Annotated in this window: 47 protein-coding genes and 2 pseudogenes; 7 read left to right on the forward strand and 42 right to left on the reverse strand. The window is 36.4% G+C overall.

Annotated features, from left to right (window positions below; all coding sequences use genetic code 11):
- The 29 genes and pseudogenes from PVA17_RS15925 to PVA17_RS16065 form a co-directional block, all read right to left on the reverse strand.
- Positions 1–181: hypothetical protein (locus PVA17_RS15925; protein WP_274068236.1), on the reverse strand; the 181-nt coding region annotated here is incomplete at its 3' end.
- 81 nt (positions 182–262) lie between these two features.
- Positions 263–418, reverse strand: coding sequence for an XkdX family protein (locus PVA17_RS15930; RefSeq protein ID WP_274068237.1), 156 nt, complete (start codon positions 416–418; stop codon positions 263–265).
- Positions 418–633, reverse strand: a complete 216-nt coding sequence (locus PVA17_RS15935) for an XkdW family protein (RefSeq protein WP_274068238.1) — start codon at positions 631–633, stop codon at positions 418–420. Before PVA17_RS15935 ends, PVA17_RS15930 begins: the two co-directional genes overlap by 1 nt.
- Entirely contained in the window at positions 633–3071 is a 2439-nt protein-coding gene (locus PVA17_RS15940; protein WP_274068239.1) for a hypothetical protein, read from the reverse strand. Before PVA17_RS15940 ends, PVA17_RS15935 begins: the two co-directional genes overlap by 1 nt.
- A 1-nt stretch (position 3072) precedes the next feature.
- Positions 3073–3711, reverse strand: coding sequence for a hypothetical protein (locus PVA17_RS15945; protein WP_274068240.1), 639 nt, complete (start codon positions 3709–3711; stop codon positions 3073–3075).
- On the reverse strand, positions 3711–4013 hold the full coding sequence (locus tag PVA17_RS15950) for a hypothetical protein (protein WP_274068241.1): 303 nt from the start codon (positions 4011–4013) through the stop codon (positions 3711–3713). The genes PVA17_RS15945 and PVA17_RS15950 overlap by 1 nt, the downstream gene beginning before the upstream one ends.
- 14 nt (positions 4014–4027) lie before the next feature.
- Positions 4028–4684: a putative phage tail protein gene (locus tag PVA17_RS15955; protein ID WP_274068242.1), complete on the reverse strand. Its 657-nt coding sequence runs from the start codon at positions 4682–4684 to the stop codon at positions 4028–4030.
- On the reverse strand, positions 4671–5780 hold the full coding sequence (locus tag PVA17_RS15960) for a baseplate J/gp47 family protein (protein WP_274068243.1): 1110 nt from the start codon (positions 5778–5780) through the stop codon (positions 4671–4673). Before PVA17_RS15960 ends, PVA17_RS15955 begins: the two co-directional genes overlap by 14 nt.
- On the reverse strand, positions 5758–6222 hold the full coding sequence (locus PVA17_RS15965) for a DUF2634 domain-containing protein (protein WP_274068244.1): 465 nt from the start codon (positions 6220–6222) through the stop codon (positions 5758–5760). Before PVA17_RS15965 ends, PVA17_RS15960 begins: the two co-directional genes overlap by 23 nt.
- A gap of 8 nt (positions 6223–6230) precedes the next feature.
- Positions 6231–6515, reverse strand: coding sequence for a hypothetical protein (locus PVA17_RS15970; protein ID WP_274068245.1), 285 nt, complete (start codon positions 6513–6515; stop codon positions 6231–6233).
- Entirely contained in the window at positions 6512–7543 is a 1032-nt protein-coding gene (locus PVA17_RS15975) for an XkdQ/YqbQ family protein (protein ID WP_274068246.1), read from the reverse strand. Before PVA17_RS15975 ends, PVA17_RS15970 begins: the two co-directional genes overlap by 4 nt.
- Entirely contained in the window at positions 7540–8193 is a 654-nt protein-coding gene (locus tag PVA17_RS15980) for a LysM peptidoglycan-binding domain-containing protein (RefSeq protein WP_274068247.1), read from the reverse strand. The genes PVA17_RS15975 and PVA17_RS15980 overlap by 4 nt, the downstream gene beginning before the upstream one ends.
- Positions 8194–8197: 4 nt before the next feature.
- Positions 8198–11341 carry a hypothetical protein gene (locus PVA17_RS15985; RefSeq protein ID WP_274068248.1) on the reverse strand — a complete coding sequence of 1048 codons (3144 nt, stop codon included), beginning with the start codon at positions 11339–11341 and terminating at the stop codon, positions 8198–8200.
- A gap of 173 nt (positions 11342–11514) precedes the next feature.
- Positions 11515–11997, reverse strand: coding sequence for a phage tail assembly chaperone (locus PVA17_RS15990; RefSeq protein WP_274068249.1), 483 nt, complete (start codon positions 11995–11997; stop codon positions 11515–11517).
- Between the two features lie 71 nt (positions 11998–12068).
- Positions 12069–12512 carry an endoglucanase gene (locus tag PVA17_RS15995; protein WP_274068250.1) on the reverse strand — a complete coding sequence of 148 codons (444 nt, stop codon included), beginning with the start codon at positions 12510–12512 and terminating at the stop codon, positions 12069–12071.
- Between the two features lie 430 nt (positions 12513–12942).
- Complete coding sequence (locus PVA17_RS16000) at positions 12943–13434, reverse strand: hypothetical protein (RefSeq protein WP_274068251.1); 492 nt, start codon at positions 13432–13434, stop codon at positions 12943–12945.
- 96 nt (positions 13435–13530) lie between these two features.
- On the reverse strand, positions 13531–13971 hold the full coding sequence (locus PVA17_RS16005) for a hypothetical protein (RefSeq protein ID WP_274068252.1): 441 nt from the start codon (positions 13969–13971) through the stop codon (positions 13531–13533).
- A gap of 207 nt (positions 13972–14178) precedes the next feature.
- On the reverse strand, positions 14179–15579 hold the full coding sequence (locus PVA17_RS16010; protein WP_274068253.1) for a phage tail sheath subtilisin-like domain-containing protein: 1401 nt from the start codon (positions 15577–15579) through the stop codon (positions 14179–14181).
- Between the two features lie 3 nt (positions 15580–15582).
- Positions 15583–15831, reverse strand: coding sequence for a YqzN/YkzM domain-containing protein (locus PVA17_RS16015; protein WP_274068254.1), 249 nt, complete (start codon positions 15829–15831; stop codon positions 15583–15585).
- Complete coding sequence (locus PVA17_RS16020) at positions 15828–16226, reverse strand: hypothetical protein (protein WP_274068255.1); 399 nt, start codon at positions 16224–16226, stop codon at positions 15828–15830. Before PVA17_RS16020 ends, PVA17_RS16015 begins: the two co-directional genes overlap by 4 nt.
- A gap of 56 nt (positions 16227–16282) precedes the next feature.
- On the reverse strand, positions 16283–16675 hold the full coding sequence (locus tag PVA17_RS16025) for a hypothetical protein (protein WP_274068256.1): 393 nt from the start codon (positions 16673–16675) through the stop codon (positions 16283–16285).
- A complete protein-coding gene (locus PVA17_RS16030) occupies positions 16672–17094 on the reverse strand; it encodes a hypothetical protein (protein WP_274068257.1) in 423 nt (140 codons plus the stop codon). The genes PVA17_RS16025 and PVA17_RS16030 overlap by 4 nt, the downstream gene beginning before the upstream one ends.
- Positions 17094–17285, reverse strand: a complete 192-nt coding sequence (locus PVA17_RS16035; protein ID WP_274068258.1) for an iron-sulfur cluster assembly accessory protein — start codon at positions 17283–17285, stop codon at positions 17094–17096. The genes PVA17_RS16030 and PVA17_RS16035 overlap by 1 nt, the downstream gene beginning before the upstream one ends.
- Complete coding sequence (locus tag PVA17_RS16040) at positions 17275–17475, reverse strand: hypothetical protein (RefSeq protein ID WP_274068259.1); 201 nt, start codon at positions 17473–17475, stop codon at positions 17275–17277. The genes PVA17_RS16035 and PVA17_RS16040 overlap by 11 nt, the downstream gene beginning before the upstream one ends.
- 152 nt (positions 17476–17627) lie before the next feature.
- Positions 17628–18371: pseudogene (locus PVA17_RS16045) on the reverse strand (DEAD/DEAH box helicase family protein); the annotation flags it as partial.
- On the reverse strand, positions 18364–19287 hold the full coding sequence (locus PVA17_RS16050) for a terminase small subunit (protein ID WP_274068260.1): 924 nt from the start codon (positions 19285–19287) through the stop codon (positions 18364–18366). The gene PVA17_RS16050 and the pseudogene PVA17_RS16045, both read right to left, overlap by 8 nt.
- Positions 19288–19345: 58 nt before the next feature.
- Positions 19346–20221 (reverse strand): DUF5677 domain-containing protein, encoded by an 876-nt coding sequence (locus tag PVA17_RS16055; protein ID WP_274068261.1) that lies wholly within the window; start codon positions 20219–20221, stop codon positions 19346–19348.
- A gap of 140 nt (positions 20222–20361) precedes the next feature.
- On the reverse strand, positions 20362–20946 hold the full coding sequence (locus PVA17_RS16060; RefSeq protein ID WP_274068262.1) for a hypothetical protein: 585 nt from the start codon (positions 20944–20946) through the stop codon (positions 20362–20364).
- Positions 20947–21152: 206 nt separating this feature from the next.
- Positions 21153–21701, reverse strand: coding sequence for a hypothetical protein (locus PVA17_RS16065; RefSeq protein ID WP_274068263.1), 549 nt, complete (start codon positions 21699–21701; stop codon positions 21153–21155).
- A gap of 620 nt (positions 21702–22321) precedes the next feature.
- Between PVA17_RS16065 and PVA17_RS16070 the strand changes: the two genes are divergently transcribed.
- Complete coding sequence (locus PVA17_RS16070; RefSeq protein WP_274068264.1) at positions 22322–23020, forward strand: hypothetical protein; 699 nt, start codon at positions 22322–22324, stop codon at positions 23018–23020.
- 83 nt (positions 23021–23103) lie between these two features.
- A complete protein-coding gene (locus PVA17_RS16075) occupies positions 23104–23313 on the forward strand; it encodes a hypothetical protein (RefSeq protein WP_274068265.1) in 210 nt (69 codons plus the stop codon).
- A gap of 157 nt (positions 23314–23470) precedes the next feature.
- On the opposite strand, the gene PVA17_RS16080 is transcribed toward PVA17_RS16075, so the two are convergent.
- The 3 genes from PVA17_RS16080 to PVA17_RS16090 all read right to left on the reverse strand — a co-directional run bounded on the left by PVA17_RS16080 (position 23471) and on the right by PVA17_RS16090 (position 27309).
- Positions 23471–23731, reverse strand: coding sequence for a hypothetical protein (locus PVA17_RS16080; protein ID WP_274068266.1), 261 nt, complete (start codon positions 23729–23731; stop codon positions 23471–23473).
- A gap of 1228 nt (positions 23732–24959) precedes the next feature.
- The gene (locus PVA17_RS16085; protein WP_274068267.1) at positions 24960–25100 is read right to left on the reverse strand and encodes a hypothetical protein; all 141 of its coding nucleotides are present in this window, start codon (positions 25098–25100) and stop codon (positions 24960–24962) included.
- 127 nt (positions 25101–25227) lie between these two features.
- Positions 25228–27309: a serine hydrolase domain-containing protein gene (locus PVA17_RS16090; RefSeq protein WP_274068268.1), complete on the reverse strand. Its 2082-nt coding sequence runs from the start codon at positions 27307–27309 to the stop codon at positions 25228–25230.
- Positions 27310–27640: 331 nt separating this feature from the next.
- Between PVA17_RS16090 and PVA17_RS25380 the strand changes: the two genes are divergently transcribed.
- The gene (locus PVA17_RS25380) at positions 27641–27721 is read left to right on the forward strand and encodes a helix-turn-helix domain-containing protein (RefSeq protein ID WP_483308030.1); all 81 of its coding nucleotides are present in this window, start codon (positions 27641–27643) and stop codon (positions 27719–27721) included.
- Between the two features lie 933 nt (positions 27722–28654).
- Here PVA17_RS25380 and PVA17_RS16095 read toward each other — a convergent pair.
- The 5 genes and pseudogenes from PVA17_RS16095 to PVA17_RS16115 all read right to left on the reverse strand — a co-directional run bounded on the left by PVA17_RS16095 (position 28655) and on the right by PVA17_RS16115 (position 32237).
- The gene (locus PVA17_RS16095) at positions 28655–29800 is read right to left on the reverse strand and encodes a collagen-like protein (RefSeq protein ID WP_274068269.1); all 1146 of its coding nucleotides are present in this window, start codon (positions 29798–29800) and stop codon (positions 28655–28657) included.
- 287 nt (positions 29801–30087) lie between these two features.
- Entirely contained in the window at positions 30088–30573 is a 486-nt protein-coding gene (locus PVA17_RS16100) for an HD domain-containing protein (RefSeq protein ID WP_274068270.1), read from the reverse strand.
- Between the two features lie 89 nt (positions 30574–30662).
- Positions 30663–31020, reverse strand: a pseudogene (locus PVA17_RS16105) (VOC family protein).
- A gap of 330 nt (positions 31021–31350) precedes the next feature.
- Positions 31351–31863, reverse strand: a complete 513-nt coding sequence (locus PVA17_RS16110; RefSeq protein ID WP_132360786.1) for an SRPBCC family protein — start codon at positions 31861–31863, stop codon at positions 31351–31353.
- A 29-nt stretch (positions 31864–31892) separates the two neighbouring features.
- Positions 31893–32237 carry an ArsR/SmtB family transcription factor gene (locus PVA17_RS16115; protein WP_132360788.1) on the reverse strand — a complete coding sequence of 115 codons (345 nt, stop codon included), beginning with the start codon at positions 32235–32237 and terminating at the stop codon, positions 31893–31895.
- Positions 32238–32778: 541 nt separating this feature from the next.
- Here PVA17_RS16115 and PVA17_RS16120 point away from each other — a divergent pair.
- Entirely contained in the window at positions 32779–33696 is a 918-nt protein-coding gene (locus PVA17_RS16120) for an alpha/beta fold hydrolase (RefSeq protein ID WP_274068271.1), read from the forward strand.
- Positions 33697–33851: 155 nt separating this feature from the next.
- On the opposite strand, the gene PVA17_RS16125 is transcribed toward PVA17_RS16120, so the two are convergent.
- Both PVA17_RS16125 and PVA17_RS16130 read right to left on the reverse strand, forming a co-directional pair.
- Positions 33852–34067, reverse strand: coding sequence for a hypothetical protein (locus PVA17_RS16125; protein ID WP_274068272.1), 216 nt, complete (start codon positions 34065–34067; stop codon positions 33852–33854).
- Positions 34068–34748: 681 nt separating this feature from the next.
- Complete coding sequence (locus PVA17_RS16130; RefSeq protein ID WP_248716074.1) at positions 34749–34961, reverse strand: hypothetical protein; 213 nt, start codon at positions 34959–34961, stop codon at positions 34749–34751.
- Between the two features lie 397 nt (positions 34962–35358).
- Between PVA17_RS16130 and PVA17_RS16135 the strand changes: the two genes are divergently transcribed.
- On the forward strand, positions 35359–36603 hold the full coding sequence (locus PVA17_RS16135) for a nucleoside permease (protein ID WP_132360792.1): 1245 nt from the start codon (positions 35359–35361) through the stop codon (positions 36601–36603).
- 423 nt (positions 36604–37026) lie between these two features.
- On the opposite strand, the gene PVA17_RS16140 is transcribed toward PVA17_RS16135, so the two are convergent.
- Positions 37027–38514: a methyl-accepting chemotaxis protein gene (locus PVA17_RS16140; RefSeq protein ID WP_274068273.1), complete on the reverse strand. Its 1488-nt coding sequence runs from the start codon at positions 38512–38514 to the stop codon at positions 37027–37029.
- Positions 38515–38651: 137 nt separating this feature from the next.
- Here PVA17_RS16140 and PVA17_RS16145 point away from each other — a divergent pair, with 137 nt between their 5' ends.
- Positions 38652–39608 carry an MBL fold metallo-hydrolase gene (locus PVA17_RS16145; RefSeq protein WP_132360796.1) on the forward strand — a complete coding sequence of 319 codons (957 nt, stop codon included), beginning with the start codon at positions 38652–38654 and terminating at the stop codon, positions 39606–39608.
- A 313-nt stretch (positions 39609–39921) separates the two neighbouring features.
- Here the strand turns inward: PVA17_RS16145 and PVA17_RS16150 are convergent, their stop codons facing one another.
- Positions 39922–40143: an NUDIX domain-containing protein gene (locus PVA17_RS16150; RefSeq protein ID WP_274068274.1), complete on the reverse strand. Its 222-nt coding sequence runs from the start codon at positions 40141–40143 to the stop codon at positions 39922–39924.
- Positions 40144–40426: 283 nt separating this feature from the next.
- Between PVA17_RS16150 and PVA17_RS16155 the strand changes: the two genes are divergently transcribed.
- Positions 40427–41380: an MBL fold metallo-hydrolase gene (locus PVA17_RS16155; protein WP_274068275.1), complete on the forward strand. Its 954-nt coding sequence runs from the start codon at positions 40427–40429 to the stop codon at positions 41378–41380.
- A 111-nt stretch (positions 41381–41491) separates the two neighbouring features.
- Here the strand turns inward: PVA17_RS16155 and PVA17_RS16160 are convergent, their stop codons facing one another.
- Positions 41492–41935, reverse strand: a complete 444-nt coding sequence (locus PVA17_RS16160; protein WP_274068276.1) for a PH domain-containing protein — start codon at positions 41933–41935, stop codon at positions 41492–41494.
- Positions 41936–42288 lie beyond the last annotated feature (353 nt).

Raw genomic sequence — 42288 nt, forward strand, 5'->3', positions numbered from 1 at the left:
TTTCTACACCCATTATAGTATATTTATTTAGTAAATCTTGCAAAAAAATAAGTTCATTTTCATTATCCTTTAATTTTCTTAATTCCCTCAATTCCTTACTCTGCAATAACTCTTTTTCTTGTATCTCCTGATATTTCATTTTTAGTATTTCCAATTCATTATTTCGTTTTTTGAAAAGCATTATAATCCAACATCTCCCTTATGATAATACTTATTGTATCGGGATACATTCAAATACATTTAAGGGATAATAAAAATAATGTTAACCTTCTGCTTGCGTTTCAAAATCCCGTCCTGTAATTTCTTCATACTGCTTAGGCGTAATTTCTCCAAAAGGATTAGCATCCGTTTTTACAGCTAACCGCAACTGAGCAGCTGTCACCCATTTATACATAAAAGCGATTTGCCAAAATTGCACTATGCTTCACCGCCTTTCAGGGTCATTACTTTAAGCTTCAATTGCGAAACTGTTTGCCCCAGGCTATTAATAAGCAAATCCTTCTGAACGCCCTTGATTTTTTCTTGTGCTAATTGTTCTCCCAGTGAAGAAACTTGTTCATCAATGCTCAACCCTGTTCCGATTTTGATAGGCTCGCCAATTGAGCCATCTTTATTACGTTGTTTATATTCCATTACTCTACAGCCCCCGATATTAAGTGGATTTTGTGATTAACCGTAGTATTCGGTCGTGTAGTAGAAAGTTTCAAAATGATATTTTCTTTCGGTTCTGTTGTTTCATAATAGAATGTATCTTCGACTATCTTATCATCGTATGGCATTGGTGCCGTATCTTCCGGTGATAGTGTCTCATACTGCTCTTGCTCACCAGCTAAAGTCATGGACAGCTCAACTTTTAAGTCCAATTCCTTATCACGCTCGATAAATAATAAAACACCCTTTGCAGTTCCCTTAGGTGGCTCAATTTTATAACGAGCTACAGATTGCAAAATAGGTGTTTTCACTTCATTTTTATTTAGTTTTATCGTTTTGCTAGTTTTAGCGCCATAATTGTCTACGACTTCTACTACAATGGCATTTTCGCGAATCTGTAGTTGTGAAAGTGCTATTTCAAATTCCCACTCTCCACCTGAACCACTGTAAATTTCAACTGAGTTTCCAGAATTGATTCGTCTTGTTACTTTTACACTTGAATTAGCATCTTCGTCGGATGCTTTACCTGTGATTTTAAATTTGTCGTTATCAACTACACCAGACGGTACAACGGCATCCACGGATAAAAGTGGCGCTCGGTTAGGTACAACATAAAATGATTTTTCAATAATAATAGATGAAGCCCCTTCACTGTCAGTGGCCCATACTTTTAACTTTTGTGCTACTCCATCGGTTAGAATACCAGTGAGAACTGTATCACCATCGTATAGCTTACTGCCTTTGAATTTTAGCTGCTTAGACAGTGCAATTTGCGTTTGGCTTATATTAGTAGCCAACACCTTTCGTTGTTCGCTATTTATTTGGTAGTAAACAGTAACTGATTGGTCTGAATCAGCATCATAGGCTGTTCCTGCAATGTTTAAAATGTCATTTTCGTACAGTGTTACGTTTTCGGATGGATTAGTTAATGTTACGGTAGGAGCTACATTATGCTCAATTACAAAAGCCTCTGAATATACATAGTCGGAATACACATTACTTGTATTTTTTGCACGCACTCGCAATTCAAGTGTTTTAAGCGCTTTATCAGTCGTGATTGTCAAGTTACGAGTTAGCGTGTTGTTATACCCAAGCTGTGTCCATGTGCCGGTTGCATTGTATCTGTAAACTACCTCATAAAGTGAAATATTTTGCGCACTTGAGGCACCAAAGGCAATACTCGCAACCTCGTTAGGTTTAAACTTCTTACCTGTTGTTGGCGCTGTAAATGGTGAGGGCGGCGCGATAGATTGACTTACACGACTACCACGAACATACCAATAACCATCTGCGTGTTGTCCGTTTGTCGGATATGTGCCATCTTCGGCAGGAATGTCGCTTTGTACTAGCGAACCTTTACTGTAACTTGTCGATGACGTCGAATCACTTGAGTTTTTGCTTTGCATAGATACCAGTTGTCGTGCGCCTGACAGATTTCCTCCGTTACCAATTACTTCTATGGTATATTTCTGTAAAGTTGAACCACTCATTTCATACCCAACGTCACCAACTGACATAGGTACGCTGTAACCTATTTGACTATTTACTCCGTAATAGTTACTTCCGTTATAAAACGTGTATGATCGGTATAGATTAGCGAATTCTGTTGGAGTCCAACCAACTGGAGAACTCCAAGGAGCTTCTTGATATGTTGTCGTACTCGCCACCGTATACCTAGCATAATAATACTTTGGCTTTGTAACTGTGTACAAACTACTCTCGCGATACGCACTTTCTAATCCACCAGAATCAACAGCCTTGACGCGCATTTTTAAGCTTGTCGCATTAGGTATTGTGTACGGAAAGTTCGATGTTGTCGTTTCTCCAGCTTTTGAGTATGCAGCGTTATTAACAGAAACTTCCCAAATGTATTTAGATAAATTACCTTCTGCATCAGTTGACGCACCAACTGTAAATACTTTTGAATCACCAATTTCAAGCGTTCCGCTAGGTTGTGTAAATGCTCCTGGTTGCGTTGGTGCAGTATTGACGATAGCACCTTTAACGTACCAATAGCCATCGCTGTGTCGCCCGTTTGTTGGATATGCGCCATCTTCTGCCGGGATATTGGATTGTATTAGTGCGCCTTTAGTATAGTTTGTCGTTGTTGTATTTTTCGCTATTACTTTTTGGTGTAATACGTAGGTAAGTTCATCACTAGCTTGACCACTTTGGGTTGTTATAAACCTAAAGAGGTAATTATCATCATTCTTGTCATATGCAACACCATCTAATGTAACCCAATCTGACGAGTTCCACATTTCTGTAGGTGTGTACGTATTGGTAGCATTATTGAACGTATATTTTTTGTATGAACCTTCGTATTTTCCTCTACTAGCATTAACATATTCCCAAGGCGCATCGTCGTTATACAAAGTGTTTTGATTAGCTATAAACTTGTCATAATAATATCGTACCATTTTATACTACCTCCACTAATTCCACACTATATGTTTGCCAATCACCAACACCCATTTCAGCGTTGACCGTATCAATTGAGACATTACTTCGAGCCACTTTAGCACCTTTTTTGTAGTTGTTTGTAAGATCTTGTACCTTGATAGTGTCAGCACCTACCTCAGTGATAATAACGCCCTCGCAATGCTCATCATCATAGATTGTGACCTGTGTAAATGCTGTAAATCCTTCGGTATTAGCCACCTTAAATTCTGTTGTACCGGTTGCAATAGCTAGAGGAATATATGTCATCGTTTTGTCTAGCTTGATTTTGTTTGTGCTACCATCCAAAGGATCTGCAAATGTTCCACTATTACCTGGTACTCGACCATCTAACTCCAATTGAATTTGTATACGACGTATAGTGGATTCTAAAGAAATTAAATAATTCCTATTAATTTCAATATTTTCATCTAAATGATTCATCACTTCTTCATTGTGACGAGTTCCTTCTTGTAAAGCCTTCCATACTGGTACACCCGTAATAGGCTCAATTTCTTGCTTTCCAGTGTCAGGGTCAATAACAGGAATGAAGTTGCCTTTTTCATCTATTCGCAAAATATGATCTAAAAAATTTATTCTTTCATATTTTTCAAATGCCACTATGCCACCACTCCCTCAGCAATGATAGGAATATCAAAAACATACATAAAACCATTATTTTCCCTATAGAAATTTGTTGGACCGCTTACCAAAATAGCATTATCACTATCTAGTAAAGCAGCATGTGTTACGTTTCCTTTATGCTTATTTAAATAAAACATCACTCTTATAATGTTGCCTAACTGCTCTGTTTTGTAAATTTCAACATCGCGTTCAACTCCATCAATTAAAAAACGCCCCTTTCTCACATTTGAAAGTAGCGTTTGAAACAGTAATTTAATTAATCTTTCGTGAACTTGCATGTTATCACCTCATTTTAATAAGAAAATGCCATACCTGTAATTGGATAGACTACCTTGTAACCGTGTGTCTTTGCAGGAATATCAATCTTAGACTCACTACTTACACCTACACCATTATCAGTTGTTATTGCTTGATTAGTTTTAGGATAGACAACTGGATAAACATGATTACGAGCACTTACTTTAATACCTGGTACCTCAAATACATACATAAATAAACTTTGTAAATGAGCTGGTTTAATTTCTTCTATTGCGTCTACCAAGCCATTACCTATTAAACCCCCAGTATGGGGTATTCTAACAATAAACTCATACGCACCAGGTACATCAATAACTTTTGCATTTCGATTTTCAACATAGGTATTAACTACATTTTCTAGCCTTTTTCTTGTAACAGTAAAATACTTATTAAGCTCATATAATACTCTCTGGATACGTTCAGCATTGGTCTTTTTTTCCTTATGGACAATACCGAGTTTATCTTCCCAATAAATCAGACTCCAAGTGCTGTTTTGCGGAAATAATTCTGTAGTTAGACTTTCTGTAAAGTTAACTAACATATCCATAACCGAACCGTTAGCTTCGAAAATCGAAAGGGAATAGTTATCGTTGCTATAAATAGGTGTCACGCCATCAAGCATCTTTTGTGTGGTGCTGTTAAGTTGTTTCATCGATATGTAACACCTCACTAACTACAGCACGTTCGCCTTCTGCTAATGCAATATTGGTTGTAGCATCATTTAGTAATAAGTTTTCATAATCACTTATTCCCTCTGTTCGAGTGATTATTGCACCAACTAACGCATATTTGATTATTGACTCATCAGAGAAATAACTATTAATGTTGTCTTCCAGTAGATTTAAAACTTCTTTTATTTTATATCCTTTTTCCAGCACCAATTTAACCTTAATTGATATTGGTACTGGAGTTATTGTATCTATAGTTACATGGGCACCAATAGGGGCTTTACCTTCTCCCATTCCATCTACAGGATCAATATAATTTTTTACTTCCTCAATGAGTTGTTGGGTAGCAATCTGCCTATTTCGATCTGTAATTAGTACACGAACCGTCTTCGGTCCGGCCCATAAAGGTTGTACAATTACATCACCAACCCCATCAACTTCCTTTGCCCAACGCACATAATCACTCTTAGCACCACTTAACGGCTTATTTCTATTCCTTTCCAGTATCCGCTCCCTATAACTCTCATCATCCTCTATAGCTGCACCATCAGTTACAGCTTCAGGGTTATACAACCTTTTTAGGCCTTTAATCGGCTTATCAATCCCAACAATTGTATTCGGTGGCACGTTGCCGTGTAATCCCGCTTCAACAGCTTTGATTGGTAATGTAATTTCTCCGCTTGAATCGACAATCCCACCTTTTTGAATACTATATCTAACACTTTCCTCATGTTCATCACCAAGCGTTAAAACAATATTTCCCTCCGGAATAATAGTACCTTCGTCCGCTATAAATGTTTCGAGTGTTGTTGCATGTACAGCAGCTTTACGATCAACCCCGATAGGTTCGCCGTGTAATTCTAAAAATGGTCCAATAGCAAACTGTGGAAACGTAAGCATCAATGTGAGTGGAAGTGTATACTCTACAAGCTCCCCCGCTACCCTAGCCGTTGGTTTCGTGTGATCCCAATACATATGACCTTCTGATGTATCAACGCCTTGTGGTGCCATTTTAAGCATTTTTTCATGTATTTGACTTTCTGTTATTTGCAAGTGTTCAGGCAGCTGAAACCCTAGCATTCAATTCCCCTCCTCTCTGTATCGAAATTCGATCAATGCCATAAATACTTTCCAATAAAAAATAAACCCAACAGCTATCGCCTTCCCATTCAAAAGTGAATGAGGATACGTTAACCGTGCGTTCATCTGTCATTAGTGCTTCTTTAATTGTCCTTTTTAACTCACTTTCAGCAATGCCACGAGGATAGTTTGCTCTTACAATGGCATCAAATTCAATACCAAAGTCCGAGCTATAGCAATCTCTTTCATATCGCTCCGTTAAGCAACATTTTATGACCCAGAAGCGGTAAGCATCTATGGCTGTATCTTCTAACGTTTTGCCTGTTCCAGTTACAATTACCTTTCCTTCTTCATAATCATATCTATATGACCTGACATCTTGAAGGGTCTCAATATCTTCACCATACATTAATGTTGGTGCGTCAAATGTAGCATACTCCATTTTGCTTATCACCCCTTAATACGCGAAGTAATAGTATACGTATGGCCATCTTCTATTGGAACACATAATACCCTATCATTTGGCTTTAATGGGTCTAATTCAGAACCAAGACTTAAAGAGTGACTAACAGTATAATCTCCCGAAGGAATAGGTTTTGAAAAGCCGTCTGGTAGTAAATTGAGTTGACTGTCTATCGTTCCATAAACAGGGAAACGTGTATTTTCTTCTGTAATACTACTAGCTATTTTTACAAACGCCTTTGCTAAAGCATTACCTCCTAAATTTTTAGTCATTTTTTCGCCTCCAATATAAGCGTCATCAATCCATTTTCAATATTACGGCTAACACTTTCCACAATGCATCTAATACTCGTTTGTTTGCCGTCCTTCATTCCACCGATTGTTCCAGAAGCAATCATAATCGCATCACCTTTTCGAACCCACGGAATATCTGGATGTGTAACACCTCGTTCAATTTCAGGCTTACCACGCTCTTTTAAGATTTCATTTGCAGCCTTAACTGCTTCACTTGCAGTTTTAAAGTTCGATTTATATAAAATATCCTGTACCTTTCCAAATTCAGGTTTACCCGTTTTGGTTGCTGATACTTTAGGCCTTTTCCCCTCACTGGAGTTACTATAAATTTTTACAACAGTCACTAAGTTCTCACTTGAATGCATGTCATAGCCACTCTCAACAGTTGTGTCAGTTAATTCATAAACTATTCGATTGGTACCTTTTTTGATTGATTCCAATTTTCCTTTTGTTGAGCGGACAACATAGTCACCGTCACTTTTTTCTTTGGATTCCTCAAGACGTTGAGCTATTGTATTTCCCACGTTGCCGTTATACATTTTTTTAGTTAACGCTGCATTTGGTCCGTCTATTTGCCCTATCGGAATACCCATATCATTAGCTATTGTTTTAATGGATGTACCAGCACTAATACCATCCTTAAAATAAAAATGTTCTTTCGACTGCATGATATTAAACACTGGATCATACGCAATAAATTCAATTGTGTGATTCTCAGCAATTGTTTTCCAATTATGAATAGAACCTCGAAAAATTTCAGTGAAGGATGTTCCGGTACTCTTGGCCTCTAACACCAGCCTTTTCGCAAGGTAGACATGCTGATGAATCCATCCATCAGCACGCTTAATGTTTTTCATTCTTACCTTTACCTTTGCAGATAGCTCTCCGTCCAGTTCTTCGTGGTGACACGATTCTATAAGGTTAGTAATATCAATGGCCGCTCCAGTTGGAGGCAAGATTACAAGACGATATTCTACTTTAGTAAGATCAAATAACTTTTCTGTCACTTTAACCATTCCTTCGGTATCGTTAAGACCTCACCTGGATAGATTAAGTCTTTATTTTTACTTTTTAACTTATCTTTGTTTAGATTCCACAACTCAGGCCATTTGTTTCCGGATCCGGTTAACTTTCTAGATATGGTCCAAAGACTGTCGTCTTTAACCACGGTGTAAGTTTTCGGCATTGTTTTCGTTTCTTTACGCTTTTGTTGAGTTACATTTTGAGTATTTGTGATTTCTTTAACCTCAAAGTTACGATACTCCTTCAAGGTTAGTGAATATGGTATATTGCCACCCGCTTTTTCAATAGTTGGCTCAAAGCTAACAAAAAACACAGGCAAATTCCAATCCGTTTCACTTATGACGAGTCGAAGCTTCTTGCCGTATGGACCGGCATCACTCCAACTTTCAAACTTTTCAACAATTTCATTAGGTTCAAAGTCCGAGGTACGTTTCCCTAACGGCGTTGAGCTTTTAGGTAGCATCCCTGACACCTCAAAGGCAATAGGTTGGCGACCACGTGGAATTTCCACACTACCCAATACAATCGGCTCAAATGACATGGTTTTGGTGCCGATGGTGATTTTTATTTGAGACGGTGCGACAGGAAAGATAACAGAATTCTTTGTTTCTGGATCAATTAAAGCAAAATCCATTTTCTCACCTCGCTACCATCATATTTGAAAAAGCCTCAGTTACTTTCCCAGCTAATTTAACGCCAATAGCATCTAATATTTCATCTGAAAGATTACTTAAATCAACTTGCCCATTCTCGTTCGCTTGGACAGTTATTTGTACTTGCGGAATAATATCACCTATACTAATGGCCGCCCCACCATTCGCTGCTGCTATGTCGCCATAGCCTTCAATAACACTTCCACCAACTATGCCACCATTTGCATATGTTTGAACTCCTAAAGCCGATGCAGCTCTATATAGTAATTCTCGGCCACGCCCTTTACGACTTGGTGACAACGGAATAATAGCTTCTGGACCCGCTTCTCCAACTAGTCCCATGTGTGGACGATTGATTAAACCACCATTTGCATATGGCACATAACCTCCGCCACCTCTTCGTACAGGTCCTAAACTATTTTTGGGACTTGTAGGTGCTACTGCAGAAGGTACAGAAACATTGTTGATCCTTGAACGTAAACCATCAATGGCACCTTTTAAAGCATTAACTTTTTCTGATATACCACCGAAAGAGGCTACAGAAGCGGATGCCTGTAGAGTGCTAAGAATTAATGCAGACATACTCGCGTTTAATAGGAAACCTTTTGGTGCAATAGGTGTATACGCACCACTTACATATGCAGTTGACTGCATTAATGTCATAGTCATTGCATCCATACTAGAACCTAACATTACACCTCTAATTTGTAATGGGGCAAAAGTGCTTTTTAAGCTGCTTGTTACTTCACTACTTGATTGCACCAAATTATCGAAATTTGTTTTAAAAGATTTTATACTCACATTCACTTCCGCAAATGATGTTAAGACGTTGTATACACTTTGATGTAGCGCATTCGTTGCATCTTCTAATTTCTTAGCTAATGCTTGAGCCTTCTGTTCAACAAGTGCATTACTACCAGTGCTTTGAGTGCTTGGCGAAGGTGTTTGTTTTATTATTGATGCCGGTGATTGTGAATTAGAAGTTTTAGGCGTAGTTTCTGCTGCAGAAGCGGTTTTACTACTAAACAAACCACTAATTTTATCAGTTATCCAGTTGGCAAATTTTTCGCCACCAATAGCTCCTCCAATGCCTCCTCCTACACTACCAATAACTGTTCCTGCAGGTCCCACAAATGATCCAACTGCAGCTCCAGCACTTGCACCTGCCCATCCACCAGCAGCACTACCAACAATGCCGCTCCACGAAGATCCTCCACTTAATCCGTCAAAAATAGAGAGTGTAGCACCAAGAACCGGGATACGTTTTGTCCATTTACTTACGCCTTTTGGCATCTTAAAATCCTTTATTGTATCCATAAACGATTTAGATTTGGTTTTATCTTTTGTGTAACTTGTTGGTTTTGTCTTATTATTGGAAGAAGTTTGATCTTGTGATTTTTGTTTAGATTGTTCGGAATAGCCTCCACCTGTTAGTTTTGTACTTGTCGTATCTTTTGTATTAGGTACATCTTTTGATTTCCGTCCACGAAATTTATCCCAGATATTTTTACTAGAACCCCATAAACTTTTCACACCTTTAAAACCTGAAATAAACGGTTTTAAGACTTTGAAAGCCGCATAAACAGTTGCCAAGCCTCCCAATACCGAAGCTCCGCCAGCTTTTAATAAAGAACCTCCAGTTTCTTTACTAAACAAACCGTTCTCTTCCCTATTTTTCCCGACGTCACTCCAAAGGGTACTTAATATTCCGACTCCCTCTTTTAATGCAACCCCCATACCTTTTAAAATCGCTTTAGCCATTAACGTACCAGTATCAATCATTAGCTGTTCCCCAGAAGAGTCCCACCAATTACTAATAGCTGGAGCGGCTTCAGTATCCCACCAATTTTTAAAATATGACTGGGTATCTTTAGCAACAATTTTAATCTTGGCGCCTACTGTTAAATCTTTATTTTCAGCAGAATTAAATACGTCACCTAAATAATTAAACAGTCCTTCACCTTTTGAAAATGCGAATTCAGAAAACTCCTTACCAGCTTGACTTACAGTCTTTTTCCATCCACCCCATGTTTCTTGGTTATTTTCAAGCCATTGGTTAATTTTATCAAGCCGAGGCTTCATAGGCTCTAGAAATCCAGTTCCTATAGCACGAAGAAGAGAGCCCCTGTATCCTTGTAATGTCGCAATGATACCTGATGCCGTTTTAGATAATTTCCCAGCACCACCCTCATACTGTTTGGCTAACTCTTTCATCACACCTGCGAATCCGACCTTATCAAATTCTTTTTTACTCATTTTCAAGCCGAATTCAACCAGTCGGGCCATTTCACCCATTTTTGCGTCAGCTAATGCTTCCATGGCATCTTCTACTGTTTTACCTGGTGTTAATGCTGCCATGTCGGCCGAGATTTTTAGTAGTTCTTTAGCTTTTTTAATATCACCATTTGAAATACCAACACCACGCGTTAAAGCGGGGAATAACTCTGGCGAACTAAAAGGAGTAGTATCTGCATATTGCCCCATCCATTTCGTTAACTCCTTGGCCTGTTTAACATTGCCTCCCAGCCAGTGAGTCATAGCAACCTCATATTCTTCCCATCTCATTGCCGCTCCAAGCGTAGCATCACTAAAATTTTTAATACCTAGATAAGATACAGCAATCGTGACCATAGCCGGAATGCTTGTTATAGATTTTTTGATTCCACCAATAACTCTCGTCGCCCTATCAACAGCGCCGATAGTGAATTTTATAGCTCTAGCATTACGAAGGTTATTCATTTTGCTTTGAACATAACCGATAGTTCTTGAAGCACTATCTCTAACACCTATCTCAATCATATTTTTACGTCGTGCAATACGTTGCATTACATTTGCTTTCTCTTGTATGCGTTTTTCCGCTCTGGCCATCTGTTTATCTATATTTCCACTTACTTTGGAGACTTCCTTACTTGCTGCAGCGGAAGCGGTTTGGACCTTTTTGACTTCTCTCTCTAAACTAGAAGCACTTTTTTTCGCACTATCAAAGTCACTGATACCTTTTACTTTTACATCTTTTCCAAGTTGCTTTTGAAGAGCCAAGATAGCTTTTTCGGCTTTTTGAATCTCTTCAGTATATTTATCTTCCACAGTGATAGGTATCTCAATTCGATATACTTCTGTACTAGACATTCAATCCACCACCTACTTTTTATTTAAAATCTCTGCTCGTTTTCTAGCTATCTCGTTCTCTTTATTTAACGTATAAATCATTGACTCAAAGCAAAAACGTTGAATATTCTTTGGCTTACTTAAAATCTCGTCTGGAGTCTTTCCAGTCCGTTGGAAAATCTCATGCAGGAGGGTTATTTTCCCTCCTGCTCCAATGAGTTTTTTAACATGTCCTCCGCTTCGAGCATATAACCTGAAAATTCATCAATCACTTGTACTACTGCTGATTTTTCGCCGGCACGAAGTACCTTTTCGATTAAATGAATACCCGTTAACGCCCCTGTTGCTTCCCAATATTTTTTGTTATCCCATAAACGAGCTCTATCTTCTTTTGTAGTTGCTTCATAGATAAGCATTGCTCGCATTTTTGGATAATCCGTTTCTACAGGAACCTTAATCCCTTTATTATTTTTAAATTTAGTTGCTTTATCTTGAATTTCATCGTATTTTTCTTCTGGTACAGGTTGGACTTTAAAACTAAACAATGTCACTCCTTTTCTCTTAATATTTACTTCTTTGGTTTCAGCTTTATTGTCCTCATAGGCACGCAATAATCCATCAATGATAGCAGATTCATTTTCTAATAGTTCCTCTTGGCTTTGTTGTTCATTATTCATATTTTTCCGCTCCATTTCGTTTTGTAATTTGTAATAGAAAAAGGCGCCTATTCAGCGCCATTTAATCATTTTTATTTTTTATGTGATCGTAAAACACCTGTGAAATTCAAGTCAGGCAATCCCTTTCCACCTTTTTTAAAACCATTAAGAATCTTTACTAACAACATGTCATTTACCACAGTTTCTTTAAATGTAAGGGTGAATGAGTAGCCTGTTGTAATCCCCCAAATAACCCATTGACCGGCTGCTTGATAATCTGCCGTTTCAAATGACATTTGTGCTTGCCACTCATTGACTGCTGCTAAAAAATTACCATCTTCATCGTATAGTTCACCATCTACACCATGAAGGATATTTCGTGGATCAAATTCTCCTGAGTCTAATTCTTCTTGCAACTCAGGAGGCATATTAACACGAAACGACCAATCACGTTGTAGGATTTCTCCCGGTGCTACATTTGCCACATCGATTGAATCTGTCGGAATGCAGCGTCTGAATACATAACGTCCATCCATCTGTAAAACCTCCTAAAAGTTAAAAGAGCCACCTTTAGGTGACTCCCTTTTTTAAAAAATTATGACACCGTCCAAATTAAAAGAAACCACCTCATATGAGATGGGTACCTCTTTCTAGCTATTTAACTAAAGCACCTTTTTGTTTGAGAAGAATAGCCTTTATATTGGAGGATTTAGCTTGTTTATTTTTAAAATATATCAACGTCAAATATCCAAAAAACTCACTACTGTTGCTTAACTAAACTGCACGTTAGTTGAATAAGAATCCGTTCCACCACTCTTAAGTTGTGACACTTTTTATTGTAAAAACCTAAAAAAATTACATAGCAAAGGAAAAAGGAAGTCTAGGATACGCTCCTAACTCCCTCTTTATTTCAATAAATGTTATGTTTTATCCCACTCTAAGACATTTTATAGAAGATGAAAATGGTTAAGAGCCAGGACGTATTATTCTAGTAATTGGCTCAATAAGAACTTGCATCTCATTTCTTAAATATGGTTTTTCTGTTGGATTGGAATCTCCATATTGATTAAATGTAATGTTAATTACAAGTCCATCGTATACATCTGTATAACTATTACCAATGTTACCCGTTTGTTGCCATGCAATTCCTGAAGTAGGTGGAGCCGAAGGTTTATGCCATCCAGTAAGAAGATAAGAAATGGTTTCTGAACTATTATTTTTAATAACAAACTCTGTATGAGTTTGTCTAGAATAATTCCCAAGCTCAGATACTTTAGCTCCACTTAACATTGAATATATACAAATTGCTTGTAACCATGGTCTATCAGAACCTGAAATCTTTGAAGTGAAAGTTCCTCTATATCCAGCTGGAATATCAGCCATAAATGCATTACTAATATCTAAACCTAATGAATTATCTGGGCCAAAACCTTTTGGATAATCAAAACGATTTAACATTCTTTTGTCTCTCCCAATAAAAATTGTATTTTTTTAGATGACTATCAATATTTATTTGTGGAGTATTAAAATATCTTCTGTACCTCAAAACCATAATTAGTTATATCTTTTAAATAATTTTTTAAAATGTTTTATCACTCTAAATCTTTTAGGTAATGTATAACCATTACCACCATCACTACCGCCACCGTCAGCAGAACCACCAACATCTTGCGGCGGATCTACTGTATCATCTCCAGGGTTGTCATCACCATTAAAAACCTCATCCGCTCTTATAGGTAAAACTTGAACAAGCTTTATATAAGCTGAACCTCGAATAAAAACTTTAACTATTCCTGTTTGAACACTAGGGTTAGAGTAATTTATAACCGCATCTAAAGGGATATCAATATAATGAGACGTTTCCAAACTAGAATATAAACGAACAATATTATTTTCCTCTGAATTTCCAATATATCCTGATAATACAACATATAAATCCGTACCAATATTATCAGAAATATTTTCCAACAAAGGATGAACAGGCGGTTTTACCATACACACTCCTCCAATTACATAAAATAAAATTCCAATATGCACAGTATTCTCAAGTTAAGTTTTTTTATTCTTAAGCCGAGGTAAAAAATTAAAAAACACCGGGATTATTTAAACTCTTCAACTCTTTAAACAACTGTAAAAGATAGTAGTGCAAGGGGAAGATTTATGCACATTTACAAATTAAGCAAGAAATACGTTCCGTAACACTTAATATTTGAATCCAAATGCAAGATAAGCTTTTTCAAGTCCATCTAAGTCAACTAAGTTGTCAAATGTGAACCATGCGGAATCACCTTGCGGCGGTGTTTTTGGATCAACTATCATTGCTCCAGACTCTAATCCGCCATCTTCAATCATTTGATTGATTTCACCATTTGCTAAAGTGATAACATGCTGACGTCCATCAGCATTGTTGTCTACATTGTTAGACATAGCCTTATCCACTTTACGAACAATGCGGTCAATTAACTCATAACGAGTTCGCATTCGGCGAATTTTCTTCCATCCTTCATCCTCATCCTCCCCAATTGATACAAGTGTATTAATACCGTAATCAATCTGAGGAATTCCATCAGAGTTAAGGGAAAACACCATTAAACCATTATTGGCCGCTTCATCATATTGAGTAGCTGTTAGCTCTCCAACAACCTCAATCCCACCATCAATTGTATTTTTCGTAAGACTAGACTTATAGGATCCGGAAACCATCATCCCCATAACACGTGCAGCAGCTAAAGCTCCTTTCAATTCACGAGTTGTAGTGCGTACAGCATTGCCGATGTAAATGATTGCAAAATCATTAAATGCCTTCGCCTTTTGGATACGAGTATTAAAATCATCCTCTAAATCATTTGCAAACACTGCAGATGTTCGATACCCTTCCTGAATACGACGATGGATAAACGCTTGAGCTGACGCTTGCAAAGCTGTGTTTTCTGTATCTAAGATTAATGAATCGAAGAATTTTGTTTCCAGAAGCGGCATAGCTGACGTATAGTCTTCGGCTGTTATGGTTGGGTCACTTCCGCCCGCCAATGGTTGGCTCACAACAGAAGGCAATTTACCATCACTTACTTTTTTAACATCTAAATAAGCACTCTTAGCAAGCACCTCTATTAATGTAAGTGCCTCATTGTCACCGGCTTCATAGCTATAGCTCTCTAACTGTCTACCTTCCTCCGTTAAAATGATTTCACGCTTTGAAGGGTCCAATGCATCTCGTAATGTTACTTCAAAATTACGTGACGTTGGATATTTGGTTGTTAGATCAACATTTCCGGCAGATGCCTGATTAATTGTAACTTTACCTTTCGCTCCTCCCTTACCAACACGTACTGTATGCATAAATACTGCTCCACCACGGAATGCTTCTTCTAATAATTCAGCAGCAAGACCAGAACCAATCATTTTTTTTAATGTTGCTGGATCATTGTCCGATGTTTCGATTGTTTGAACTGTTCCAAGTGGCCCCCAATTTGATTTAACAAGTGCTGCTCCTACACCTAATGGGCGAGCATAGCTTTTATAACCACCGGCATTGTACCAGCGTACATAAACATTAGGGCGTGCCTTTTGCTCACCGAGCTTAAACATTGCTCCGATTCCCATATATTACACCTTCTGTCCTTTAAATTTTTTAATAGCAGCCTCTACCTGAGTGCGTGTTAATTTGTCACCTTCAACAAGTGTTAATGCACCGGCTAAAAATTCAGCCGATACCTTAAACACACTTGAAGCTACTAAGATTTCATCACGACTGTAATTCTGTTCAGATACTTCCTGTTGTTCTGATGTTTCAGGTACTTCTTGTTGTTCAGATATTTCCTGTTGTTCAAGTACTTTTTTTGTCCTCGTTGTCATTTATGCACAGCTCCTTTTGCCTTATCGCTATCATTTGTATAAACTTGACGTAGTGGGTTTCGTGGTCTTTCTTTTAAAATTCCATATCTAACTGACAAATGAATTTGTCCTTGCTTAAAAGGATCATAACCGTCATTTACTGATACACTTTCAAAATTCATTGGTGACTTATCCGACATGTAGGCTCTGTTATCTAATAACAGTTGACGAACAACCATTTCAGCTACTTGCTTCCGTTTAGCAACATTTGGATTGATTACATGCCCTTTAAGCGTTGCAGTAATCCAAAGCCCCCCATGCTGTAGGTTCTGTTGCTGTAATAGCCTCCTGACGCCAATATAATGCTGGGCGTTCATCTGATGGTTTCCATGTAGAAGGATTGGTTTGTAAATCAATGAATTTCATCCTAGAATAGGCAGTCATTGTTGTAACTGGATCCGGTTCGATAGGTTCATGAACAAGCCAAGATAAAGAGTATATACGAAAAGCTTAAACCTCTAGTTAACGCATCCCATTCCTCGTCTACAATGTCCTCTGTAGATCCAACAAATTCGATATAGAAAGGTTTACCATCTACATCAAAACGTTTTTTATCAATAACCTTATTAACTTCTTTTGCAAGATTATCAACTGCTTGGAATGTCGTCCGCTTCACATAAGGCCATACTTCGAAATCCATCGTAATATCCGCAAACTTTTCAGTATCAGTCTGCGGACCTTCTCGAAGAATTAGGCATGGTTTTATCATTTCTGGACCAGCTGCAGAAGGTTCCCATAACTCGCCTTTAACAGTTGCAACCCCATCAACGAGCAAGTCATACAAGGCACCACGTACTGTCGTCATGATTCCCAATACCTCCTGATCGCATTTTCAAATTCTGATTTATTCTTTTTTGCTGTGTTTTCAAGCACTGGATTCGCTTTTATACCTTTTATTGATTTAGCGAAAATAACGTTATCACCAATTTGAAACCTTAAAGCCTTTTTATTTTTAGGTGTGATAGGTCGCTTATTTGGACCGTATATACCTGTACCTAGTTCGTGATACATACCAACCTTAGAGCCATGAGCGACATATACCGTTGTTCCATTGTAAGTTTTGTCCGCTCCACCATGTATAGCTGCACGAGTTGCACCGGTACGGTCAGTCCAACTTGCGGTTGATTTAACATCAGATTCTAGTTTTTTACCGAGATGCTCACCAAGTAAATGCAAACCAGCAACCTTCCTATCCAACTTTTCTTTAAATGAATGAAGCGGCATTAAATCACCCTTACCAATTCACCTTGATAACCTACAACCTCGCCTTTTATTTTCTGAGGATATATAGCTGTCACAAGGTATCTAATACCATCTACCTCAAATTCATCTTTATCAGTCGTGTTAGCTTGTATATCCGCTTCAAAATCCGCCAATATACCAAAATACGTGTCCGTTTGCTTCTCACCAGCCAATGTAGTGACTACTTGGGGGGCTAGATGAACCCGAGTTAAAAATACGTACAATAAAAGGGCCAACATCAATGTTTTGTTCATCGATGTAGCCCTGTGCCTTTTTCTTTATTGTTCGTTTAATAGTAATGCTAGTGGGATTTTGCTCGATGTTCCACTTTGTTTGCTTTCTTCGCATTTCTACAAAGTTCATTACATCACATCCGGGGCACTACATCTTAATAAAAAACTAGGTTGCTGTTCTTCCGCTTCTTTCGCCTTGATCTTTATACTTTTGAGCCATACGTAAAGCATGTGCTAACCTATCTTGCAAGGTATTTCTCGAATACCTTCATCATCTAAGTAAACTTCACGCATAGTAGCAGCTTCTACTTTTTCAAGGTGTATAAATGTATCTGGTTCCGATTTTGGAAACTCTCCAAAGACTCGGACACGATCAACATCACTGTCCTGTCCGTATTTACGAATAAGGCGCTCAATGTTGTCTTTACTCGCTCTAGATGAGTCATAGCTTGATACCTTATGAGTCTTGTAATCGGATCTATCACGATGGTGAGAATCATAAAAAACCCCACTCGTTCGAGTCGGGTTCCCACACATCAATAATTTGTTTTCAGCACCTGAAAGCGTACCAAGAATAGCTTCCAGATGTTATCCGCTACCCCTGACGCTTCATCAACTACAAACAACATGTAATCTTCGTGGAAACCTTGCATGTTCTCAGGTTTTGTAGCTGTACGAGTTGTTGCAAACCAACGTTCCTCGTTGCCAATCATGTATACTTTTGTTTTGGTCCACTTTAAAAAGTTTTTAACAAGTGTGCCTTCAAGCCATTTTGCAATCTCAGCCCACAACACATCATTTAACTGTTGCCTAGTCGGAGCGGTGCATATCACCTTTGGATTCGGGCGACAGCAAAGGTACCAAATGACCGTTACCGCTTCAAGCCCTGTTTTCCCTACACCCTGACCCGAGCGGACACTTACAAAAGGATTATGTGCTAAATCGGTTAAAACATCACGCTGCCACTGGATCATCCCAGTAAACGTCAATAAGGTCGACTAGTACATTGTAAGGCTTGTTACTCATGTGCCTTCACCTTGCGCCTTTCAGCAACTTTACCAAGTGCAGCCACCCAATCTTCGGCACTTTGATTTTTATTGCCATCCTTGATATTTTTAATTTCAGCCTTTGTCTTGCCAATGTTTAGCTTGGCTTGCTCATTTTGCAACTGCTTGCGTTCGTTTTCGTTAAGTAAGTCAGTATACTTTGCTAAGAAAGCCATTGCTGCCATCTTATCAGCAAGTTTAACCTTAAACATTCCATCTTTACCTTTAGATAATTCGGTAATGAGAGTTCCATCAATCTCTTCTGAATGTTGCATTGAGAACTTTGTGTACGTATAAGGAACGATTTCTGTTTTCTCAGACTTCTTTGAGCCATCTGGGTTAAATTCAACGGTTGTTTCAGTCGCTTCTGCTGTCACTTGTGTAAAGTCAATGAAGTCTGTAATGTCTGCAAAGGCGATTGCTTTGTACTTTTGTAATACATCCATTTTGTCTAAATCCTCTTGTTCTAAGCGCTCCTTTTTCAACTCAGCCATTTTAGCTTTTATCTTGGGATTTCTTGTGAACCTGGAGCCCTCTGACATAGCGGTCGCATAACTGCTTTTATAAGCTTTTTTATATGCGCTTGTTGCGTTTAACGAACGGACATAAAACATACAAAAAAGCCGTTGTTTATCAGTTAATCCGTCATCACCTTCTAAATCAAAGGCGATTACTTCTTCTGATTCAACGACTTCTTTTTCTTCGGCTGCATCCTCTTTTACGGTTGCAACCTTCGCTGTTTTGGTTGCATCCTTTTCAGTTTTATCCCTTAACCATTTCTCACGGCTCTTCCGGCTCTTTAATGTGCCAAGTTTTATATCATGCTTTGCAGCAAGTTCAGCAAGTGTAATCTTTGCTGTTTCCCATTCTTTTCGAATCTCTTCCCAGTTTGGCATTTCACATCACCACCACCTCCGCGATTTTAAAGATAAAAAAACACTCAAAATTTGAGTGTTAAAATAAACCATCTTTATTAAAATCCCCAATGTTATCTTCTAATGACCGATTCATATTACTTAACATAAATTGGAGATTTAACCTATGTTGATCAAAAACATTGTCTTCAACTTCAAAATTAAGCGATTGAATATACTCATGAAATAGTCTTCTTTGAAGAATAAGTGAATCGCTTACTATTTTATAACATTTCTCCTCTTCAAACTCGTCATAAAAATCTTCATTTTCAATTGTTACAATAGTTTCAAAAAGTTTTGTATAGACAAACACAGTAAAAAGTCTGGTAAGCACCTCATCACTTTCTTTATTGATGGTAAACCCTTGATCATCGTCAAGATAATAATCTAAATTACTAAAATCCAAATGAGCAAATCTCGAAATATAGCCGTAAAACATATCATAGTAAAGCTTATCTAATTCTAACCGCTGACTTCTAATACTTCTTGTTTTAGCAACTTGTTTACCTTGTTCATCTAAAACTTTGGAATGCTTAACAGAGTAATAGCCAGAAGAAATTTTAATTCTATTTTGGATATATTCTTCTAATAGAGGTAAATCACTTATAGTATGGACATTTTCATTAATAAATCTAGCAGCCAAGTAGTTTTCGAATATACTTCTTACTAAAACATATACATCTTCACCATTACCTAAATCCAGAAGATTCCTAATCGAGATAAGTGTTTTAGCACTTTTTGTAAAAGCTAAATACTCATGATCATAAACATGTCTGATTGTTTTTAGACCCTTCCTTATATCCCTCAATCCCGGTAAATAGCACGAAGCCTGGACAAATATTTTAGACCTATCAATAAACTCGTCTATTATCGCATCCAATTCACTTACTGCTTTTGATTCATCCAATTCATTCATTCTGCATCTCCTCCTCACGACATTATACGCCAAGAAAGGTGATATTCCTTTATTTACTTTTCGTATGTTCCAAGGTTTGTGGCGGAATCTGGTTGCATAAACACATCACTTCATGCTTATCCACCTTGTGACTGACCATGTTATTTATATAATCTATAGTATTGGTCTTCTAACCTTCGTCTTCGAACACCACACATGTTTGTAAATTCTAAGATTTTCGATATTAATTCTACCCCAAATTTTTGATAATCTAAATCATTCCCAACCTTTCCAAGTCTAATTTTCACCATAAATCCTCTGATTAAATCTTGTATTTTGTTGTATTCCTTATATAAGTCACTACCAATAATTAATATATTTTTTTCTAGTAAACGCTCTTCCATTTGGAAATATATTTTTTCTAAAAATTTATTAACTTCTTCTTTATCTTCAAAATTGGTATCTATCTCTAAAGTAATATTAAACATATATGCTGATTCATTTTTAATGACATAAATTCTTTCAGGAATATTGTTTAGTTTTTCTTTTTGTTGGCTATCCTTTAGAGTTTTATTCACCCCAATTAATGTGATTGTACCACCAATAATTGCCCCAACAAAAGCGATTATTGCTGCAACTATGGAATCTTTCCAATCGTAGAATTCTATCATTATCCATCCTGTAATAAGTAGCACCAATAAACTAGTCCATATTAATATCGCCCATTCAAAAATTTCCTTTTTCACTTTTATCACCCATTGATAATAATACGACCAAAGGAATATTATTGGAACAATTTTCTACGTTACTACTGTCTAATCTTTAAATTTCAACTCAACAGCCTTGAAAGTTTCACTCTCAAAAGTAAGTACCGTTGCCCTAGGAGGCAATGAGAGGAAACTACTCAATACACACTTTTCAGGGCGAAATAAAAAACATCCCGAAGGATATCTTATTTATTTTTACTAAGGCCATATGCATTAAACGAATAGCCTTGTTTACTCACAAAACTGCTTAACTCTTTAATTTTTATAGATCTCATACTATGAAAATGAACTGTTAATGAATTTCCTATCAAATCATAATAAATACCACTAACATTAAATTCATCCCTAAAATTTATTATAAAATCTATTATTTCTTCTTTAGTACCTGGAGGAACTATTACTTCCAAATAGTATTTTTCCATCTTTTTTGGTTTTTCTGGTTCATAGTAAAAATCTAGTTCTTGATTAATCGAATTAAATTTTTCATTAATTTTTGTGTTAATTTCATTTATAACTTCAGGATTTACTTGAGTTCCTACATTATTTATAATTTTTTCAATTTCTTCTTTTAATTGATTTTCTACTGGTGCTGTTACAGCTCTGGGATCTAATTTATCAATTTTACTGTCCATTCCTTCAATTTTAGCCCTTATAGTGGTTAATAAATTTGTTGTTTCTCTTGTAACAGTTTGATTATCACTATCTTGTTTCCATGCAAAAAATATAGCTACCAATGCTAGCGTATTGAGACTGCACTAGATATAATTCCAAAGTTCACTTCTATATTTTTGCTTTTAGCGAATATAGATGATATTAACAGTATTATTATACCAATCAATATTCCTAGCAACCAATACCAATCTCTATTACTCCAATTTTTAAACATGTAATATTTTCACCTCTCACTAAATAATAATCCGTAAGGTAATGAATTGGAACAATTTTCTTTCACTCTCAAAACCACACCAAACTCTACCCTCTCGACTCAAAGCGTTTTGGCTGTTTGATACAGTTTTCAAAACAGAAAAACCACCTACCGAAGTAGATGGCTCGAATTGTAGGCTTGTAGCAAATTAAGCCTTTCAATATTATTTTTAGGACGAAGTCTTAAAGGCTCCGGGGATTTAAAGCCGCTCCGTCCTACCTCAAAGTTTACTATGTCGAATGATAAAAGAACAGCTTGGGAACATTTGTCACTATTATATTTATATAACTAAAATCAATCATTCCGAATATTTTAGGTAATATATAACATATATGTTTTATGAAAGAAAAATAAAACTGCATTTACAAATATATTTATATATGTTAATTTAGTAATTGTTCACAATAATTACCAAAGGAGAGACTTTCTATGTCACAAACAAAAAAGTTATTTATGTGTTTAATCAGTTTAATTTTTTTAGTTGTTTTAGCAATACCTAGTTTATCCTCAGCAGCAATTTTAGACACTAATGAACTTTCTAAAGATGAAGTTGATGCATTGCTTTCTGATAGTGCATTTTACCAATCTGAAAAAAATGTACGTCCTGCAACAGATGCAGAATTCCGTCAAATTGCCGATAAAGTAATGGAAAAAAGAATCGAAAATCCAAATGCAAAAGTAGATGTAAAAGAAATTTTATCTGAATTAAATTTAGAGGATATTGGTTACATAGAAGAAGATAATTTTAATAATAGTGCGATAATAAGTCCAAGATTTTTGGCTGTTGGTTCAGTTGGTTTTAGTAATTATACACGGACAACATCTAGTTTCGAAGCTAGAGCTCACGTAAATAATTCAATCCCTCTTACGACTATTGATCAAATTGCTGGTTATTTCAAAGGATACTCAATCCTACCAGGTGCTACAGGATCTGTACTTCAATTCAATCAATATTTTTCAGAATTAAAGGTTCCTTATGGAATAACTAAAGTTACAAGTTTGAAAAGTGTACCTCATTTCGGAAATCATGCAAGGATGGAAATTTCTGCAGTAGTATATGATGGGGGGAAATCAACAACTGTATCTAATCGAGCAATAAGTAACCCCGATGGTACCTTCTCTCAGTAAAACATAGTAAAATAAAAAAACATCCATATAGGATGTTTTTTTATAATTGCTCTTTAATAAATTAATATTTTGGAGGTATTATTGTGTTTGATAAAACGGATTCTAAACTAAAAGATAGCTATTTTGTTATCATTCACCCAGCAACCTATTTATTTATTACAACTTTGGGATTGATAGGTTTTATTACTTTATTAAAAAATAGAAAGAATAGATCTTATAATGATCAACATGTTACATCATCAAAAATTCTTTCCCAGTCCGAAGTAGAGGCATTACTTATGGAATCTGAATAACAATAATTAATTAATTTAATAATGATTATTAATTGCTTTTCGATCTTTTCCTAAATAAATGAAAGGGTGATAGATCACCCTTTCATTTATTTATCAGAATATCTAAAATACGCTCTCTCACTCTCTGAACACTTGTATGACTCATATTCAGTTTCACTCAAATCCATCGGAATGACATGCCCTCTAGCAACCAAAATAGCACCTCTTGCTCCGTGTCTCCCGTTACCTTTTTAATTAGATTTTGCACCAACAATAATTCATCTTTAACTTTGTTAATACGTACTTCACGTAATGCTCTAATTTGAACATGTGCTTGTACAGGATCACTTGTACAACCAACAGCTTTAGGTATCGTTGCCTCTATACCATATTTTGCCGTGGATGCAGCAGCTGATAATGAATCCAGTTCATCTTTCATCCTCATGTACTTGCACATATTGTCATGATACCTCTTGACATATCTAGCTGGTATCGGTTTAATTGAGTTTGCCCTTTGCCCATAATGTTAACCTCCTAAAATAGAAGAGGACACAAAGCTAGAGACTGCCCTGGTCTCTAAAACTCTGTGTCCTCGGTTGTTCCGATAAACTTTATTTTTTTAAGTATTCACTTAATAACTCACGTAAATAAAATAATTTATCTATTAATTCCCTATCTTTCTTTCGGGTATTTCTAGATAAACCCCATAAAGTAATACCTGCCATAAAAAGCATCGCTAAAAAAATATCATAAGTGCAATTTCTGATATGATATCAAAATTCTTACTACCTTTATAACTGATAAAAACACTCAATAAAGATGTTAAGAATGAAGAAATAGCAATCATTATTACAATAAAATTCACGTTTAAATTACTATTATGATTATTTTTTGCTATTTTAGCTTTTGTCTTAACTAGTATCCATTGATAATTAAGGGTATTTAACTGGGGCACTTTCTGGGGCACTCGTAGTTTTTTTAAAATGGTGCCCCACCAACTAGATAATGCTAAGATTGAGGAATTCTTGACAACTTTACTACATTAAAACCAAAGCCTATCAATCCGCAAATAAAGAAAATATATGCTACTAGAATTGACATAGCTTCTAAGTTGTTAGTAAAGATTCTATATCCTCCTAAAGTAAATAATACCAAACCAAAAACCGAGCTAAGTAATGTTTTATTCTTTACAGACAAAAAAACACCTCCAAATAATGGTATAGTTATAGGTTAACATAGATTTGGTTTTTAGTTAACCTATTCTATTTTTTCATTGAAGAGTGTTACAAAAACAAAGAAGCTTAAAAACAATATGAGAAAATTAATAAATATGGTGTGATCCACTTTTCATTGGGAATATCTAAGAATTTGTGATGAATCGCACTTAAATTAACGGGGGCTTTAGTAAAAAAAGAAATAACTTTTTTATCTTTTTTAAAATTAGGTCTTGATAATTACCACGATAATTTATTCTATACATTGAATCACATCGTATGACTACGATGCCTTCCATGTTTTTGTCTTTTGTTAGTTGGAATATTTCGCTACCATTACCTTCTATTGGAGGTGTAACCAAAAACTATTGATTGGGACCCTCTCAATGGGCCCGTTGACGTTGTTAAATAAAAAGCCCAGGCTCAAAATTAATTGAGTACCTGGACATTAAACTATTCAGCTACTATATTTGTTACTTGAGCCAACTTAGCTGCTTTAATTTCACTAGCTCCACCTTGTGCTGCAGCCATGCCAGTAAACGTTCCTGTTTTAACACGCCAATTAGCATTATCTTGTTCGATTACGCTACCCAACCGAAACGATTCTTTAATATATCTAAGACATTTTCAGCTGCTTGTTTTATAGCGTATGTGCCTGTTAAGATGCGAAATTTACTAATATCTGCGGAAGGCTTTAGTTGTTGTACATCACTAAAATTAATTAATTCAACGTAATTGCAAATTCTGATTTCGGCGCGCCAGCAAATACAACCGTTCCATTTTTCGGCAGTTTTACTTTGTTATTGCCGCTCACAACGGTAAAATTAATACATACTCCCTTTTCATCATACACCGCGAACGAACTCTGCGATGGCAATGCTACGGTCATCGTTTTCCCTGCTATAGCTTGCGGGATTGTAAACCATCTCGCATGCCCATTTGCTTGTAGTGTAACTTTGGATGATTGGCTTGCATCAAGCGGTTTTACGTTAGTTCCACTTACATATAACAATCCGGACATCTCCATATATTCATTACCGTCTTCTGTATAGAAACGAGACTCCGTCGTATCACGTCCTGCCATCACAGGAATCTGGAGTTGATGCGCAGCCGTATTTGGGCCTGTAATTTTTCTGCCGTCCCAATAGCCCTCTAGACCTTCATTACGGTTAATTTGTGTTGTCAGCATCATTGGTACGAGATATTGAGCAGAACTATATTTCTCGTTTACAAGATAGTACTTAACGCCTTCCCGCTTTGCCCATGCGGCAGTAGTTTCCTTCGATAATACGTTGTCTTCTAGTTTCTCGGCTAAATAGTGAGTAACCACCTCTTGCCCTAAACCTGGCATCGCTATAAATGTGCTCTCCTTCAAATATGTTCGTCTATTTTTCTCAGTGACGAAGTTGAGCTTGGAGGTACCTGACTCATTGATAAAGCTTCCATCCGCAGTATATACATATTTTTCTTCTGGTTTAGATAGTAAGATCAGTTCTCCATTCTTCGCAATTTCTATTTTTGAATGACTGAAACTATTGCCGTAAAAACCCGCTTTCTTTGCTACGTCTTGAGGCATCTTAGCCTTGACCGGCTTACCAAAAGATTTGTTCGGCTTAATTTCTTTAATTGTGCCCTTCTCTTTAAGCGCTGTGAGCAATAATTCAGTCGCCATCAGTTGATTGGTAGTGCTGCTACCGCCGGACGACAATACAGCCACTGCCATCTTCTGTTCAGGAAGTACGACCAGTGAAGCATGTTGCAGTCCTGTGTCGCCGCCTTTAGCCAAGCCCTTTATCCCATATTCATTGAATGGATATAGTTTCACACTATCCCAGCCAAGACCGTAGTTCACAATATTATCTCCATCTCCTGGCCACATTCCTTTTTTATATTCCTCTTGCTCCATCGCCTTGACTGCCTTATCAGAGAGGATTCCTTTTCCCTGTCCCATAAATATTTGTGCGAATCGCACCATATCTTCTGCTGTGGAAGAGATCCCTCCCGTACCAATCACATTCACCGATTCAGTAGGTAGCTGCCCTTGGTACGTTGGAAAATAAAGTCCTGCCTGCTTAACGTTTTCCCAGTTGTCCTGCGGCGTTTTCGTATGATTTAGCTTTAAGGGTTTTGTAAACCGATGATGTATAAATTCGGTAAAGCTCATACCGCTAACTCTTTCCACCATAATCTCGGCTAGTGTAAAGCCGTCGTTGCAGTATACCGAGAACGCGCCAGGATCCGCCTTCAATTGCTGGTTTGACAATTGCCGCAACAAGTTATCATGGGCATAGGTATCATTATCTTTAAATAAAAATGTATTATTAAACGAACTACCTTGTAAGCCTGAGGAGTGGTTCAACAGCATACGTGGTGTAATGCTTTTGTAACGCTCGTCTTTCATCTTGAAATCAGGAACATAGTGGACGACAGGAACATCCAAATCCACTTTTCCCTCGTCTACCAATTTCATTACAGCCGCAGCTGCATACATTTTACTGACTGAACCAATCCCATATAAAGTATCTTTGGTCAGCGGCTGTTTCCCATTCATATCGTTCTTGCCTGTCTGACCCGATAAAACAAGTTTGCCATTATCAATTAGCGCATACTGCACACTAGTCGTCTCATAGGACTTCATAAGTAGGGTAGCTTTCTCTGTCGCAATCTTTTTCAGTTCTTGACTAGCAAATTCTTGGCTAGCGACAACCGTAGTCTGACTGCTAGAAAACGCCATCGCACCTGTTGGTAAGCTCATCGTTAACGCTAACGTAGCAGCTAACACCGCAGATAATTTATTTTTCATAAATGAATTGCCTCCTTGATTTCTAGATACACACTTCCTAAAACAATAATTTATTCCCACACAAATAAAATTTTTTGTTCACTTAAACACGTTGATCACTCCTTTGACAAGAAATATTTTCCATAAATAGAATATCAAAGTTTTATTTACTCGTAAATACAATGATAGACTGATACCATATCGGGCTTAAGACTTATGGTGTTGATTATGATTAAGAAAATCAAAAAGACAAGCTCTGCTGAATTGGATATGCTCCAGATTAAAAAATAAAATCTGTTTATCTAGGACTTATCCTTCATTACTCGAAGAAAGTTACTATTCTATCAATGAATTGTGTAAAAGGTTTTCATTAGATTATCAAACTTTACAGAGGTGGAAAATGAAATACGAAGCAGGTGGACGTGAAGGATAACCAGAAGATACTTCATGTAAATTTTATAAAAAAGAGTTAAAATTAGAGGCTATGGAAGACTGAATTATTCACAGATGGAGGTGTTGACGAAATATGAGATTAGCAGTACTTCTGTTTTAAAAAGGTGGAAGAAAGCTGTTTTTATTTTATCAGATCGCTTATTTGGCTGCTTCAGAACCAGTAAATGCACCTGTTTTAACTCACTATTGCTTTCCGTCTGGCTCAAATGATCGAGCGGATATAGAACATCTATTCCGGAGATGATTGAACTTGGTTGTCTACTTAAAAGCGAAGTTTTCTATACATAATTGGAATTATACTGCTATAAGACTTCAATAACATAAATCACCATCCGTTAACTACAAGAAAACAAAAACAATGGCACAGATTGTAGTAACACGCTTTCATCAGGGGAATTAAACAGCCTTTGCTATTTCAGTAAATATAAAATCCTACGAAATTCATTGTTAATAAATTTATTACACTTATTATTAATTTTACAATCAATTGCTATCTCCTTTTAATTAGAACCAAGATGTACCCTATTTTCTAAATACAAGACTTGCAAAATTATAATAATCCATCTTCTTATACTTCTCATAATATTTCCATCCTGTAGTAAGACCAGTAGCAAATATTGCACTGTGAGTAACGGCGTTTAATGGCAAAAGAGTCTTAATTCCAAACTTTAAAGCAGTTTTCCTTATTTGTTTTTTTATATCCTTTAAATACGTTGGATTTCGAACGGCAATTTTTATGCTTCACTCAATTTCTGGACAGGAATATTAAATAGTAGGAGCGTAAGCAAATAAGTAAAATTACATTATACAATGATAAAAACAATAATATGTAAAAAAGCCACGTTATTGCGGCTTTTTCAAAACTCTTTTCTAAATTTGTTTCCCCAAAAGGTTTCAGTTAGTAATATTTTCATTAAGGGGAATGATATCGAATAGTTGCTGATACACCGTTTGCAAAAGATCCACCAGAAGTTGTTATTTCTACAGACAAAAGAGTACAACTATTTACTGAGAAATTTGACGTTGTAGTTGTACAACAATTTGGCGAAGCAGATGTACTAGGTCCTGTAATGGTTGCTATGATACCAGTAGGTACCGGTGCAGTAAAACCACAATTTGTACTTAAATATATTTGTGCAGATGCAGTATCACCAGCAGTTAAATTATGATCTCGTATATTAAAGGTTAAACTTGTTATAACTGCATTTTGAGGAACAACAAATGTATTTTTAATGAAAGTAGCTGATGCACTTCCAATCCCAAGAAAATCATTGTTTACAACGGATTGATCTGTACTTAAGTACACTTCCATTAGGCCCGGACCATTCGAACCTGTTGGACCAGTAGTACCAGTTACCCCTGTTATTCCTTGAAGACCGGTTGGACCTGTTGCTCCTGTCGTGCCCGTTATTCCTTGAAGACCAGTTGGACCTGTTGCTCCTGTCATGCCCGTTATTCCTTGAAGACCTGTTAGACCTGTTGCTCCTGTTACCCCTGTTATTCCTTGAAGACCGGTTGGACCTGTTGCTCCTGTTACCCCTGTTATTCCTTGAAGACCGGTTGGACCTGTTGCTCCTGTCGTGCCCGTTATTCCTTGAAGACCAGTTGGACCTGTTGCTCCTGTCGTACCCGCTATTCCTTGAAGACCGGTTGGACCTGTTGCTCCTGTCGTACCCGCTATTCCTTGAAGACCGGTTGGACCTGTTGCTCCTGTCGTGCCCGTTATTCCTTGAAGACCGGTTGGACCTGTTGCTCCTGTTACCCCTGTTATTCCTTGAAGACCTGTTAGACCTGTTGCTCCTGTCGTGCCCGTTATTCCTTGAAGACCTGTTAGACCTGTTGCTCCTGTCGTGCCCGTTATTCCTTGAAGACCAGTTGGACCTGTTGCTCCTGTCGTGCCCCTTATTCCTTGAAGACCGGTTGGACCTGTCGCTCCTGTCGTGCCCGTTACTCCCCGAAGTCCAGTTGCCCCTGTTGCTCCTATTCTCCCCTCTATTATTTGTAGTCCAGTTTCCCCCATTTCTCCGTTCAACCCACTTTGAAAGTTATTAATTTTCATAGAATCACCTCCTCCCTATTTCATCATATTTTTATTAGAAATATTGAAATAGACATATCACTAGGTTATATGGCCTGAAAATAAATATAATCCAATAATATAATTAAATTTATTTTACGTTTACTATCGTAACGTATATGGTAATGGTTCATCATTTGCCTTAATTGTTATTCTATTAGACTTCTAAATATTTTCGTCTCTTCTTTCATGAATAGAGAGTATTAATATTTTCGATTAAGGGTAGCCTCCAGCATGGTGATCCTTTTGTAGTTTCTTCCCTCAAAGATTCAATATTGGAAAGTATCCTTTAATGCACTTAAAGCCTTTAGAATATCTTCTTCAAAAGGTGTACCCTTAGCCAAATCGAGATAAAACTCTTCCGTCTCTTTCACATAACGTTTTCGGAACTTTTCATTCGCAACCAAAGCACTTAACAAGTTGTGAAGTCGATCTGCTAATTTCACCATTTTGGCAATGGGATTATTTCTAATATCTTGGATATATACTTCCATTTTGTAGCCCTTACTTTTAGTTAAGATTTTCACAGCAGTTAGAACATCTTTTCCTCCATAAAAGAAAATCTCTTGTTCGCTAGCCTCTGTATCTTCTAATAAATCGTGAAAAAGGGCTGTTATGATATGTTTAGTATCTAAAAAGCCCTTTTTCTCTAAAATACTTGCAACTTCAATAGGGTGACTGATATAAGGTTTTCCACCAATTCTTGTTTGCCCTTCGTGCTTTTCTTTCGCAAATAATAAACTACTAATTATCATTTCACTTCTCCTTTCAACATCTCTTCCCTGAACAATAGTAAAATGCGATGCTTTTATTCAAGCACCGCACTCACAAATTGATTAAAAAATTATTTTGCAGCCATTACTGCATAGTAATTGTTGTCATTATCTGCAAAATTAAATACCCTACCTGAAGGCATTTTTACAATTTCTCCGACAATAACGTTTTTGTTTAATAGGTCATTATATAATTTATCGAAATCTTCAGAGAAGAACATCAATTAAGGTGTACCAAGATTCAATTCAGGTTACATTTTAGCAATTAATCCCTTATTGTGGAGAATAATTGTTGTCTCTGCTTCTTTGGTTGGAGCAATTGCAACCCATTTCATTCCTTGACCGTTATCTTCCTCTGAAATGATACTAAAACCCTACTTTTTCTGTCCAAAACTCTTTTGCTTCATCCTGGTTATTAACATACAACATGAGTTGACCGACTTTTAATCATTGATTTTTATACTCCCTTAAAATGTCTTACTTTACTTACTTTGATTATCACCAAAACGTGTGGTTGATTTCCGTTCCGCCTGGGCACCGCCTTGTAGCTGATGTTTCGCTTTCGCACAGACAACATCCGCTGCGCTGTAGGGTCTCGGGCCAACACGATGTTGGTCACGAAGGTGTTATCACAGGATGTGATGCTTTTAGCATTCGTTCCTCTATTGCTGATCCCCGCCCAGTCTCTATTCCTATCAACTATTTACATAGTAGACGTTTTAGCAAAAGTCATCCACAACTTTTGGTGAAGAACCATTACTATAACAACTGTACATGCTCATTCAAACGGTCCCAAGTTTCAGTGATACCTTGTAGCATACCCATATCCATAACGGTCTTAAGGGCCTCTGCAGACACATATTCTGCACGATTTATCAGCTTAGTCTTTCCTCCCAAATCGACGAATTCCAATGTAATCTCGGTCGACGGCATGGAGTCATTCGAATTACCTTCAGCATCCGAAAAGTAATCGGTATAGCTAATCTTCTCAGGCTCGATAATCTCCTTATAAACTCCTTTTCCCCACGCTTCCATACCAAAAAAGTCACCTAGGTTTTCATCGACGCACTTCATACAGTAGTGCCAAATGCCTCCCGGACGGAAATCAACTGTGCAGATTGGAATTTCCCATCCTCTTGGACCCCACCAATGTTTCAGATGTTCTGGCTCTTTAAACATATTGAATAGTAAGTCACGTGGTGCATCAAAAACGCGCTCTAGTATAAGTACGCGATCGTTTTTTACTCTTGATACCATTGAATTGTTAGACATGATAATTCCTCCTTGGTGATGAAATGGTTTTATGATTTTTCTTTTTTCTGCAATTCCTTCAAATATTCATCTAAATTATCGAATCTTTCTTGCATCACACTCTGGAAGGACTGTATCCAAGAATCCAGCGCTTGGAATGGCTCGGGCCGGAGCTTATAGATTCGACGGTTAACTTCAGCATGCACTTCAACAATACCGTTGTCGCTAAGTACTTTAAGATGCTTTGAAGTTTGGGGTTGCCTCAATCCTAATTGGTTGGCAATCTCACCCACGGTTAGAGGACCCTGGCGCAGGAGTTCGACGATATTCATGCGATTTGGTTCAAACAAAGCACTCAACGTCGTTAAGTTTACTCCTGGAACTTTCCCTGACATGTCACTCACCTCGTAAAATGATGGTCGCCGGTAAATTATCATCTACATCAGCACAGGTTTTATAACCCTGTTAATCACAATATAACTCACAAGGAATATTCCTATCTAGGAATATTCAATAGTATCTTTTCGAATAATATATTGATTCTCACTCTAAGTTACTTCATGTGCATTGCCAATAGCTCTCATACTATTCCCGTTAATGGGTATATGAAGCACCTCAATTTCTCTGACTCCTGTACCACTTGCATCGACAAACCACTAGCGGAACCTACTTGACATCACTAACTAGCAATAAAGCTTATGAAATAGGCTATCCATTTCTATTTATTTTTATATACATTTTTAGTTCTATTCCCTAAAATGTAAATATAAAGGGGAATTAAAAGGAACTTTCTATAGGGGCTTACTTTATTACTTTCTCTTTAAGGTGTTAAATAGTAGAAGTTTTCAAGGATTCAGGAAGATGCTCAAAATTCTCTACTGTCTATACCCATATTCTACAACAGAGATTCCCATACTATATGACGGAGAGGATAAGATGGCATTCAAAACACTAGAAGGCGAAGAACTTTTTCAGCAAGCCTATAGCAATAATTTAAAACGTTGGAATGTTTCATATGAAATATTGAATATACCGACAACATACGGAAGTACGCATATTATAGCAAGTGGAGAAACGAAACTTCCACCAGTTATCATGCTGCATGGTGCAGGAATGGGATCAACCATTTGGTATGCGAACATTGAATCGTTGAGCAAGATTCGACGCGTCTATGCAGTTGACGCAATCGGAGATATGAACAAAAGTGAACCTCTTCGTTCCATAAGCGATCCTGAGGACATGGGGAAATGGATGGCTGAAATTCTGGATCATCTTGGTATTGAAAAAACAGATTTTATCGGTCATTCTGCAGGTGGGTATATTACATTGAATATAGCGACATCCATACAAATTAGGATAAACAAGATGGTCCTCTTAGCCCCTGCTGCATCATTTGTCCCGTTTTATAAACAGTTTTTCCTTCGTCTTGCTTTTATAAACGCCATTAGACGTAAAGGTTTCATCCAGCGCTTTTTTTGTAATTGGTTCATCGCAAAAGGAAATACCATCGATAACGAAGTCTTTGATCAATTCATTTACGGGATCATGCATTACAAATGGAAGGTAAAGCCAGTCATCCCTAAAGTGATTCCAAAAGAGAAATTGGAGACCATCCAAATTCCAACCTTATTATTGATGGGCGAAAAAGAGGTCATCTACAATCCAAGACGCGCTCTCACACAAGCAAAAGCTAGCATTCCCCATATAAAAACCATGATGTTACCAAATACAAGTCACTGCTTATTTATTGAGGATGCTAAAAAGGTAAACGAATCGATCATTAATTTTTTACATAAAGATCCGTCATGTGAACTGGACTCTATAGTAATGAGTGCTAATGTTCAAGAAGTATAAGCTATTTACTCATTTTGGATCTACTAAAGTCGACCGCTTCCCCGATTAAAAAGGCCTGATTTCTCAATTTTAATACTGAGAATTCAGGCTTTTTGATATTGCTGAAGCAGTCACAATTTTTGTACTAGCTTGCTGTTTTATTTTTTGTTATAGCATTAAATTGTTCTCACAATGATTTGAAATGTATGTGTAATAATAATTAAAAATCCTAAAACAATAGAACATGTCGCTAGCGTACTCTTTTTATGATTTTTTTGCTTTACAAAACCAAAAAAAATCAGGCATAGTCCAATCACAATTGATACTATTGATAGAATTATAAAAAATGGTGTACCTAATGAAATTATAGGAAAAATATTGGTTAATTGCATATAAAGTTCCCCCTTTTTCAGATTCTAAATTTACATATAGCTCTCCACCAAAACATTACTTCCCTGCACATCACACATTGAGAGAACGCTTTGCGCAGGCGTTGTTTAAGCCACCTCGGCCCTCATACCGAGGCATTTCTCTCGGCTTCGTATGCTAAAGAATTGTCACTATGAGTCATTTAATTTTCCCAGTTTCTACTTAAAATTGTACGAATCGATTTTCTCTTTTTTCTTACTCATTCCTTACAAATTTATTAATTTTCAACTATCAATTAAATTGTAGGTTAGTTAAGGGACTGTCAATATTTCAGTGTAATTGACAAGCCATCTTTTTCGGCGGTAATGAATTGATTTTGCAAGGCCAAACTCTTCCCAAAAAATAAATTTCGCGTCGCGTGGTCCTTTTCTTTTTACATTTAAACAACGCTTCAAGTTCTGCACTAGTAAAGTAATTAGATTTTGTTATTAATCACATCATTATTAAAATGATGAAACAAAAAATGCAGTGCGATTTTGTATATAAATCGCACTGCGTATATAGAAGTATGGAAAGCGAAGAAAATTATCACTATATTTAAACGGGTATCACTTTAATGAAAACAATATGTATAGAAACGTTATCCCTTTGTTTCCCCCAACTATAGGTTAAAATGACAATCCTCATTATCAGCCATCATAATTTTATTCAAATAAAGAGATGATTGCTATAATCCACACGCCTACCACTAGTAATAAAAACCACCAGCCCATAAACTTTACGAACTTTTTTAAAAATGGTTTCTCAGTAAATTTATCTGAAAAGGAACTCATTTTTAAAAAGTCCTCTGGAAACTTTAACAACATGTAAGAAAAACTACCGAAAATTAAAGTGACCAATATTGCCATAATAAACATTATACCTACTCCTAAACTTCAAGTTTTTACATCACTCAATAATTATATTATTTAACACTTGATTGCACATTAAAAATTGAAGAGCTAGTACAGTTATACAGATGTTGCATTGATTCAATAAAGGGAAAATTCTCCTTGCATTTTTTCACGTTGGCATCTTCGTAATAAGCGTATACATTGCCACGATTTACAATTCTGTTAATTCTTATCTAAGAATCAACAGAAGAAACTCCAATAAAATTCGTATGAATCTGTCATTAGGAGCAAATGCTGTAGATATGTTCTAAAGTCTAAAACGGTAACTTCTCCTACTTCTACAAATGCGTACTCAATAGTGACATTACCGCAGAACATCACAAAGTAATTAAAACTCCATCACTTTCTAAAGGAGGAAAAAATGAATATAAAATTACGTCTGAAAATAATGATTTTTCTTCAATTTTTTATTTGGGGATCTTGGCTTGTTACATTTGGTTCTTATATGATCAATACGTTGCATTTTACTGGTGCACAAGTTGGTGTCGTGTATAGTTCTAACGGTCTTGCAGCTATTATTATGCCAAGTCTTATAGGGATTATTGCAGATCGGTGGGTAAAAGCCAATGTGTTATATGGAATATTGCATTTCCTAGGTGCGATTACCCTATTTTCTGCCGCTCAAATTTCAGATCCTACGATGATGTTCTGGGTAATGCTCTTTAACTCAATCGTGTATATGCCAACACTTGCATTATCCAATACGATTTCTTATTTTAGTTTGGAAAACAAAGGATTTGATATTGTAAAGGACTTCCCCCCTATTCGTGTTTATGGGACAATTGGGTTTATTCTTGCGATGTGGATTATTAGTCTTGCCAAAATTGAATTAAGTAATATTCAATTATTTATTGCTAGTGGCTCTTCGTTAGTACTTGCACTTTACACAATTTCTCTTCCGGCATGCCCAACTTCCAATGAAATAAAGGACAAGTCATGGATAAGCCTTTTGGGACTTGATGCTTTTGTTCTTTTTAAAGATAAAAAAATGGCTTTGTTTTTAATTTTTTCTATGCTCCTAGGCGTTGCGCTTCAAATTACGAATACATTCGGTGATCCATTTTTACACGACTTCGCATTGAACCCTGATTATAAAAATAGCTTTGCTGTTAAATATCCAGCTATTTTATTATCAGTGTCACAAATTTCAGAGGTATTCTTCATTCTCACCATTCCGTTTTTTTTAAGTAAGTATGGCATTAAAAAAGTAATACTCATCAGTATGATTGGATGGACATTACGTTTTGTTTTCTTTGGGTATGGAAGCCCAGTTGGCGGAGGATTTTTACTATTGCTGTTATCAATGATCGTTTACGGTTGTGCCTTTGATTTCTTTAATATTTCGGGAGCGATTTTTGTTGAAAAAGAAGTCGATCATCGAATTCGAGGCAGTGCTCAAGGATTATTTAGTACGATGGTAAATGGTATTGGCGCCTATTTAGGAGCTGTCATTAGTGGCAAAGTAGTTGATTATTTCACAGTTGAGGGCGTAAGAAATTGGCAAAATATTTGGTTGTTCTTTGGCGGTTATACACTTGTTTTGGCCATTATTTTTGCCATCGTTTTTAAATATAATCATGAAATGAAAAATGTAACAATGAAATAGTGAATTATTCTTTCAAGGAAAAGAAAGGAGCCTTACCGTCCATCGTGTAAGGCTCTTTACGTAATAGAACTACTTAAGTTCAAACTTTAATGTCAATTGAAGACAACCGCCCTTTTACGCTCAAGATTCTCTTCGTCAATTTTAAAAGTCAAATGTCGATTAGATGGATGGTATTTTAAGTGAACACTTTCATTTGTCTGCAATCAAAGGGTTTAACAACCTGCACCTCTAAATTTGTTAGAAACATCAACAATACGGACCGACCCGTTTTTTTATAATCAGATATTTATTTAAGTTCATTTTTTTCATTGGTAAAAAAGTATTGTTGTAATGATGACTACGGCAATTATTAAAGCAAAGCACGAGAAATCAATTTAGAAACGTTGATTTCTTGCGCTATTCTGTTTAAAGGCTTCTCGTTTTTTAAAAAGATTCCCTTTCCTTTTTCATCACAAGCGACTTTAAAGTATCACTTAATTCCTGAATACGACTAGTTGTGTTCGTCATCATCTCTAGCATATTATGTTCGTCCTCCACCGAGTGTACAATCTCTCCTGTGGAAGTCGCATTTTGTTCGGTCATATCATTAAGCTTTTCAATCTGTAATTGGATTGTTTCAAACTGCGAAATAGCGCTGCTTAGTTCATTCATTCCCCTTGTTAAATCGAAGTTAGACTTTGAAAATGAATCTTTTAAAATATTAAAGAAGTTGCTCACATCTTGTAACAGCATTTCCCCTTGTTGTAACGCTTTTTCACCGTCATCAGAGCGTTGATGAGCTTCTGTTGATTTTTCGAACAAAGTTCTCGTTACATTCGTAATACTTACCGTAATAGCAGCACTTTCTTCCGCTAATTTCCGTACTTCATCAGCAACGATGGCGAATCCTTTACCATGCTCCCCCGCTCTTGCCGCTTCAATTGCAGCATTAAGAGCAAGGAGATTCGTCTGCTCTGCAATATGCTGTATGCCCTTTAGTAAGCTATCTACCGTTTTCAAGCTTGTCTGTAACTCATTCACAGTTTCAGCTGTAGAACTCATCGCTTGATTCATAACGCCCATTTGCACCATCGCATCTTGCATTTTCTCCCATCCTACTAGTATCTCTTGCTGCAAATCAGTAGATTTAGAAATAGTATCCTTTGAAATTGAGAATGTTTCGTTGACAAAATGCACAGATTCCTTCATCGTGCCATGAATCATTTGCAAGCTAGATGACTCCTGCTGAATACTTGCGGAAATATCCTCAGTAGCTGTAAGAATTTGTTTACTTGATTCAGATATTCGCTGCATTGTTTGTTGGAATTGCGTAACGTGTTCATCCAAAGCTTGACTACTTTTTTCAATTTCCTGAAACGTATTTTCAAGCTCATGTAATGACACCTTCACTTCATTTTGTTGAATAGCAGCATGTTCAATTAGTTCATTGCCCCATTTAGCGATTAAATATAATGCAATAATGACGCCATTCATTATCGCAAATAGCGTTATAAATACAGTTATATCATCAAATGGCCCTAATAATGATTTCGAATTAGCCATATAAAGAATCAGAAAGCTGATATTTGTCAGCACACCGAAAAATACAAGTAATTCCTTTTTAAAATAAAGGGCGATAATGGCCACCGAACAAAGTAAAATATAATGTTTATTTAATGAAAAACTATCAACTAAAAATAAAGCAAAAACAGTACTTGAAGGAATCATTCCAAAAATAAAGCCTTTAACATACGTGTTAATTGGTAAAAAGTAATTACAAACTGCCAATGCCATAACGGCTAGTCCGACAAATAAGAACATAATGCCCTTTGAGAGTATCAACGGTCCACAAATTAAAACAGCCAAAATTGCAATAATGGCTAAATTAACACGATGGACTTTTCTTGTATCGTAGCGAATATTTTGCTCCATAATAGTTCCCCCTTAAAAATGAATGGACATTCATTGCGTTTTTCTATTATTATAAAGTACAACAACTACTTTTTGTAGATAAAAAACGCATTTTAGAGAATTTTTAACACTATTAGAAAATAAAGGGGGATCATTTAATGAGGAGAGTCCAACAACTTGCACCAAATTTTTATTGTATTGATACACACGATTTACATCGGGAACAGCGTACAAGCTCTTATTTGCTTATCGATGAAAAAATTGCATTAATCGAGACTTCCGCCAGTCCGTCTATGCCTTATATAGTAGAAGGTCTAGATGAATTACATATTTCTCTAGAAGATATTCAATATGTAATTGTTACGCATATTCATTTAGACCACGCAGGAGGTGCAGGCTTGTTTTTACAAAGCTGTCCAAATGCAACATTCGTTGTACATCCACGAGGTGTATCTCATATGGTTGATCCTAGTCGTCTAATTGCAAGTGCGCAGAGTGTTTATGGAGCTGAATTCGATCGTCTATTTGATCCAATTGTTCCTATCGATGTTGAACGCATTATAGAAATTGGACATGAGGAAGTACTATCTTTAGGTCAACATCAGTTAACGTTTTATCATACAGAAGGTCATGCAAGACATCATGTATCCATGCATTATTCTGCTACGAATGGCTTGTTTGTAGGAGATACAACTGGTGTACGTTATCCGGAAATGGAGAACGAAGCCATTGATTTAATTATTCCCTCCACTTCACCGAATCAGTATGATCCAGATACAATGGAGCAGTCTATCCAGCTTTATGAAAAATTAAATGCTTCAGAATTGTATTTCGGTCATTTCGGTGCTTATAAAAATCCAGCTGAAGCTTATAGACAAGTACGCTACTGGACACCGCTATTTTTAGCTGAAGGAGAAAAGGCATTAAAAGTATCTAGCGATTTTAAAGAACAAGTACAATTTTTAGATACTCGCTTAAAGGCCCTTTTGTATAACTACTTACAGGAAAATGGTATCTTAGAAAATCATCCAGTTTATCAAACAATCCCTTTTGACACCATTGTTTCGGCAATGGGAATTCTGGATTACTTAGAGAAAAAGAATTCCCAAAATTAAAGCAGACTTAACTGGAGAGGAGTAATCCTCTCTGTTTTCTTTTATGTTCTTTTTTCTTCAACGGTTACGAAATGTTTGATTTCATCAGGCAAGCAAGAGAGTTCTGATTTAAAGAACTCCGGGAATAGAAAGGCATCCTGAAGATTCGAAATAGGTAACCACTCTAACCTTTCTTCAATACCATCACTAGTATAGCTTTCACACTTGACTTCGACTTCATTTGATTTCATTAAATAAAAGAATGATATTTCATGAAATTGCATTTCTCCAAATGGACGACTTTGAACTGGGAAAAAATTTTCATGTATAAACACTAAACTTCAAAATGCAATTTGGTTTCTTTAAAGCATTCGGGGATAACAGCTTCTTCCAAAGTCTCCTGCAACTTCACTCTTCCCCCAACGGAGTAGTAGTAAGGATCACGATTATTTTTTACCATTAGCACATTACCATCTCGTAGAATGATTGCGCCCACTCTCATATTGAACACACCATCTTTAGTTGGGAATGTGATGACTTGCTTTTGCGTATTCATCTAAAAGTTAACTCTATCATTCTATGTACCTGGATGTTGCACATAACTACATTCGTGTTCATTCTTAATACGCTTATTGTAGTAGTTATGCATATTCTATTAACATTACTAGAGCAGCTACCCTCCCTTCCCTGATACATAAGCAAAGACTACTTCAACTAAAAAATATTTATCATATTTTACCATATTGCAATGTATTATAGAGCAAGACAAATTCGTATATAGATGTAGCAACTTTTAAATCTTAAAGGGAATGTTTTAATCATTATCGAATATAGAAAATATGGGCAAAAAAAATAGATACGAGGTGAGTTCATTGAGCGATGCGTTTTATAGTAAACACTTTCAACTAGACCAAATTGGTAAAGGGATATATGCAGCAATAGCTAAAGATGGTGGAGGGGCTGTAGGAAATGCAGGTTTTGTGGATCTTGGCGATAAAATTATCGTTTTTGATACATTTAACACTCAACAAGCATCTGAAGACTTAAAGTTCGTTGCTGAAAAAATAACAAACCGACCTGTTACATGGGTTATTAACAGTCATTGGCATGGCGACCATATTCGAGGCAACCAAACATTTATAGATTCAATTATTATTTCAAGTCAAATTACATACTCAAAAATAAGAGATGTGCATCCCTCAAGATTCAGTAAACAGAAAAATGATATTCAAGGTTTAAAAAGCTATATTCTATCCTTAAAAGAGCAACAAATTCAAACTAACGATCCCCATATACAATACCAAATAAATTCTCTAAATGAATTAAAAGATTCTTTACCCACTTTGGAATTAGTTTTACCGAATCAAACTTTTAAAAATGAAATTACCTTTCAAGGAACACAACGTTTTGCAAAGCTTTTCACGTTAGGAGGAGGCCATTCATATTGTGATGCAATGCTTTATATTCCTGATGAGAAAGTAATATTTATGGGTGATTTATTATTTGTGAACTGTCATCCAACGTTTTTTGAAGAGACCGACCCTTTGAAATGGAGTAATATTTTAAAAACAGTTGAAAAACTAGAAATTGACGTGGCAGTACCGGGACACGGTCCAACAGGGGTAAAAGAAGATATCTCAAAAATAATCAACTATATAGCTGAATTAACTACTATTGCAGAAAAGAGCAAGCAAAATGAGGATATTGAAATCCCTAATATCTATAAGGATTGGCGTTCACCTGAGATTTATCAACAAAATTTAAAACGACTAAGAGAATTGTCAAATTCTTAAAACAATTGTTAAATAAAAGAGAGGGCGAAGTAACTGACCCTCTCTTTCAATCATTTAGACCAGATTGAAATTTCTACTCCATCCCTTTATTGATAAAACAAATTTATCTAATTACTCGAATTGTTGATTCTGCGAAATCTGTGCATTAGGACATCGTTTTTTCAACTCTAAAATAAACTTCATTTTATCTTCTGGTAAAATTTTTATACGACCTTTAACTGTCGTTTTATAAAATATTTCCAGACCCTTATCAGATGATGAAATTAGATAACCAGTATATTTATCAGTCGTAGAAGAAACCCTTGTTATACTTTGATATGGAATCTTACTTTTGAATGGCCCACCTTTGACTAAAAGATAATTTTCACAGAAAACAAACTTAATCGAATTTACGTACCAAAAAATAAAAACTATTGAAACAATAAAGGCAGTTGACATAATAAAAACAGTTAATAAAGATGTGATGAACGGAAGAAGTGATATAGCGCCAAATATCCAAACCAATAAAAACATAATGATTGTGAAAAAAATATCTGTTTTTGCTCGATAAACCATAATAGTTTTCCCACCTTTCCTATTAATCTTCGCTAAATTTAAATAAGTAAACCAAGTCAACCTTATACGTAATTTAACATTAATTTTTAATGTATCAAACATGGAAAATAGATTGCAAATAAGTTTGTTAAAAAGCACCGACAATAATGGAGGGCACTGAAAAACTTACGTTTTCATAAAAGCGAACCTTTTTCAGATAAAAATAAGGCACTTCTTGTTCAATATGGACTTAAATTAAGGGTTTCTTGATTTAAAATCATCGGGGGCACCACCTGCACATTAATTCTTTTATTATAAAGGAAAGCGTGACTAAAATAATTGTGTGATACATTGCGTTGTTTGGAGAAGCATCG

Origin of the sequence: Lysinibacillus sp. CNPSo 3705 (assembly GCF_028674935.1) — a bacterium.
Taxonomy (GTDB): Bacteria; Bacillota; Bacilli; order Bacillales_A; family Planococcaceae; genus Lysinibacillus.

Coding starts and splice junctions, on each gene's coding strand:
- PVA17_RS15935 (WP_274068238.1), bottom strand. CDS start 633: ATGGAATATAAACAACGTAATAAAGATGGCTCAATTGGCGAGCCTATC.
- PVA17_RS15940 (WP_274068239.1), bottom strand. CDS start 3,071: ATGGTACGATATTATTATGACAAGTTTATAGCTAATCAAAACACTTTG.
- PVA17_RS15950 (WP_274068241.1), bottom strand. CDS start 4,013: ATGCAAGTTCACGAAAGATTAATTAAATTACTGTTTCAAACGCTACTT.
- PVA17_RS15955 (WP_274068242.1), bottom strand. CDS start 4,684: ATGAAACAACTTAACAGCACCACACAAAAGATGCTTGATGGCGTGACA.
- PVA17_RS15960 (WP_274068243.1), bottom strand. CDS start 5,780: ATGCTAGGGTTTCAGCTGCCTGAACACTTGCAAATAACAGAAAGTCAA.
- PVA17_RS15965 (WP_274068244.1), bottom strand. CDS start 6,222: ATGGAGTATGCTACATTTGACGCACCAACATTAATGTATGGTGAAGAT.
- PVA17_RS15970 (WP_274068245.1), bottom strand. CDS start 6,515: ATGACTAAAAATTTAGGAGGTAATGCTTTAGCAAAGGCGTTTGTAAAA.
- PVA17_RS15980 (WP_274068247.1), bottom strand. CDS start 8,193: ATGGATTTTGCTTTAATTGATCCAGAAACAAAGAATTCTGTTATCTTT.
- PVA17_RS15985 (WP_274068248.1), bottom strand. CDS start 11,341: ATGTCTAGTACAGAAGTATATCGAATTGAGATACCTATCACTGTGGAA.
- PVA17_RS15990 (WP_274068249.1), bottom strand. CDS start 11,997: ATGAATAATGAACAACAAAGCCAAGAGGAACTATTAGAAAATGAATCT.
- PVA17_RS15995 (WP_274068250.1), bottom strand. CDS start 12,512: ATGGATGGACGTTATGTATTCAGACGCTGCATTCCGACAGATTCAATC.
- PVA17_RS16000 (WP_274068251.1), bottom strand. CDS start 13,434: ATGTTAAATCGTTTTGATTATCCAAAAGGTTTTGGCCCAGATAATTCA.
- PVA17_RS16005 (WP_274068252.1), bottom strand. CDS start 13,971: ATGGTAAAACCGCCTGTTCATCCTTTGTTGGAAAATATTTCTGATAAT.
- PVA17_RS16010 (WP_274068253.1), bottom strand. CDS start 15,579: ATGGGAATCGGAGCAATGTTTAAGCTCGGTGAGCAAAAGGCACGCCCT.
- PVA17_RS16015 (WP_274068254.1), bottom strand. CDS start 15,831: ATGACAACGAGGACAAAAAAAGTACTTGAACAACAGGAAATATCTGAA.
- PVA17_RS16025 (WP_274068256.1), bottom strand. CDS start 16,675: ATGACGACAGTACGTGGTGCCTTGTATGACTTGCTCGTTGATGGGGTT.
- PVA17_RS16030 (WP_274068257.1), bottom strand. CDS start 17,094: ATGCCGCTTCATTCATTTAAAGAAAAGTTGGATAGGAAGGTTGCTGGT.
- PVA17_RS16040 (WP_274068259.1), bottom strand. CDS start 17,475: ATGAACTTTGTAGAAATGCGAAGAAAGCAAACAAAGTGGAACATCGAG.
- PVA17_RS16050 (WP_274068260.1), bottom strand. CDS start 19,287: ATGCCAAACTGGGAAGAGATTCGAAAAGAATGGGAAACAGCAAAGATT.
- PVA17_RS16055 (WP_274068261.1), bottom strand. CDS start 20,221: ATGAATGAATTGGATGAATCAAAAGCAGTAAGTGAATTGGATGCGATA.
- PVA17_RS16070 (WP_274068264.1), top strand. CDS start 22,322: ATGTCACAAACAAAAAAGTTATTTATGTGTTTAATCAGTTTAATTTTT.
- PVA17_RS16080 (WP_274068266.1), bottom strand. CDS start 23,731: ATGAAAGATGAACTGGATTCATTATCAGCTGCTGCATCCACGGCAAAA.
- PVA17_RS16090 (WP_274068268.1), bottom strand. CDS start 27,309: ATGAAAAATAAATTATCTGCGGTGTTAGCTGCTACGTTAGCGTTAACG.
- PVA17_RS16095 (WP_274068269.1), bottom strand. CDS start 29,800: ATGAAAATTAATAACTTTCAAAGTGGGTTGAACGGAGAAATGGGGGAA.
- PVA17_RS16100 (WP_274068270.1), bottom strand. CDS start 30,573: ATGATAATTAGTAGTTTATTATTTGCGAAAGAAAAGCACGAAGGGCAA.
- PVA17_RS16110 (WP_132360786.1), bottom strand. CDS start 31,863: ATGTCTAACAATTCAATGGTATCAAGAGTAAAAAACGATCGCGTACTT.
- PVA17_RS16115 (WP_132360788.1), bottom strand. CDS start 32,237: ATGTCAGGGAAAGTTCCAGGAGTAAACTTAACGACGTTGAGTGCTTTG.
- PVA17_RS16120 (WP_274068271.1), top strand. CDS start 32,779: ATGGCATTCAAAACACTAGAAGGCGAAGAACTTTTTCAGCAAGCCTAT.
- PVA17_RS16125 (WP_274068272.1), bottom strand. CDS start 34,067: ATGCAATTAACCAATATTTTTCCTATAATTTCATTAGGTACACCATTT.
- PVA17_RS16130 (WP_248716074.1), bottom strand. CDS start 34,961: ATGTTTATTATGGCAATATTGGTCACTTTAATTTTCGGTAGTTTTTCT.
- PVA17_RS16135 (WP_132360792.1), top strand. CDS start 35,359: ATGAATATAAAATTACGTCTGAAAATAATGATTTTTCTTCAATTTTTT.
- PVA17_RS16140 (WP_274068273.1), bottom strand. CDS start 38,514: ATGGAGCAAAATATTCGCTACGATACAAGAAAAGTCCATCGTGTTAAT.
- PVA17_RS16145 (WP_132360796.1), top strand. CDS start 38,652: ATGAGGAGAGTCCAACAACTTGCACCAAATTTTTATTGTATTGATACA.
- PVA17_RS16150 (WP_274068274.1), bottom strand. CDS start 40,143: ATGAATACGCAAAAGCAAGTCATCACATTCCCAACTAAAGATGGTGTG.
- PVA17_RS16155 (WP_274068275.1), top strand. CDS start 40,427: ATGGGCAAAAAAAATAGATACGAGGTGAGTTCATTGAGCGATGCGTTT.
- PVA17_RS16160 (WP_274068276.1), bottom strand. CDS start 41,935: ATGGTTTATCGAGCAAAAACAGATATTTTTTTCACAATCATTATGTTT.